The organism is Kitasatospora sp. NPDC093806 (genome assembly GCF_040683335.1).
GTDB lineage: Bacteria > Actinomycetota > Actinomycetes > Streptomycetales > Streptomycetaceae > Kitasatospora.
The window spans coordinates 57,529-115,199 of the sequence record NZ_JBFBDO010000011.1; the positions used below are offsets into that span (position 1 = coordinate 57,529).

The following is a 57,671-nucleotide window of genomic DNA, read 5'->3' on the forward strand; positions in this document are numbered from 1 at the left end:
CGCAGCAGGGTGGCCCGGGCCGCCGAGGTGCGGTCGTCCACCTGGGCCACGCCGGCCGCGACGTGCTGCCGGGTGACCCGCCGCAGCTGCTCCTCGCCGCGTCCGGCGGCCAGCCAGGCGGAACGATACAGCTCCAGCATCCGCAGCTTGTCCTCGTCGCCGGAGTGCATCCCGAGCAGCATCGGCAGCCCGCGCTCGGCGGCGGTGCGCACCCCGTCGGGCGAGGTGCAGGCGACCACCACCGGCGGTCCGGCCAGCGGGCGGCCGGTGCTGCCGAGCTCCTCGCCCGGGCCGTCGAGGTCCTGGCGCTGCCGGGGGAAGCGCAGCAGCCCGGTCCGGTCGTCGAGGCCGAGCCAGCTGCCGAGGTCGGGGCGGCGCGGCGGTTCGGTGGCCCGGGGCACCACGGCCACCTCGGGGAAGCTGAACTGCGGGCCGGCCGCGCCCACCCGGGAGCCGCGCAGCCAGCGCAGCAGCAGGTCGAGCCGTTCCGGGAAGCCCTGCTCGAAGGCGTCCACGCCGCTGCCGAAGACCTCCAGGTCGATCCAGGGCCCGCCGCGCCCGACCCCGAGCGTGAAGCGTCCGTCGGAGGTGAGGTGGAGCAGTGCGGCCTGTTCGCCGAGCGCCACCGGGTGGACGGTGGAGAGCACGCTGACCGCCGTCCCGATGCCGATCCGCCGGGTCCGGCCGAGCAGCAGCGCGGCGAGGGTGGCGGCGTTCGGGCAGACCCCGTACGGCACGAAGTGGTGCTCGGCCAGCCAGACGCTGTCCAGGCCCGCGTGTTCGGCCGCGACGGCGGCGCGGACGGTCCGGTCGAGCGCCTCGCCGTGGGTCTGGCCGGGGAACTGCGCGGAGAGCATGAACGCGCCCACCCGGACCGGCGCGGTGTCCGCGGTGGCGGTGGCGGCCCGCTGGGCGGTCGGCAGCGGGGTGCCGGCGACGGCCGTGACGGTGCCGGCGGTCAGCGCCGGGCCGGGGGCCGGCGGGCGGACCCCGACGGGCCGGCGGGTCTCGGCACGGGCGCTGGTTCTGGTCATTCTGAGGGCCTCCTCGGGTGCGCGCAGGGTTTGCGGGCCCCGCCTGTCCCCTCGTGAGTAGCCGATGTCATGTGCCAATGGCACGCCGGAACACCAATTTCGCAGAAGAACGGGTGGATCTCCGGGGAAACACCGGATCATCGCCCGATGCCGTGATAGTGGCCCGGTCGGGCGGCGGCCGGCCGTAGGCTGGAACGGTTTCCGCAGTCCCGCAGAGAGGTAGCCCGCCGTGTCGCCCCGACGCAACCGGATCAAGAGCGCCGCCGACAGTGACCGGGCGGAGCAGCCCGCCCCGCTGGGCGGTTCGATGCGCCGGACCGAGAACTACCAGGGCGACGACTGGGTCGTCCAGACGGTGGCCGGGACGGCCGGCCGCCACTACCGCTGCCCGGGCTGCGACCAGGAGATCCCGCCCGGGGTCGGCCACGTGGTGGCCTGGCCGATGCACGGCGCGGGGGTGGAGGACCGCCGGCACTGGCACCGGGCCTGCTGGGGCGCGCGGGAGCGCCGGGCCTCGAACCTGCTGCGCGGCCGCGGCGCTCCCCGGTACTGATCCCCCGCTGATCCCCCACGGGCGGGTCAGGCGTCGCGGTTCTTCAGCACCAGCGCGCCGCCGGCCAGCGCGGCCACCGTCCAGGCCAGGCAGAGGAAGAAGCCGGCCCACGGCCCGTACGGCTGGCTGTGCTCCTGGTAGACCAGCAGCATCCGGGAGCCCGCGTAGTCGGGGAAGTAGCGGGCCACGGTCCTGGCGCCCGGGACCGCCGAGAGGATCGGCGAGAGCAGGAAGAAGAACGGCACCAGCACGCCCAGCGCCAGGGTCTGGTTGTGCAGCATCGTGGTGACGCCGGCCGAGAACAGGCAGAGCATGGTGAGGTAGAGCGCGGCGCCGAACACCGCCCGCAGCACGTCCGGTTCGCCCAGGCCGGTGGAGTGGGAGCCGAGGATCGCCTGGCCGACGAAGAAGGCGACGAACGCGGTCACCAGCGAGACGGCGAGGGCGAGCGCGCCGAGCACCACCGCCTTGCCGGTGAGCAGGGTGCCGCGCTGCGGGACGGCGGCCAGGCTGACCCGGATCATCCCGCTGCTGTACTCGTTGCCGATCGCCAGCACCCCGAAGACGATGATCGCCAGTTCGCCGAGCAGGATGCCGGAGAAGGCGGTGCCGGTGGCGTCGAACGGGGTGCCCTCCTTGTGGAACTCGTCGAAGTTGCTGCGGGTGAGCAGGGACAGCAGGCCGCCCACCAGGACGGTGACCACGAAGGTCAGCGCGAGCGTCCAGACCGTCGAGCGGACGCTGCGGATCTTGGTCCACTCGGAGCGCAGGACCGCGGGGAAGGACGCCATCTCAGTTCTCCTCCGTCGTGTGGCCGGCCGGCGGCTGCGGCGGCCGCTGCTGCTGCGCCGCGCCGCCCTGCCAGGTGGCGCCCCAGACGCCGGGCGCGCCGGCCGCGTCGCGGCCCGGGCCGTCCCCGGCGTGGTACTCGACCGAGTCGGCCGTCATCTGCATGAACGCCTCCTCCAGCGAGGCCTGCTGCGGGCTGAGTTCGTGCAGCACCACGCCGTGGGCGGCGGCCAGGTCGCCGAGCGCGGCGAGGTCGCCGTCGACCACCTCGTACGAGCCGTCCGGGCCGGGCTCGTGGCGCAGTCCGGCGGCGGTCAGCACGTCGAGCAGCCGTTCGGGGTGCGGGGTGCGCAGCCGGACGGCGGAGCGGGAGTTGCGGCGGATGAATTCGGCCATCGGCAGGTCGGCGAGCAGCCGGCCCCGGCCGATGACCACCAGGTGGTCGGCGGTGACGGCCATCTCGCTCATCAGGTGGGAGGAGACGAAGACGGTCCGGCCCTCGGCGGCGAGCCGCTTCATCAGATTGCGGATCCAGAGGATGCCCTCCGGGTCGAGTCCGTTGACCGGCTCGTCGAACATGACGATCTCGGGGTCGCCGAGCAGGGCGGAGGCGATGCCGAGGCGCTGGCCCATGCCGAGCGAGAAGCCCCGGGCGCGCTTGCGGGCGACCGGGGTGAGGCCGACCAGGGCGAGCACCTCGTCCACCCGGCGCTCGGGGACGCGGTTGCTCTGGGCGAGCCAGAGCAGGTGGTCGCGGGCGGTGCGCCCGGGGTGGACGGCCTTGGCCTCCAGCAGCGCGCCGATGTACTTGAGCGGCTCGCTGAGCTGCCCGTATCTCTTGCCGTCGATGGTGACGCGACCGGCGGTGGGCCGGTCGAGGTCGAGGATCATGCGCATCGTGGTGGACTTGCCGGCGCCGTTGGGCCCGAGGAAGCCGGTCACCACGCCCTGGGGGACCTGGAAGCTCAGCCGGTCCACGGCCAGCGTGCTGCCGTAACGTTTGGTCAGGTCGTGCAGCTCGATCATCAGCGCTCCCTTACTCTCCGTCAGGCTATGACAAAGCGGACAAGGTGGCCCGCTGAGTGGGCCCGCCGGGCGCACCGGAATACGGTGGGCCCATGACCCAGCTCCCCTCCGCAGTGTCGGTCCGCGAGAGCGGTACCGGAACTCCCCTCGTGCTGTTGCACTCCTTTCCGCTCAACGCCGCCATGTGGTCCGCCCAACTGGACGAGCTGCCCGGGACGACCGGGGACGAGGCCCGGGTGATCGCCCCCGACCAGCGCGGCTTCGGCGGCACCGAGCTGGGCTCCGACGAGCCCTCGCTGGACGCGGTCGCCGACGACGTCGCCCTGCTGCTGGACGCGGCCGGCCTGGACCGGGTGGTGCTCGGCGGCCTCTCGATGGGCGGCTACGTGGCGCTCGCCTTCGCCCGCCGCCACCCGGACCGGCTGGCCGGTCTGCTGCTGGCCAACACCAAGGCCACCGCCGACCAGGAGCCCGCCCGGGTCAACCGGGAGCGGATCGCCGCCGCCGTCCTGGCCCGGGACAGCGTCCGGCTGCTGCTGGACGAGAAGATGGCGGCCGGGCAGCTGGGGCCGCAGACGCAGCACCTGGTCGACCGGGTGCAGGACCTGATCGCCGTCGCGCCGCCGGCCGCCGTCGCCTGGGCGCAGCGGGCCATGGCGGCCCGTCCGGAGGCCCTGGACGTGCTCGCCGGGCTCCGGGTGCCGACCGCCGTCGTGGCGGGCGCGCAGGACGGCCTGATCCCGCTCGCCGAGGCCGAGCTGATGGTGGCGGCCAAGCCGGACACCGAGCTGACGGTGCTGCCCGGGGTGGGCCACCTGAGCGCGATCGAGGCGCCGGCGGAGTTCAACGCGGCGGCGCGCCGGCTGCTGGCCCGGGCGGCGGTGGCGGCGGGATGAGGGAGGAGCGGGCGGAGACCGGCGGCTGGGACTTCTCCGCGCTGGAGGTGACCGGCCGGATGCCGGTGACCAACCGGGGCGACGGCCTGCTCGAACTGACCCTGGAGCCGCTGGGGGAGGACTACTGGATGCGCCCGGGGGAGACCTTCATCGTCACCTCGTACGGCGACTACGGGCCCGGGCACCCCTTCGAGGTGCAGTACTGGCCGGACTCGGTGTCGGTCTGGTGCACCTCGTGGTTCGGCACCGTCTCGGACGACGAGGGCAACCAGCTGAGCTGCGGGTACCAGCGGCCGGACGGCGCGTACCCGCACTGGGGAAGCGCGAACGGGCCCTCACCCGCCGGGGGGTGAGGGCCCGTCGGGGCTGCGGCGTCAGCGCGACTGCTGGGCGGGCACGCCCATGCTGTCGTCGTTCGGCAGCGAGGCGGCGGCCACGGCCGCGCCGGTCAGCGTCGCCAGCATCTCGCGGACGTTGGTCAGCTGGGCGTTGATGCTGTCGCGGCGGTTGGTGAGCGCCGCCAGCTCGCGCTCGGATTCGCTGCGGATCCGGTCGGCCTTGGCGTTGGCGTCGGCGACGATGTCCTCGGACTGGCGCTGGGCCGTCTCGACGGTCTGGCGGGCGCGGCGCTCGGCGTCGGTGCGCAGCTTCTCCGCCTCCAGGCGGAGCTGCTCGGCCCGGTGCTCGATCTCGGCCAGCCGCTTCTCGGCCTTGGCCTGGCGGGCGGCGAGGTCGCGCTCGGACTGCTCCCGGCGCTTGGCCAGGTTGGTCTCGAACTCCAGCGCGGCCTGGGCGGCCTTGGTGCGGGTCTCCTCGAAGAGGGCGTCCGCCTCCTCGCGCTTGTTCTGGGCGTCCTTGTTGGCCTCGGCGCGCAGCTGGGCGGAGTCGCTCTTCGCCTTGTCGACGATCCGCAGCCCCTCGTCCTCCGCCTTGGCCTTGCGGTCCTTGGCGTAGTTCTCGGCCTCGGTGCGGACCTGCTGGGCGGCGGCCTCGGCGAGCTCGCGGTGCTGCTCGGCGGCGCGGTGCGCCTCGTCGCGCAGGTCCTTGGCCTCCTCCTCGGCGAGCCGCAGGATCTTCTCGACCCGGGCACCGAGACCGGCGTACGACGGCTCCGACTCGGCGACCGCCGCCTGGGCGGTCTGGGTCTCCAGGTGGAGCTCCTCGATGCGCTTCTCGAGGGCGCTGATCCGGGTCAAGGCACTGTCACGGTCGGCCACCAGCTTGGTGATCCGCTCGTCGACCTGGGCGCGCTCGTACCCACGGCGCACCAGGTCGAAGCCGTGAGGGGAGTGACTGTCGCTCATGGGGTTCTGGGCTTCCTGTCGTCAAACCGCTGAGGTGGTTGAGGGAATCCTGACACGGTACCGGAGTGTCGACGGCGAAATGCCGTTGTCTCGCGGACAATGTCCGCTCAATCGGGTGGTGCGCTCTTGGAGCGATTGCCACCCGAACGGGGAGAGCCAACTCCGGCACCGGCCTTGGCACCCCCGTCCTTCTTGGTGTTGCTTCCCCCGTTTGCCTGTGCGACCGGTGACGGCGCCTCGAAGGCCTCCAGGGCGGACAGCACGTCCTGCACCCTGGAGATCTCGGTGTTGATGTCCTTGCGACGGCGCACCAGTTCGTCCAGCTCGCGCCGGCCCTCGTCGGTGACCCGCTTCGCCTCGGCCCGCGCCTCGGCGAGCACCCGCTCGGCCTCCGTCTTCGCCAGTTCGATCTGCTCGTCCGCGGCCTCGTCGGCGGCCCGCAGCCGCTTCTCCGCCTCGGACGCCGCCGACTCCAGCCGCTCCTCCGCCTCGTCCTGCGCGGACTTCAGCTTGGCCTCGGCCTTCTCGATCAGGGCCTCGGCGCGGTCGGTGGAGTTGGCGAGCTTGGTCTCGGCCTCCTTGAGCAGGCCCTCCGCCTTGCGGACGGCGGACAGCCGGACCTTGCTGGCCTCGGCGGACGCCTCCGAGGTCAGCTCGTTGGCCCGGTCCTCGGCGGCCGCGACCAGCGCCGCCGCCCGGTCCTCGGCCTCGGCGACGGTGGCGACCGCCTGCTCCTCGGCCTCGGTCAGCTGTTCCTGCGCGGCCGTCACCAGGGCGTCGACCCGCTCGCCGGCCGACTTCATGGCCTGCGCGTTCTCCTTGCGGGCGCGCTCGTGCAGGGCCTCCACCTCGGCATCGGTGCGCTCGCGCAGCTCCTCGGCGCGCTCGCGGATCGCGGTGGCGTCCCGGCGGGCCTCGGAGAGCAGCGCGTCGGCGTCGGCGCGGCCCTTCTCGACCGCCTCCGACCCGGCGGCCTCGCCGGCCGCGACCAGCCGGTCGGCCTCCTTGCGGGCGGCCGCGACCATCGCGTCGGCCTGCTCCTCGGCGGCGGCGGTGGTGGCCAGCGCGGTGGTCTGGGCGTCCTCGGCGAGCGCCTCGGCGTCCGCGAAGGCCTTCTCCAGGACGGACTTGGCCTGGTCCCGGGTGGCCTTGTCGAACTGCTCGGCGGCCTCCCGGGTGTCGGCGTCGTAGGCGTCGGCGCGGGCGTGGGTGGCGGCGTCGTACTCGTCGGCCAGGGTGCGGGTGGCGTGCGCGTACTCCTCGGCCTCGGCGCGCAGCGCGGCGGCGAACTCCTCCGCCTCGGCGACGGTGCCGGCGGCCCGCTCCTCGCCGGCCGCGACCGTCCGGGCGCCCTGCGCCTCGGCGTCGGCGCGCAGCTGCTCGGCGGCGGCCCGGGCGGCCCGCAGGCCGTCCTCGGCGTCGGCCCGCAGCTGCTCGTCGTAGGCCTGCGCCTCGGCGCGCTGGTGGGCCAGTTCGGCCTCGACGGCCTCGCGCTCGGCGGCCAGCTCCAGCTCGGTCTGCTCGCGCAGGGCGGCCGCCTCGGCGGCGGTCCGGGTCCGCAGGTCGGTGGTCTCCCGCTCGGCGAGGGCCCGCTGCTCGGCGGTCTCGCGGTCGGCGGTGTCGCGCTGCTCGGTGGTCTCCCGCTCGGCGAGGGCCCGCAGTTCGGCGGTCTCGCGGTCGGCGGTGTCGCGCTGCTCGGTGGTCTCCCGCTCGGCCAGCGCCCGCAGCTCGGTGGTCTCCCGGTCGGCGGTGTCGCGCAGCTCGGCGGCGGCCTGGGCGGCCTGCTCCCGGACCTCCTCGGCCTCCCGCTCGGCGGTGGCCCGCAGCTCGGCGATCTGCTGCGAGGCGGTCTCGTGCAGGCCGGCCACCGACTGGCGGACCTCGGCGGCCTCCTCGTCGGCGAGCTCGATCAGCCCGGCGGCCTCGGTCTTCGCGGCGGCGATCAGCTCCTCGCCGTCGCGCCGGGCCTGCTCCAGCTCCTCGCCGGCCTCGGCCCGGATCGCGTCGGCGGTGGCCCGGGCCTCGGACAGCTCGCGGCCGGCCTCGGCGCGGACCGTCTCGGCCTGCTCGTCGGCCAGCGCGCGCTCGGCGGCGGCCCGCTCGCGCAGGTCCTTGGCGGCGGCCGCGGCCTCGGCGCCGAGCCGTTCGGCGGTGGCCTCGGCGTCGGCGAGCTCCTGCTCGGCCTCGGCGCGCAGGCCGGTGGCGTAGGCCTCGGCGGCCTCGCGGGTGGCGGCGGTTTCGGCGGCGGTCTGCTCGGTGAGCTGGGCGGCGGCCTGTTCGGTCTCCGCGCGCAGCTCGGTGGCGTAGGTCTCGGCGGCCTCGCGGGCGGCGGTGGTCTCGGCGGCCGTGCGCTCGGTGAGTTCGGCGGCGGCCTGTTCGGTCTCCGCGCGCAGCTCGGTGGCGTACGTCTCGGCGGCCTCGCGGGCGGCGGCGGTTTCGGCGGCGGTCCGCTCGGTCAGCTCGACGGCGGCGGCCTCGGCCTCGGTCCGGACCCGGGTGGCGTGGGCGTCGGCGGCCTCGCGGACGGCGGCCGTCTCGGCGGCCGTGCGCTCGGTCAGCTCGACCGCGGCGCCCTCGGCCTGCTCGCGCGCCGCGGTGGCGGCGGCCAGCTGCTCGGCGGTCTCCTCGCGCTCCCGGAGCAGCCCGGCGGCGGCCTCCTCGCGCTCGCGCCGGCTCTCCTCGCGGAGCGCCTCGGCGGCGGCCTCGGCCTCCGCCCGGCCGCGGGCCAGCTCGGTGTCGGTCTCGGTGCGCAGCCGCTCCGCGTCGGCGACGGCGGCGTCCCGGACGGCGTTCGCCTCGGCCTGCGCGTCGGTCCGGACGGCCTCCGCGGCGGCGGTCGCCTCGGCGCGCACCCGCTGGTCGAACTCGCCCGCCTCGCGGCGCAGTTCGGCGGTGTCGCGCTCGGCGGCGGCCCGGTTCTCGGCGGCCGCGGCCTTGGCGGCGGTGAGCGCGTCCTGGCCCTGCTGCTCGGCCGTGGCGGTGATCTTCGCGGCCTCGGCGCGGGCCCGCTCCAGGGTCTGCTCGGCCCGGCCCTGGGTCTCGGCGGCCCGCTCCTTGGTCTGCTCGCGCAGCCGCTCGACCTCGGCGGCGGCGCCCCCGCGCAGCTCGTCCGCGTCGGACTTGGCCTTGGTGAGCAGCTCCTCGGCGGTCTTCGCCGACTCCTCGATCTGCAGCACCGCCTGCCGGCGGGCCTCGCCGCGCACCCGCTCCGCCTCGGCGGCGGCCTGGGCACGCAGCTCCTCGGCCTCCGCGCGCAGTCGGGCGGCCTCGTCCTGCATCTCCTGGATCCGCTCGCGGATCGCGGCGGCGTCGTCCAGGGCGGCGTTCTGGGCGGCCGCGACGGCGGCCTCGGCCTGGGCGCGCAGCCGCTCCGCCTCGGCGGCGGCCTCGGCGCGGATCCGGTCGGCCTCGGTGGTGGCCGCGGTGCGGGCCGCCTCGGCGTCCTGGCCGGCCCGGTCGAGCATCTCCTCGGCGGTCTTGGCGGCCTTGGCCAGCTGGGCGGCGGCGTCGGTGGCACCGGCCGCCCGGCCGGCCTCCTCGGCCTCGCCGCGCAGCCGCTCGGCGGCGGCCTCGGCGTGGGCGCGCAGGTCGGCGACGTCCCGCTCGGCCTGGGCGCGCATCTCGGCGATGGCGGCCTCGGCCTCGGCGCGCAGCTGCCCGGCCACCGACTCGGCGGTGGCGCGCAGCCGCTCGCTCTCCTCGGCGGCGGCGGCCTTGGCGGCGTCCGCCTCGGCCTGCTGGGTGGCGGCCACGGCGCGGATCGCGTCGGCCTCCTTGGTGGCCTGGGCGACCATCCGGGCCACCTCGGCCCGGGCGGTCTGCGAGCGCTGCTCGTTGGCGGCCTCGCCGTCGGCGACCTTCCGCTCCACGGCGGCCTCGGCGTCGGCCTGGAGCTGCTCGGCGGCGGCGACCGTCCGGGCGCGCAGGTCGGCGGCCTCCAGGCGGGCGCGCTCGCCCTCGGCCAGCGCCTCGGCGCGCAGCCGCGCTATCTCGGCCTGGGCGTGGGCCAGCTCCTGCTGGGCGCGGGTCTGCTCGGCGGCGGCGTGCTCCTTGAGCCGGCCGATCTCGGCCTGCGCGGCGGCCAGCTGCTGCTCGGCGGCGACGTGCGCGGCGGCGAGCTGCTGCTGGGCCTCGCCGCGGGCGGCGTCGACGTCGGCGGCGGCCTGCGCGCCGGCCTGCTGGGCCTGCTCGGAGGCGGCCCGCAGCAGGCGCTCGGCGTCGCTCTGGGCGCGCTGGATGGCGGCCTCGGCGGCGGCCTGGGCCTCGCCGCGGGCGGCGTCCACGTCGGCGGCGGTCTGCGCCCGGGCCTGGTCGGAGAGGGCGGCGGCCTCGGCGCGGGCGGCGGCCATCATCCGGTCGGCCTCGCCGCGGGCCTCCTGCAGCAGGCGCTGGGCCTCCTGCTCGGTGCCGGCCCGGGTCTGCTCGGCCCAGTTGACGTTCTCGTTGACGTGCTGCTCGGCGCTGCGCCGCAGCTCGGCGAGCTCCTCCTCCAGCTGGCGGCGGCGGGCGGCCAGCTCGGCCTCCAGTCGGGCGGTGCGCTCGGCGGCCTCCGCCATGATCCGCTGGGTGGCGGCCTGGGAGTCGCGCAGCTGCCGTTCGGCGTCGGCGCGCAGCTGCTGGGCCTGCATCTCGGCGGTGCGGAGCATCTGCTCCGCCTGGCCGGAGACGGCGTCGAAGGCGCGCGGCTGGGCGAGCATGCGGCGGGACTCGTGCAGCTTGGCCCGGAGCACCTCCACCTGGTAGGCGAGGTCCTCGGCATGCTCGACTGCCTTGTCCCGCTCCTTCCGAGTCCGATCCATGTCGGCCTCGAACTGGGAGAGGTGATCGTCAACCTCGTAGCGGTCGTAGCCCCGCACTCCGCGGTCCCATCCATCTCCTGGTCGCGTCCTCGACCCGGCCGGCCCGTGTGGCTCCCGCTTGCTCGGGCGCCGGTCCGACTGGTCCTTGCATCCGCGGTCGTGTGGCCGCCCCCGCTCCTGCCGGGACGCCCGCCGCGGTCGTCGGAGCCCTGGGCGCGGGAGCGCGGTCGATCCGCATTCCCCCGTCCGGGTGGACTCCTGGGCGAACTCTTGCCTTGTGGAGAATGGTGACAGATCCGTCTTGCGACTGTTCAGCCGTGCCCGCGTAATGGACTCCCCTGCGACGGGCCTCCCACCGGGGCGGACGGGCCTGTCTTCGGCCGTGCCCGTCGTCCCCGTCCCCCGGAGTCTTCGCGCACCTGGGCATTGTAGTGGGAGCGCCTTGCGGGGGAATGGGCGCGTGGGGGTTTTCCGGGTGACCGGACGAGGTTACTGACGGGTCATGAGGGTGCGGGAGGGTCCGGGAGGTGCCGGAGGGGCGGGTGCCGCCCGGTGGCGGCACCCGGCGGCGGCTCAGTGGGCCGCGTGCTCGTCCGGCTCCGCGGCGGTGACCAGCTCGGTCAGCACGCCGCCGCAGTCCTTGGGGTGCAGGAAGGTGATCCGCGAGCCCATCGAGCCGATCCGCGGCTCGTCGTACAGGACCCGGACGCCCTTGCCGCGGATCGCCTCGGCGTCGCCGTCCACGTCGGCGGTGCCGAAGGCGATGTGGTGGACGCCCTCGCCGTTCTTCGCCAGCCACTTGCCGACCGCGGAGTCCTCGCGGGTCGGCTCCAGCAGCTGCAGGTAGGAGGCGCCGCCGTCGCCGGTGTCGTTGATCTTGAGCATGGCCTCGCGGACGCCCTGCTCCTCGTTGACCTCGGAGTGGAAGACCTCGAAGCCGTAGGTGGCGCGGTAGAACTCGACCGTCTTGTCGAGGTCGCGGCAGGCGATGCCGATGTGGTCGATACGGGTCAGCACGGTGGCCTCCGGATGCGGGGCGGGCGACGGGACGGCAACAGTGCAGCGCATGCCGGTCGGCGGCGCCAGCCGTCGGGGTGCGAGCCTGCTCACACGGACGGCCCAGCGGCAGGGTTCACCCGGATCGGGTTGACACGGTGTTGACTGGACGGTGCCAGTGCGCTCGATCACACCGTGGGTCCGGTGACGGGCGGGTAACAGGTCAGTACATTGAGCGGCAACCTCCACCTGGCCACGACGCGCGAAGGGGCTCGTCTCATGACCACCACCACCTCTGTGATCGTCGCCGGGGCACGGACCCCGATGGGCCGCCTGCTCGGCTCCCTCAAGGGCTTCTCCGGCGTGGACCTCGGCGGCTTCGCCATCAAGGGCGCGCTGGAGCGGGCCGGCATCACCGGCGACCAGGTCCAGTACGTCATCATGGGCCAGGTGCTGCAGGGCGGCGCGGGCCAGATCCCGGCCCGCCAGGCCGCCGTCAAGGCCGGCATCCCGATGGACGTCCCCGCCCTCACCATCAACAAGGTGTGCCTCTCCGGCCTGGACGCCATCGCGCTCGCCGACCAGCTGATCCGGGCCGGCGAGTTCGACATCGTGGTGGCCGGCGGCCAGGAGTCCATGACCAACGCCCCGCACGTGCTGCCGAAGTCCCGCGAGGGCTACAAGTACGGCGCGATCGAGATGCTCGACTCGATGGCCCACGACGGCCTGACCGACCCGTGGGAGAACATCCCGATGGGCGCCTCCACCGAGAAGCACAACGTCCGCCTGGGCATCACCCGGGAGGTCCAGGACGAGATCGGCGCCGCCTCGCACCAGCGCGCCGCCAAGGCCCAGGCCGACGGGATCTTCGAGGCCGAGATCGTCCCGGTGGCGGTCCCGCAGCGCAAGGGCGAGCCGGTCCTGGTCAGCCTGGACGAGGGCATCCGCCCCGACACCACCGTCGAGGGCCTGGCCAAGCTGCGCCCGGCCTTCGACAAGGACGGCACCATCACCGCCGGCACCTCCTCGCCGATCTCGGACGGCGCCGCCGCCGTGGTCGTGATGAGCAAGGCCAAGGCCGAGGAGCTGGGCCTGAGCTGGATCGCCGAGATCGGCGCGCACGGCAACGTCGCGGGCCCGGACAACTCGCTGCAGTCGCAGCCGTCCAACGCGATCAAGCAGGCGGTGGCCAAGGAGGGCATCTCCGTCGAGGACCTCGACCTGATCGAGATCAACGAGGCGTTCGGCGCCGTCGCCCACCAGTCGATGAAGGACCTGGGCGTCTCCCCGGAGATCGTCAACGTCAACGGCGGCGCGATCGCGCTCGGCCACCCGATCGGCATGTCCGGCGCCCGCCTGGTGCTGCACCTGGCGCTGGAGCTGCAGCGCCGCGGCGGCGGCGTCGGCGCGGCCGGGCTGTGCGGGGGCGGCGGCCAGGGCGACGCGCTGATCGTCCGGGTGCCCAAGGCCTGATCCAGGTACGAACCACTTCGGGGCTGCGGACCGCCACAAGCGGTCCGCAGCCCTTCGGCGCAGGGTGCGAAGACGGACCCTTAGGAGACCCACCCATGATCGATGTGCCGACCCTGGTCGAGCAGGCCCGGCAGGGCCGTCCGCGGGCGGTGGCCCGCCTGATCTCGCTGGTCGAGAACGCCGCGCCCGAGCTGCGCGAGGTGATGGCCGCGCTGGCGCCGCACACCGGGCACGCCTACACGGTGGGCCTGACCGGCTCGCCCGGCGTGGGCAAGTCCACCTCCACCTCGGCGCTGGTCTCCGCCTACCGGCGGCTGGGCAAGCGGGTCGGCGTGCTGGCGGTGGACCCGTCCTCGCCGTTCTCCGGCGGCGCGCTGCTCGGCGACCGGGTCCGGATGCAGGACCACGCCACCGACCCCGAGGTGTTCATCCGCTCGATGGCCACCCGCGGCCACCTGGGCGGACTGTCCTGGTCCGCCCCGCAGGCGCTGCGGGTGCTGGACGCGGCCGGCTGCGACGTGATCCTGGTGGAGACGGTCGGCGTCGGCCAGTCCGAGGTGGAGATCGCCGCGCAGGCCGACACCACCGTGGTGCTGCTCGCGCCGGGCATGGGCGACGGCATCCAGGCCGCCAAGGCCGGGATCCTGGAGATCGGCGACCTCTTCGTGGTCAACAAGGCCGACCGGGACGGCGCGGACGCCACCGCCCGGGAGCTGAACCACATGCTCGGCCTGGGCGAGGCCCGGGAGCCGGGGGCGTGGCGGCCGCCGATCGTGAAGACCGTCGCGGCCCGCGGCGAGGGCGTGGACGAGGTGGTCGAGGCGCTGGAGAAGCACCGCGCCTGGCTGGAGGAGCACGGCGAGCTGGCCGTCCGGCGCCGCCGCCGGGCCGCCGACGAGGTCGAGGCGATCGCGCTGGCCGCGCTGCGCGCCCGGATCGGCGACCTGCACGGCGACCGGCAGCTGGCCACCCTGGCCGAGCGGGTGGTGGACGGCGAGCTGGACCCGTACGGCGCGGCCGACCGGCTGGTCGCGGGCCTCACCACGATCTGACCCGGAACGCCGAGTGGCCGGCACCCCCGGGCGGGGGTGCCGGCCACTCGCCGTCAGGGGCCACTCGCCGTCAGCGGATCAGGACCGGCCGCGCAGGCCGCGCAGGTGCTCCGCGACCGGGGCCAGCGCCTCGTACATCGCGTCCAGCTGCTCGGGGGTGAAGCGGTCGATGAAGTGCGCCCGGACGCTGCGCACGTGGTCCGGGGCGACCCGCTGCATGGTCTCCCAGCCCTGCTCGGTGAGGTGGGCGTAGAGGCCGCGGCGGTCGCCGGGGCACTCCTGGCGCAGCACCAGGCCGGCGTTCTCCATCCGGGTGATCTGGTGCGAGAGCCGGCTCTTGGACTGGAGCGTCGCGGTGGCCAGGTCGGTCATCCGCATCCGCCGCTCGGGCGCCTCGGAGAGCACGACCAGGATCTCGTAGTCGTTGATGGCGAGGCTGTGCGGCTGGAGTTCGCGGCTGAGCTGGTAGTCGAGCAGCTTGGCGACCTCCAGGTGGGCGCGCCACATCCGCTGCTCGCGGGCGGTCAGCCAGGGAGTCTCCTCCTCGGGCCCGTCGGGCTGCGAGGAGGAGACGTCCGCGGCGGCGATCGTGTGCGTGTCCATGCGCCCACCATACCGCATTTAGTTAAACATTGTACAAGTTTACAGACCGAAACGTCGCCCGAGGTCGCCCAGGTTACCGAGACCGGGCACGTTCACGTTCGGCAACTGGCCGCCGGAGGCGTGCTGGGACGGCACCCCGCCCATCGGCACCCCGGCCTCGGCGTGCACCTGGCCGACCGCGCGCTCGGCCATCAGCACCTCGGACGACTGCAGCAGCACCTGGCCGGCGCCGATGAACTCGAACTGGTGCTCCTCGCCGGACGCCCCGCCCAGCCCGGTCAGCCGGCGGATGCCGCCGATCACCCCGTGCATGTAGTCGTGGTCGTAGTGGTGGCACGGCGCCGGGCAGTCCGCCCAGCCGACCAGCGCCTGCGGGTCGACCCGGATCGGCGGCTCGACGAAGTGCACCGGCCCGTTCGAGGCGGCGACGAACTTGCCGGTGCCGATCAGGGTCAGGAAGCCCGGGATGATCGACTGCTTGAGCCGCAGGGTGGGCTCGTAGGCCAGCAGGTTCCCCGAGCGGACCGTCAGGTTCCCCTCCTCCAGGTCGTAGGAGTTGAGGTCGAAGGCCCGGTCGGCCAGCAGCAGCTTGCCCCGGCCCTCGGCGACCACCCAGTCCGCGGCGTGCATCGGCGAGTTGAAGTGCTGGCCGAGCATCCGGTCGATCGCGCCGGCGCCGACGCCCTTGAAGGAGATGTCGCCGTAGTAGGCGACCATCTTGCCCTTCTGCAGGAAGTACGAGCCGTTGAGGTCGACCGAGAAGGCGTACGGGTTGACGTTGTCGTTGGACGGCAGGCTGTGCACGTCGTGCACCACCGGCCCGGAGCCGTCCTGCGCCTTGGGCAGCGGGGCCTGCGCGCCGCCGTACTGCTCCTGGGCGTACTGCTGCGGCGGCTGGGCCGGGTAGCCCTGCGGCGGGGGCGGCGGGTAGCCGCCCTGCTGGGGGTAGCCCTGCTGCGGGTAGCCCGGCTGGGGCTGGCCCTGCGGGTAGCCCTGCGGGGGGTACGGCTGGCCGGGCTGCGGCGGGTAGCCGGGCGGCGGGGCGGCGGGGTAGCCGGGCTGGGTCGGCTGGCCGTACGGGTCCTGGGGCTGCCCGTACGGGGGCTGCGGCGGGTAGGACATCAGAGCTTCTCCTCGCTCGCCTGCACGTACACGACGCCGTTCCCGGACAGCTCCAGCTGGAAGGCCTCGCCGGAGCCGCGCCCGATCATGTCGCGCCACCCCAGCGCGGTGGACAGCTTGTTCTGGACCTGGCCGCGGTGCGCGACGTAGGCCTGCGGGTCGACGTGCACCGGCTGGTGCGGGGTGATCGGCAGCTCGAACACGCCGCCGTGCGCCATCACCGCCACCGAGCCGTGGCCGTCCAGCTTGGTGGTGAACAGGCCCTGGCCGGTCACCTGGCCGCGGACCATGCCCATCACGCCGCCCTGCGAGCCCAGGAACATGGTGGACTGCTGCAGCGTGCCCTCGAAGGCGAGCAGCCGGTCCGCCTCGACGTACAGGGTGTCGCCGCCCAGGTCGATCACGTGCACGTGGTGGCCGCCGTGGCCGAACATCACGCTGCCCTGGCCCTCGACGGTCATCAGCGGGGTGTCCTCGTTGGCCACCCGGCGGCCGATCATCGACATGACGCCGCCCTGCCCGCCGGTGATGTTCGGCGTGAACCGGACCTCGCCGGTGTACGCGAGCATCGCGCCGCGCTGGCTGAACAGCCGCTGGCCGGGGACGACCCGGGCCTCGATCATCTTGTTGTTGAGCTTCGTGAACGCCATCAGACGTCGCCCCCGATGGTGAGCTTCTCGGAAGGCTGCACGTAGACCAGGCCCTCGCCGGTGAACTCGACCTGGACGGCCTCGCCGCCGCCCTCGCCGATGAAGGTGGTCCAGCCGGCGCCGGACTTGATGGAGCGGTTGAGGTTGCCGGTGTGCGCGACGTACGCCCCCGGGTCCACCCGCAGCGGCATGCCCTGCGACACCCGCAGGATGATTGCCGGCCCCTTGGAGGTGACCGCCGCCCAGCCGTGCCCCTCGACCTTGGTGGTGAAGAGGCCGTTGCCGGAGGAGACGCCGTTCAGGCCGGTGAAGCTGGTGCCGGTCTTGAGCGTCCCCTCGGTGCAGAGCAGGTTGTCGGACTCGACGTAGAGCGTCTCGCCGTTCAGCCGCACGAGGTTGATCTCGGTGGCCCGGTCGGCGAAGTAGCAGGTGCCCTGCCCCTTCACCTCCATGACCGTCATCTGCTCGCCGGTCAGCCGGCGGGTGACCATGCCGCGCAGGCCGTCGCCGCCACCGCTGAGCTTCTTGAAGTTCATCTGGCCGGTGTACGCGACCATCGAGCCGTTTCTGGCTTTCACGGCGTCGCCCGTCATGTCGACGGCGAGCGTCTTGGACCCCTGGAGTCGAAACTGTGCCACGGCCGCAATGTAGCGGTCCCCGGGCCGGGCCGGGGAGGGGGAGGTGGTGTTCTGGTACGCGTCTGCGACAAAACGGGTGACCGGGCTCCGGTCCGACCCCCGCCGGAGGGCCCGGACGTGTGCTCGGCGATAATGGGCCGAATGCTTGTGAGCCGGTTCACAAGCGATCTACGAGCCCCCGTATCGAGGTACCCATCGTGAACAGCAGCGCCGTCCACCGCCTGCGCCTGGTCTCCGGCCCCGAAGGGGTCTCGTTCCTGCTCCTGCTGCTCTGCTCGGTGCTCAAGCGCACCACCGACTTCAACGGCGTGCCGGTGATGGGCATGGTCCACGGGATCCTGTTCATCCTGTACGTGGTGTTCTGGATCATGGCCTGGCAGACCCAGAAGTGGGACACCAAGCGCGGCGTCCTGCTGTTCGTCCTCTCGGTGGTCCCGCTCGGCGGCTTCGTGGCCGAGCGGATGCTCGCCAAGGAGGAGCGCGCCGTCTCCGGCAAGGCCGCGCCGGCCACCGCCTGACACCTCCGCGCTGAACCTCCGCGCGGTCGAGCCCGCGCACGCCGGCAGGCTGCCGGGGCCCCCTCTCCCAGTGGGCCCCGGCAGCCTGCGGCTTTTTCCGGAGGTGGTACCGGTCGCGGCTAGCTGACGTTCACCGCGCTCCAGGCGGCGGCCACCGCGTTGTACTCGGTGCTGCCGGCGCCGTAGAGGTCCTTGGCGGCGTTCAGCGTGCCGGTGCGGGCCGCCTTGTAGTTGGTGCTGGAGGTGAAGTAGGTGGTCAGCGCGCGGTACCAGATCGCCGCGGCCTTGTTCCGGCCGATGCCGGTGACCGTGGAGCCGTTGGAGGTCGGGCTGTTGTAGCTGACGCCGTTGATGGTCTTGGCGCCGCTGCCCTCGGAGAGCAGGTAGAAGAAGTGGTTGGCCACGCCCGAGGAGTAGTGGACGTCGATGCTGCCGATGCCGGAGTACCAGGCGTCCTTGGACTTGCCGTCCTTGGAGGGCTGGTCCATGTAGCGCAGCGGCTTGCCGTTGCCGAAGATGTTGATCTTCTCGCCGATGAGGTAGTCCGGCACGTCCACCGGCAGGTTGGCGTACCACTCGACCATGGTGCCGAAGATGTCCGAGGTGGCCTCGTTCAGGCCGCCGGACTCACCGGAGTAGGTGAGGTTGGCGGTGGCCGAGGTGACGCCGTGGCTCATCTCGTGGCCGGCCACGTCGATCGCGGTCAGCGGGTTGGTGTTGTTGGTGCCGTCGCCGTAGGTCATGCAGAAGCAGGAGTCCTGCCAGAACGCGTTGACGTAGGCGTTGCCGTAGTGGACCCGGTTGCTCGCGCCGACGCCGTTGTTCTTGATGCCGTTCCGGCCGAAGGTGTTCTTGTAGTAGTCCCAGGTGGCGCCGGTGCCGAACTGCGCGTCCACCGCGGCGGACTGGGTGTCGGACGTGGTGCCGTTGCCCCAGGTGTTGTCCGCGTCGGTGTAGAGCGCGTTGTTGCTCTTGGCGTTCCCGGTCCACTGGTTGCCCCGGGAGCCGTCCTTGAGCTGGTACGTGGAGCCGCTCTGGGTGGTGGTCAGGGTGACGGTGCCGACGTGCACGCCCTTGCCGGTGCCGGTCGCGGTCTGCACCTCCTCGTGGGTGGAGAGCACCTGGCCGGTGGCGGCGTCGGTGACCAGCCGCTGGCTGCTCGGGGTGCCGTCGGCCCGCTCGCCGTGCACCACGGTCTGGTAGGCGAGCCGCGGGCTGCCGTCGCCCGCCCACACCACCAGGCTGGGCGCGCTCGCGCCGTCGACCCGGCTGACCGGGGACTCGTCCGCGTCGGCGGCGATGCCGACGGTGGCCCGGACCGAGTCCACCGCCTGGGTGGAGGCCTGGCCGGAGGAGAGCGACGGGGTCAGGCTCGGCACCGAGAGCCGGCCCTCGAAGGCCCGGTCCACGGAGGAGACGGTGCCGTTGGCCTTCTGGTGGACGATCAGGTCGCCGCCGAGCACCGGCAGGCCGGCGTAGGTCCGGTCGTAGCGCAGGTGGCGGGTGCCGTCGGCGTCGACCACGACGTCCTTGGCGACCAGCTTCTCCTGCCCGCCGAGCGCCAGCGCCTTCGCCACCGGCGCGGCCTGCTGGCCGGCCAGTGCGATCAGCGCCTCGCGCTGCTGGACGGGGGCCGGCGGGGCGGCCTGGGCGGGGGCGGCGGCGACCTGGATGGCGCCGGCCAGCAGAGCGGTGGCGGAGAGTACGGCGCCGGCTGTCAGCTTTCGCTTCACGTGCGGGGTTCCTTCCACGAAACCGCGGGTGCGCGGTCACGCCGCATACCGGGGCGCCGGGGTTGGCGCCGTGGGGCGGTAGGGCGCTGACGTGCTGCTCCGTGCGGCCTGACGGTCCGTCGATGGGTGGGGGCGACGGGCGTCCGGACGGGGCTTGGGCAGAAGCATGACAATGCAGGTCGTGAAAGAACAGGGCGCGACCGGCGATTGGCCAGGTCTCGCCACCGGCCGGTGCGGCTGGTTCGGAAGCGACGGGTGACCGGTTCGCCCCGGTTCATCCGGTGGCGGGATCCCGCCAACGGCGGGTCTTGCCGCCCCCGTCCGGCGTTGCTACGGAGCCGCCCGCCGTTGCCGCGGAGCCGCCCGGGAACGGCCGGACGCCCGGGGCCTCCCCTCCCAGTGAGGCCCCGGGCGTCGCTTGAGCGGCCCTTGAACGATCAGGTGATCAGGTGATCAGTTGACGTTGACGCCGCTCCACGCGGCCGCGACCGCGTTGTACTCGGCGCTGCCGGCGCCGTACAGGTCGGCCGCGGCGCTCAGGGTGCCGGTGCGGGCGGCCTTGTAGTTGGTGGTGGAGGTCCAGTACACGGTCAGCGCGCGGTACCAGATGGCCGCGGCCTTGTCCCGGCCGATGCCGGTGAGGGTCGAGCCGTTGGAGGTCGGGCTGTTGTAGCTGACGCCGTTGATGGTCTTGGCGCCGCTGCCCTCGGCCAGCAGGTAGAAGAAGTGGTTGCCGACGCCCGAGGAGTAGTGGACGTCCAGGCTGCCCACGGAGGACGACCAGGAGTCGGCCGAGCCGCCGTCCTTGGAGGGCTTGTCCATGTAGCGCAGCGGCGTGCCGTCGCCGTTGAGGTCGATCTCCTCGCCGATCAGGTAGTCCGGCACGTCGGTGGGCAGGTTGGCCGAGAACTCCACCATGGTGCCGAAGATGTCCGAGGTGGCCTCGTTGAGGCCGCCGGACTCGCCCGAGTAGTTCAGGCCGGCGGTGGCCGAGGTGACGCCGTGGGTCATCTCGTGGCCCGCCACGTCGATCTCGGTCAGCGGGTGGGTGTTGCTCGCGCCGTCGCCGTACGTCATGCAGAAGCAGGAGTCGTTCCAGAACGCGTTGACGTAGTTCTTGCCGTAGTGGACCCGGCTGGTGGCGCCGACGCCGTTGTTCTTGATGCCGAGGCGGCCGAAGCTGTTCTTGTAGTAGTCCCAGGTGGCCGCCGCGCCGAACTGCGCGTCCACCGCGGCCGACTGGCCGCTGGAGACGGTGCCGGTGCCCCACTTGTTGTCCGCGTCGGTGTACAGCGTGCCCGAGCCGGAGGTGCGGCCCTTCAGGTCGCTGGTGGACTGGCCGCCGCGCGAGGCGTCCTTGAGCTGGTAGGTGGAGCCGCTCAGGGTGGTGGTCAGCGGGACGTTGCCGACGAAGACGCCGTTGCCGGTGCCGGTCGCGGTCTGCACCTGCTCGTGGCTGGAGAGCACCTGGCCGGAGGCGGCGTCGGTGACCAGCAGCTGGCTGCTCGGGGTGCCGTCGGCGCGGACGCCCTCGACGGTGGTCCGGTAGGCCAGCCGCGGGTTGCCGTCGGCGGCCCAGACGACCAGCTGGGCGGCGCCGGCCTGGCGGACCTCGGTCAGCGGGGACTCGTCCTTGTCGGCGGCGATGCCGACGGTGGACTGCACCGCGCCGGAGGCCTGGGCGGCGGCCTGGTCGGCCGGGATCTTCGGGGTCAGGCTCGGGACCGAGATCTGCGCGGTGACGGCCTTGTCGACCGCCTTGACCGAGCCGCCGGCGGCCTGGTGGACGACCAGGTCGCCGCCGAGCACGGGCAGGCCGGCGTAGGTGCGCTCGAAGCGGAGGTGGCGGGTGCCGTCGGCGTCCACCACGGCGTCCTTGGCGACCAGCTTCTCCTGGCCGCCCAGCGCGAGGGCCTTGGCCAGCGGGTCGGCCTGACCCTTCGCCACGGCGAGGACGGCCTCGCGCTGCTGCGCGGCCTGCGCCTGGGCCGACGGGGTCGGGGCGGCCTGGGCGGCGGTGCTCACCTGGATGACGCCGGCGAGGAGGGCGGTGGCGGAGAGTACGGCGCCGGCTGCGAGCTTTCGCTTCACGTACAGGTCCTTCCGGGAAACCGCGTGTGCGCGGTCGCACCTCGCTCCGGGGTGCCGGGGTTGGCACCTGAGGGGCGGAACGGGCGCTGACGTGCAGCTCCGTGCGGTCCACGGTGGTCACCGGTGAGTGGGGCGGTGGCCACCGGACGGGGCTGGCCGAAAGCATGACAATCGAACAAGTGAAATGACAGGTCTGGTTCATTGATTGGCCAGGTCTCGCCAACGCGGCGGATGGTGAACAGGGCGACAAATAGGGCGAATCGCCCCGCCTTTCAGCGGGTTACCGTCCGAACCGAGGCCTGATAGCAGGCCGAACGCCACCCGCGCGGCCAACGTCCCTGCCCGGGCGAATGGTTGGTGGACGTTCACATCCCCGCAACGTGCTGGTATGTACCTGACGAGTCGACTGGCGGGATCCCGCCACGTGTCGCACTTGTCCACCATCAGGACGCCTGGTAGCACCAGCCCCGCCCGCCGGTACGGTAAGGAGGTGGCCAAGCCCCTCGCACTCGACTTCGACCCGATCGCCCGCGCCGACGAGCTGTGGACCCGCCGCTGGGGAACCGTCCCCTCGATGGCGGCGATCACCTCGATCATGCGGGCGCACCAGATCCTGCTCTCCCGCGTGGACGCGGTGCTCAAGCCCTACGGCCTGACCTTCGCCCGCTACGAGGCGCTGGTGCTGCTCACCTTCAGCCGGACCGGCGAGCTCTCGCTCTCCAAGATCGGCGAGCGGCTGATGGTCCACCCGACCAGCGTCACCAACACCGTCGACCGGCTGGAGCGGGCCGGCCTGGTCGCCCGCCGCCCCAACCCGCTGGACGGGCGCGGGGTGCTCGCCGCGATCACCGACCGCGGCCGCGGGGTGGTCGAGGAGGCCACCCGGGAGCTCATGGCGATGGAGTTCGGCCTGGAGGAGTACGGCGCCGAGCAGTGCCGCGAGGTGTTCGAACTGCTCCGCCCGCTGCGGGTGGCGGCCGGCGACTTCACCGAAACGAGCGACTGACCGGGCTGCGGGGGGCTGCGCGGGGCGGGGCGTGAGGGCGGCTACTCTCGTTGGAGCGGTGCGCGGATCCGGACGTACCCCTCCCCGATGCTGCCGAGCGAGGCGATGAGAAGTATGAAGGCGACCCCCCTGCTGGGCTGGTACCGCGCCCTGGCCATTGCGACCGGTGTGGCCCTGCTGGTGTTCTGCGGCTTCATGGTGGCGAAGTACGGCTTCCACACCGCCGAGGACGTGACCACCTACGTCGCGATGCTGCACGGCTACCTCTACATCGGGTACTTCGTGGTGACCTTCCTGCTCGGCCAGAAGCTCAAGTGGCCGCTCGGCCGGATGCTCTTCACGCTGGCCGCCGGGTGCATCCCGTTCGCCTCCTTCGTCGCCGAGCGCAAGGTGGTCGCCGAGGCCAACGCGAAGCTGCCGGCCGGCGACGCCGCCCGCCAGCCCGCCGGCGTCTGACCGCACGCGCTCGCCGAGGGCGCCCTTCCCCGCCCGGGGGAGGGCGCCCTTTCGCATGCCCCTCGGAGCGGCGCGCCGGAGGTCCATCGACAAGTACTAGGACGTCCGAGTAAATTAGTAGGACGTCCTAACAGCTGTGCCGCCCGCTGGCGTGGCGGCCGTACGGAGCGGAGTTCGGCCATGGACGCCGAGGAGATCGAGCGCGGACGGCAGCGCTGGCAGCAGCGGTACGACAGCGCCCGCAAGCGGGACGCGGACTTCACCACGCTCTCCGGGGACGAGGTCGAGCCGGTCTACGGCCCGGCCCCCGGGCAGCCGGTCGAGGGCTTCGAGCGGATCGGCTGGCCGGGCGAGTACCCGTACACCCGCGGTCTGCACGCCACCGGCTACCGCGGCCGGACCTGGACCATCCGCCAGTTCGCCGGCTTCGGCAACGCCGAGCAGACCAACGAGCGCTACCGGATGATCCTGGAGGCGGGCGGCGGCGGCCTCTCGGTCGCCTTCGACATGCCCACCCTGATGGGGTACGACTCCGACGACCCCAAGTCGCTCGGCGAGGTCGGCCACTGCGGCGTGGCGATCGACTCGGCCGCCGACATGGAGGTGCTGTTCAACGGCATCCCGCTGGGCGAGGTCACCACCTCGATGACGATCAGCGGCCCGGCCGTGCCGGTCTTCTGCATGTACCTGGTCGCCGCCGAGCGCCAGGGCGTCGACCCGGCGGTGCTCAACGGCACCCTGCAGACCGACATCTTCAAGGAGTACATCGCCCAGAAGGAGTGGCTCTTCGCCCCCGAGCCGCACCTGCGGCTGATCGGCGACCTGATGGAGTACTGCGCCCAGGGCATCCCGGCGTACAAGCCGCTCTCGGTCTCCGGCTACCACATCCGCGAGGCCGGGGCGACGGCCGCGCAGGAGCTGGCGTACACCCTGGCCGACGGCTTCGGCTACGTCGAGCTGGGCCTCTCCCGCGGCCTGGACGTGGACGTCTTCGCGCCCGGTCTCTCCTTCTTCTTCGACGCGCACCTCGACTTCTTCGAGGAGATCGCCAAGTTCCGCGCCGCCCGCCGGATCTGGGCCCGCTGGATGCGCGACCGGTTCGGCGCGAAGACCGACAAGGCCCAGTGGCTGCGGTTCCACACCCAGACCGCCGGCGTCTCGCTGACCGCCCAGCAGCCGTACAACAACGTGGTCCGCACCGCCGTCGAGGCGCTCTCGGCGGTGCTCGGCGGCACCAACTCGCTGCACACCAACGCCCTGGACGAGACCCTGGCGCTGCCGTCCGAGCAGGCCGCCGAGATCGCCCTGCGCACCCAGCAGGTGCTGATGGAGGAGACCGGCGTCACCAACGTGGCCGACCCGCTGGGCGGCTCCTGGTACGTCGAGGCGCTCACCGACCGGATCGAGCAGCAGGCCGAGGCGATCTTCCAGAAGATCCTGGACAAGGGCCGGGACGACCACGAGATCGGCCCGATCACCTCCGGCATCCTGCGCGGGATCGAGGACGGCTGGTTCACCGGCGAGATCGCCGAGGCGGCCTTCCAGTACCAGCAGGCGGTGGAGAAGGGCGAGAAGCGGGTCGTCGGCGTCAACTGCCACCCGCGCAGCGTCACCCCCGAGCTGGAGATCCTGCGGGTCAGCCACGAGGTGGAGCGCGAGCAGGTCCGGGTGCTGGGCGCGCGCAAGGCGGCCCGGGACGACGCGGCGGTCAAGGCCGGGCTGGCCGCGATGCTGGCCGCCGCGCGCTCCGGCGAGTCGATGATCCCGCCGATGCTGGACGCGGTGCGGGCCGAGGCGACCCTGGGCGAGATCTGCAACGCGCTGCGCGAGGAGTGGGGGATCTACCGGGAGACCGCCCGGTTCTGACCCGTACGGGCCCGCCCGAGGCCGCCCCGCCCCCTTCCGACGGGGGCGGGGCGGCCTCGTCGCGTCCTAGGACGCCAGCAGGCTCGGGAACGGCCCCAGCAGCAGGCTGGTGAAGCGCCGGGTCCACTCGGCGGTGATCGGCTCGCCGCTGACCAGCACCCGGTGCTCGACCGTCCCGGCGATGGTGTCGAAGATGATGTCGATCTCCTCGCGGGCGGTGGCCGGGTCGCAGTCCGGGGCCAGTTCGCCGCGCGCCTGGGCGGCCGCCCGGCCCTGCCGGACCAGCCGCTTCTGCGGGTCGACGATCGCCTCCCGGATCCGCCGGCGCAGCTGCCGGTCGCGGGTGCCCTCGGCGAACAGGGCGAGCAGCGCGGCCTGGGTCTCCGGACGGGCCAGCAGGTCGGCGAACTGGCCGACCACGCCCTCGATGTCGCACCGCAGGCTGCCCAGGTCGGGCATCACCAGCTCGTCGAAGAGGCTGGCGACGGCGTCCACCACCAGTTCGTTCTTGGACGGCCAGCGGCGGTACAGGGTGGTCTTGGCGACGCCCGCGCGGGTGGCGACGTGGCCCATGGTGAGGCCGCCCCAGCCGAGCTCGGCCAGCGCCTCGCGGGTGGCGTCCAGGATGGCGCGGTCGGCGGCGGCGCTGCGCGGGCGGCCCTTGGCCCGGGTGGCGGCGCCGTCGGGGTTCTCCGGGGCCGCCAGGGTCGCCGGGGCCTCCGGGTCGAGGGTCGGGGTCACGGGGGGCTGGGGGGCCGGCACCGGGGCCTCCTTGCGGTTTACCGGTTGGTAACTTGGGTGGGGCTGGTAACGGTAGCGACTGCACCGCGTCCGGGACAGCCGGGCCGTGGGGGAAAGTGGCTCAGCTCACGTCGGGGGAGGGCCGGTAGGGGTTGCGGCGGGTGCCCTCGGTCCAGTTACGCTACGACTCGTAGCGAAAGCAGTGACGACCAGGCGCCGTGACCCCGTGGGACGGGAGCGGCGCGGGCGCGGGTGGGGATCCGCGCCGAACGGTTCAGGCTACCGGGGGACGGGTGCCCCACCTCGGGAGATCCGGGACCGCGCAGCCCGCGCGGAGCGGTTTTCCGGGAGGTTGGTGCCCGTCGACGGCGCGGACGGGGGAGGATGGTGCCATGCAGCCACGGAATTCGCGTCTCAACAGCTCCGCCCTGCGCGGTGCGGTCGACCTCGCCGCAGTGAAGGCAGCCGGCGAGGCTGCCCAGAAGGCCGAGCAGGCCAGGGCCGAGCGGGCCCGCCAAGCGGCCGCCGCGGAGGCGGCCGGAGAGGCGGCCCCCCAGGCCGGCTACGAGCTCGTCATCGACGTCACCGAGGACACCTTCGAGACCGAGGTCGTCCAGCGGTCCGCCGAGGTGCCGGTGGTCGTCGACTTCTGGGCCGAGTGGTGCGGGCCCTGCAAGCAGCTCAGCCCGATCCTGGAGCGCCTGGCCGAGGAGTACGCCGGCCGGATCGTGCTCGCCAAGATCGACGTGGACGCCAACCAGCTGATCGCGCAGCAGTTCGGCATCCAGGGCATCCCGGCCGTGATGGCCGTGGTGGCCGGCCAGCTGGTGCCGCTGTTCCAGGGCGCCGAGAACGAGGCCAACGTCCGCAAGGTGCTGGACCAGCTGATCCTGGTCGCCGAGCAGCGCTTCGGCATCGTCGGCGGGACCGGCGCGCCGGCGCCGGGCGCCGAGGGTGCGGAGGCCGTCGCGGCGCCGCACCGTCCGGAGGACCCGGCCCTGGCCGCGGCCCACGACGCGCTGGACCGGGGCGACCTGGGCGGCGCCATCCAGGCCTACCAGAACGTGCTGCTCGACCAGCCCGGCAACACCGAGGCGAAGCTCGGCCTGGCCCAGGCGCAGCTGCTGCACCGGGTCGAGGGGCTGGACCTGCAGGCGGTCCGGGCGGCCGCCGCGGCCGACCCGAAGGACATCGAGGCCCAGCTGAAGGCGGCCGACCTGGACCTGGTCGGCGGGCACGTCGAGGACGCCTTCGGCCGGCTGGTCGGGACGGTCGGCAAGGTCTTCGGCGAGGACCGGGACGCCGTCCGGCTCCGGCTGCTGGAGCTGTTCGAGGTGATCGGCACCGAGGACCCGCGGGTCACCGCGGCCCGCCAGGCGCTGGCCCGCGTGCTGTTCTGACGGCCACCCCGACAGCCGCGGTGTGACACCGCGAATGACCTGCGGTGCCGCCGGTGATTTGACGACAATCCGGTCAGCGCGCCGCAGGTTTACCAAATCTTGACAACACCCGTGGACGGTCACGACATGTGACCGTCCACGGGTGTTTCACTGATGTTTCCGGGGGATTTCGTCGCCACGAATCCTCCACTTCGTCACTCAGCGTGTCGGTGTGACGGATTTCATGATCGCTGACGCCTCTGTGGGATTACCCGTCAGTAATGCAACCTCTTGTGCTTCGCCCGGGATTCGAGCAGCATCGGCACGCCCGGTCCCCACACTCCAACTCCCGGCAGCCGGTCGGCGCGTACGGAGCGGGGATCCCCACCGGGTGGCCGGCGGCTCCTGCCGTCGGCGGAAGGCAGGGGGGTGTCCGCGGGTCCCACGCGCGGTTCCTGTCCTTCGTCCGGCCGCGCTGCCCGCGCGGTCACTGGTTGTCGCTCGGGGGGATCGCCGGGGTTGTCACGGCGCTCTCCGCTACCGAGGACGTAGCTCTCTCCCATCCCAGGCCCCCACCGGTGCGGGACTCGCCACCGGGGAGCCGGAGATGTACGTCCCACAAGGAGGACACGCATGTCCCAGACCCACGGCAAGACCCGCTGGAAGCGCTTCGCCCTGGTGATGGTGCCGAGCATCGCGGCCACCGCCGCGGTCGGCATCGGCCTGGCCAACAACGCGCTGGCGGCGTCGTTCAGCGTCTCCGGCCAGCAGTTCAAGGTCAGCGTCAAGGAGCTGAACGGCGAGGGCTTCGCCCAGTTCGGCTCCATCGACGTCGAGGCCGACCACAAGACCACCCACGCGGTCGCCGTCTCGGCCTTCGACAAGGCCCGCCTCAAGGGCATGTGCCAGTCGCTGGTCACCGACCCGAACGTGCTGCCGCTGCCGTTCAAGCTCCCGAAGATCACCCTCCGCCTGGAGGCCGGTGACAGCGAGGACAAGGACCGTCAGGTCGAGGCGGAGAACCTGCTGATCGACCTCGACTCGCTGAAGGGCGACGCCGAGTTCGGGCAGATCAACATCGGCCAGGACGCCTCCACCCTCACCGGTTCGGCGACCAAGGACTGGAAGTCCCCGCTCGGCGGCGGCCTGCCCTCGGGCCCGGTCGGCTTCTCCCAGGCCGCCAAGACCGCCAAGCTGACCGGCGTGGAGCAGACCGCGTGGGCCACCTCCGCGGGCACCTTCAAGCTGCGCGGCCTGAAGCTCAACCTGCACACCGACGCGGGTCACGAGTGCTTCTGAGCCGTTGACCGGCTGACCGCCTGACGGCGGATCGGGGGGACCGGGGACGGCGGCCGTTCGGGCCGCCGCCCCGGGCTTCCCCATCGTGTTTTTCACCTCGTCACACCATCGAGGAGCTGCACCGTGTCCAGCACCCTTGCCGAGCCGCGGCCCGCCGAGCGCGAGAACCCCTTCCGGTGGGTCCGCCGGGTGTTCCGCGACTTCCGCCGTACCCGGCCGTTCTACGGCGGTCTGCTGGCCATGATCGCCGGCGTCCCGATCATGTACTTCCCCTACGCCAACCTGTCGTTCAACGGCATGACGATGGCGATGGCCACCACGGGTGGCGCCGGGTCGCTGATCATCGGCGTCCTGCTGATCCTGCTCGGGCTGACCGCCTGGTTCCAGCCGCTCGTGCGGATCTTCGCGGGCGTGGCCACCACGCTGCTCACCCTGGTCTCGATCCCGGTCTCCAACCTCTCCGGCTTCGGGCTGGCGCTGCTGCCCGGGCTGATCGGCGGTGGTCTGATGATCGCCTGGGCGCCGCTGCCGGCCCCTGCCGAGGCCGCCGAGTCCGTTGTCGCCGAGCAGCCCACCACCGAGCAGCCGGCCGAGGCCGCCACCGCGGTGCTGCCGGCCGTCCCCGCGCAGGCGCAGCCGCCCGCCGAGGGCGCCGTCCCGCCGCTGCTCGGGAAGTCCGAGGAGACCCGGTGACCGACCCGCGCGAGGAGCGGCCGGAGCCGCCGGCCCAGCGCTCACCCCGGCACGCGGCGCCCCGGACGCCCGTCCGGGCCAGACTCCGCGGCAAGGCGCTGGCGATCGCCGCCGTGCCGACCGCGCTGCTGATGGCCGCCGCCTACACGCCGACCACCGCCGTCGCCGAGTCCACCGTGAGCAAGCCCTGCGCCACCGTCCCGGACGCCGTTCCGGCCGGGGTGGCGCCGGAGCAGGTGGTGGAGGAGACGCCGGTCCCGAAGAGCGAGCTGCCGCCGCCGATCCCCGGCCCGCACGTCCCGATCCCGACGGCCACCCCCGGCACGGCGGCACCCACGGCCGCCCCCACCACGGCGGCCCCGAGCGCGGAGCCCACCCGGACCGCGTCCAAGGCCCCGGCCCCGGCCTCGACCCCCGCGCCGACCTCGGCCCAGGCCGCGACGCCGAAGCCGACCCCGAGCAGTGGGGTCGTCCAGGCCGGGCTGATCGACGACCTCGTCGGCGGGATCACCAACCTGGTCCGCCCGAGCGGTTCGCCGAGCCCGAGCGCGAGCCCGGCCGCCGGGACGCGCGCCGTCGCCCCGGCCGCCCCGCCGGCGACCGGCGCCGCGACCGGTACCCCTACGGCCGAGCCGAGCGGCCCGCCGAGCGCCACCACCGCGCCCGCGGCGACGCCCGGCACCGCCCCGAGCCCCACGGCTTCCGGCACGCCGTCGGCCTCCGCCCCGGCTTCCTCCTCGCCCTCGCCGTCCGCTTCGGCTTCGGCCTCGGCCTCGGCCTCGTCGTCGGGCAAGCCCTCCACGGCACCCACCGCGTCCGGTACGCCGTCCGGCAAGGCGTCCGCGACGCCGTCCGCCTCGGGCACGCCGAGCAAGGACCCGAACTGCCTGGTCGACGGCAAGGCGCTCAACCCGGGCGCCAAGCCGCCGGACAACCCGATCACCGTCCCGGACCAGAACTGGACCCTCCAGACCACCCGGCTGACCCTGAACCACGCCGTGCTGCTCGGCGTGGTCAACGTCCGGACGGCCACCGGCACCAAGCGGGTGCTGAAGTTCGAGGTCGAGACCGTCGACATCGAGAACCTGCACATGTCGACCCTGCAGGGCAACGGCAAGACGTTCCACGTCAAGAGCGCCCCCGGCAAGACCTCGACCATGCGCAAGGGCACCGTCACGATGTACGTGGAGCGGCTCTCCGGCCACCTCGCCAAGGTGCTCGGCATCCCGATCCCGATCGATCCGGGCGAGCTCACCCTCACCCCGGACGGCCCGCTGCCGCAGTGGCTGTACGACCTGATCGGCCAGCTGCACCTGCCGCTCTGGCTGGAACTGACCGGGGTCACCGCGATCCAGGCGGGCCAGTTCGGCGGCACGCTGACCATCCCCGGCATGCACCTCTACAACGACGACCTGCCCTACCCGGGCAATCTCTAGGGCCGAAGAGACGAAACGCCCGTGGGGCGGCCCCTCCGACGAGGAGGGACCGCCCCACGGGCGTTCGTGCGACGCGGACGGTTACGCGTTGCGGGTGCCCAGGTGGTGCACCTGGACCATGTTGGTGTTGCCGGGGATGCCGGGCGGCGAGCCGGCGGTGACGATCACGGTGTCGCCGCCGTTCAGCTCGCCGATGCGCAGCAGCTCGCGGTCGACCTGGGCGACCATCTCGTCGGTCGAGCCGACCTGCTCGGTGACGTGCGCCTCGACGCCCCAGCTCAGCGAGAGCTGGTTGCGGGTGGCGTTGTCGGGGGTGAACGCGATCACCGGGATCGGCGAGCGGTAGCGCGAGAGCCGGCGCGCGGTGTCACCGGACTTGGTGAACGCGACCAGCGCCTTGCCGTTCAGGAAGTCGCCCAGCTCGCACGCGGCGCGGGCGATCGAGCCGCCCTGGGTGCGCGGCTTGCGGCCCGGGTTGAGCGGCTGGAGACCCTGGGAGACCAGTTCCTCCTCGGCCTTCTCGCAGATCCGGCTCATGGTGCGGACGGTCTCGACCGGGTACTTGCCGACGCTGGACTCGGCGGACAGCATGACCGCGTCGGTGCCGTCCAGGATGGCGTTGGCGACGTCGGAGACCTCGGCGCGGGTCGGGCGCGAGGCGTGGATCATCGACTCCATCATCTGGGTGGCGACGATGACCGGCTTGGCGTTCCGGCGGGCCAGGGTGATGAGCTGCTTCTGGACCAGCGGCACCCGCTCCAGCGGGTACTCGACGGCCAGGTCGCCGCGGGCCACCATGATGGCGTCGAAGGCGAGGACGATCTCCTCCATGGCCTCGACGGCCTGCGGCTTCTCGATCTTGGCGATGACCGGCACCCGGATGCCGACCTCGTCCATGACCGCGTGGACGTCCTTGATGTCCGCGGCGTTGCGGACGAAGGACAGCGCGACCATGTCGACGCCCAGGCGCAGGGCGAACCGCAGGTCGTCCTTGTCCTTCTCGGACAGCGCGGGCACGTTGACGGCCGCGCCGGGGAGGTTGATGCCCTTGTTGTTCGAGAGCACGCCGCCCTCGACGACCACGGTCTTCACCCGCGGGCCGTCGACGCTGACGACCTCCAGGGCGATGACGCCGTCGTTGATCAGGATCGGGTCGCCGGGCTTGACGTCGCCGGGCAGGCCCTTGTAGGTGGTCCCGCAGATGTGCTGATCACCGGGGACGTCCTCGGTGGTGATGGTGAACTCGTCGCCGTTGTCGACGGTCACCGGGCCGTTGGCGAAGGTCGCCAGACGGATCTTGGGACCCTGGAGGTCGGCCAGGACGCCGATGGCCTTGCCGGTGTCCTCCGAGACCTGGCGGACCTTGTGGTACCGCTCCTCGTGGTCCGCGTGGGTGCCGTGGCTCATGTTCAGTCGGGCGACGTTCATGCCCGCCTCGACGATGGCCTTCAGCTGTTCGTAGGAGTCCGTCGCGGGACCCAGGGTGCAGACAATTTTCGCTCGGCGCATATCGGTCAGTCTATCCGTTCGTGTTATGGGTGCATTGGGCCCGAATCGAGAGGAATCGCCGACGAAGGATTCCGAGGAGCGAGACGACGGAGGGTCAGTTTTCGGACGACTGGTGCACCAGGGCGAATGCCTGCCGGGCGATCTCCAACTCCTCGTCGGTCGGGACGACCGCGACCGCCACCCGGCCGTACTGCGGCGAGATGATCCTCGGCTCGCGCGAGCGTACCGAGTTGAGCTCCGGGTCGACGGCGATGCCCAGCCCCTCCAGCCCGGCCGCGGCCGCCGCCCGCACCGGCGCCGCGTTCTCCCCGACGCCCGCCGTGAAGGCGATCGCGTCCACCCGGCCGAGCACCGCGTAGTAGCCGCCGATGTACTTGCGCAGCCGGTGGATGTAGGCGTCGAACGCCAGCCGGGCGTCCGCGTCGCCCTCCTCCGCGCGGCGCATGATCTCGCGCATGTCGTTGTCGCCGCACAGGCCGAGCAGGCCGCTGCGGCGGTTGAGCAGGGCGTCGATCTCGTCGATCGACAGCCCGCCGACCCGGTGCAGGTGGAAGACCACGCCCGCGTCGATATCACCCGAACGAGTGCCCATCACCAGGCCCTCCAGCGGGGTCAGGCCCATCGAGGTGTCGACGCAGCGCCCGCCGGCCACCGCCGAGGCCGAGGCGCCGTTGCCCAGGTGCAGCACGATCACGTTGACCTCGGCCGGGTCCTTGCCGAGCAGCCGCGCGGTGGCCCGCGAGACGTACTGGTGCGAGGTGCCGTGGAAGCCGTAGCGGCGCACCCGGTGCTCGTCGGCGACCGCCTTGTCCATCGCGTACCGGGCCGCGTACTCGGGCATCGAGGCGTGGAAGGCGGTGTCGAAGACGGCCACCTGCGGCAGGTCGGGGCGCAGCGCCCGGGCCACCTCGATGCCGGTGATGTTGGCCGGGTTGTGCAGCGGGGCGACCGGGATCAGCCGGCGGACCTCCTTGAGCACGTCGTCGTCGATCACGGTCGGCTCGGTGAACCGCAGTCCGCCGTGCACCACCCGGTGGCCGATCGCGGCCAGCTCGGGGGAGTCCAGCCCGAGCCCGTCGGCGGCCAGCTCCTCGGCGACCGCCTTCAGCGCGGCGCCGTGGTCGGGGAAGGTCTGGGCGCTCTCCCGCTCGGCGCCGCCGCGCGGGGCGTGCACCAGCCGCCCGCCGGCCTCGCCGATCCGCTCGACCAGTCCGGCGGCGAGCCGGGCGCCGTCCAGCATGTCGATCAGCTGGTACTTCACCGACGAGGAGCCGGCGTTCAGCACCAGGACCCGGGTACCTTCGCTCATGCCGACTGCTCCTCGCGCTCCTGCGACTGGATGGCGGTGATCGCCACCGTGTTGACGATGTCCTGCACCAGCGCGCCGCGCGACAGGTCGTTGACCGGCTTGCGCAGCCCCTGGAGCACCGGGCCGACCGCGACCGCGCCGGCCGAGCGCTGGACCGCCTTGTAGGTGTTGTTGCCGGTGTTGAGGTCCGGGAAGATCAGCACGGTCGCCCGGCCGGCCACCGCCGAGCCCGGCAGCTTGGTCGCCGCGACGTGCTCGTCCACCGCCGCGTCGTACTGGATCGGGCCCTCGACCAGGATGTCCGGGCGCAGCTCGCGGACCAGCTCGGTGGCCTTGCGGACCTTGTCGACGTCCGCGCCGGAGCCGGAGGTGCCGGTCGAGTAGGACAGCATCGCGACCCGCGGCTCGACGCCGAACTGGGCGGCGGTGGCGGCCGACTGGATCGCGATGTCGGCCAGCTGCTGGGCGTCCGGGTCCGGGTTGACCGCGCAGTCGCCGTACACCAGCACCTTGTCGGCCAGGCACATGAAGAACACGCTGGACACGATCGCCGCGCCCGGCGAGGTCTTGATCACCTCGAAGGCCGGCCGGATGGTCGCGGCGGTGGAGTGCACCGCGCCGGAGACCATGCCGTCGGCGATGCCCTCCTGGACCATCAGGGTGCCGAAGTAGGAGACGTCGGTGACCACGTCCAGGGCCAGCTCGACGGTCATCCCCTTGTGCGCCCGCAGTCTGGCGTACAGCTCGGCGAACTGACGGCGCAGCGGGCTGGTCGCCGGGTCGACGATCCGGACCTGGGCCCGGTCGGCGGCCGGGTCTCCCCCAGCCTGGCGGCTGGGAGGTGCCCCCACCGCGGGCAGGGCGATGCCCAGGCTCGCGGCCTTGCGGCGGACGGCGTCGGCCTCGCCGAGCAGGGTGAGGTCGCAGATGTTGCGGCGCAGCAGGATCTCGGCGGCGCGCAGCACCCGCTCCTCGGTGCCCTCCGGCAGCACGACGTGCCGGCGGGCCGCCCGGGCCCGTTCCAGCAGCTCGTGCTCGAACATCATCGGGGTCACCCGCTCGGACCGGCCGACCTCGATCCGGTTGGTCAACTCGGCGGTGTCCACGTGCAGTTCGAAGAGGCCGAGGGCGATCTCGGCCTTCCGCGGGCTGGCCGCGGAGAGCTTGCCCTCCAGGTGGGTCAGCGCGGCGGCGGTGAGCCAGCTGCCCTCCGGGACGACCGCCACCGGGGTGCCGGGGGCGAGCCGGGCGGCCAGCGCCATCACGTTCGGGCCGGGGTGCTGGCCGAGGGTGAGCAGCACGCCGGCGATCGGCGGGGCGCCGGCGGCGTGCGCGGCCAGCGAGCCGATCACCAGGTCGGCGCGGTCCCCGGGGGTGACCACCAGGGCGCCCTCGGTCAGCGCGTCCAGGAAGGTGGGCAGCATGGCGCCGCCGAAGACGAAGCCGCGGACGTCCCGGGCCAGCCCGGCCGCGTCGCCGATCAGCACCTCGGCGCCGGTCGCCTCGACCAGCTGGGCGACGGTCGGCGCGGCCAGCGCCGGCTCCTCGGGGATCACGTAGGCGGGGATCGGCAGCTTCTCGGTGAGCTTGCGCTGCACCGGCTGCTTGGCGCCCGGGGCGACCCGGTTGGCGATCATCGCCAGGGTCTCGCAGCCCAGGTCGGTGTAGGCGCGGTGGGCGTTGCGGACCTCGGCGATCACGGCGTCGGCGTCCTCGCCGTGGCCGCCGACCACCGGCAGCACGGCGGCGCCGAACTCGTTGGCCAGCCGGGCGTTGAAGGCCAGCTCGTCCGGGATGTTGGTGTCGGCGAAGTCGGTGCCCAGCACCAGCACCGCCTGGCAGCGCCGCTCCAGCGCCCGGAACCGGTCCACCAGCGTCGAGACCAGCTCGTCCTGGCCCTGCGCGGCCTGCAGGGCGGCGGCCTCCTCGTAGGTGAGGCCGTACAGCTCGGCGGCGGGCAGGTCCAGCCGGTACCGGGCGCGCAGCAGCTCGACCACGTGGTCCGAACCGGACTCTCCCGGCGCGTGCGCGTGCACCAGCGGCCGGAACACCCCGACCCGGTCCACCTGGCGGGTGAGCAGCTCCATGACCCCGAGCTCCACCGCCTGCCGGCCGTCCCCCCGGTCGATCCCGGTCACGTACACGCTGCGCGCCACGTGGCTCTCTCCGTCCCGTCGTCTCAGAAGGTGGTCATATCGACCATACCTTCGCACCTCGAACGCCCGTCCGCGAGCAGAGCGCTCCCGCGGGAGCAAGGGGACGAAGGTCACGAGGAACGGCGGTCCGGGAGGCCGGAACGGGCACCGGCGCCGGGTCGCCCGGCGCCGGTGCCCGGCGGGTGTCAGGCCGGGCGGAGCCAGAGGGTGGAGAGCGGGGGGAGGACCAGTTCGGCGCTGCGGGGCTGGTCGTTCCACTCGACCGGGTCGGACTTCACCGGGTGGGAGTTGGCGACGCCCGCGCCGCCGTAGGTCTCCGCGTCGGTGTTGAGGAACTCCTCCCAGAGCTGCTCGCGGCCGTCCAGGGCGGGCAGGCCGACCCGGTGGCCGTGCCGGACCACGGGGGAGAAGTTGCAGACGGCGACCAGCGGGGTGCCGTCGGCGGCGTACCGGACGAAGGAGAGCAGGTTGTCCTCGGCGGCGCCGCCGTCGAGCCAGCGGAAGCCGGCCGGGGTGGTGTCCTGCTCCCACAGCGCCGGGGTGTCCAGGTAGTGCCGGTTGAGGTCGCGGACCAGCCGGCGGACGCCGAGGTGGTCCTGGTGGGCGGGCCACCCCTCGTCGAGCACCCACCACTGCGGGCCCTGCTCGTGGTCCCACTCGGCGCCCTGGGCGAACTCCTGCCCCATGAAGAGCAGTTGCTTGCCCGGGTGGGCCCACATGAAGCCGAGGTAGGCGCGGTGGTTGGCGCGCTGCTGCCACCAGTCGCCGGGCATCTTGGAGACCAGGGCCCGCTTGCCGTGCACCACCTCGTCGTGCGAGATCGGCAGGACGTAGTTCTCCGAGTAGGCGTACACCATCGAGAAGGTGATCTCGTTGTGGTGGTACCTGCGGTGCACCGGCTCCTTGGACATGTAGACCAGGGAGTCGTGCATCCAGCCCATGTTCCACTTGAGGCCGAAGCCGAGCCCGCCGCGGTCGGTGGGCCGGGTGACGCCGTCCCAGGCGGTGGACTCCTCGGCGATGGTGATCACGCCGGGGCAGCGCCGGTAGACGGTGGCGTTCATCTCCTGGAGGAAGGCGGCGGCGTCCAGGTTCTCCCGGCCGCCGTACCGGTTGGGGGTCCAGTCGCCGCCCTCGCGGGAGTAGTCGAGGTAGAGCATCGAGGCGACGGCGTCGACCCGCAGGCCGTCGATGTGGAACTCCTCGCACCAGTAGACCGCGTTGGCCACCAGGAAGTTGCGCACCTCGGTCCGGCCGTAGTCGAACTCCAGGGTGCCCCAGTCGGGGTGCTCGGCGCGCAGCGGGTCGGCGGGCTCGTACAGCGGCTCGCCGTCGAAGCGGGCGAGCGCGAAGTCGTCCTTGGGGAAGTGCGCGGGCACCCAGTCGACGATGACTCCGATGCCGTTCCGGTGCAGGGTGTCGACCAGGAAGCGGAAGTCGTCGGGGCTGCCGAGCCGGGAGGTGGGGGCGTAGTAGCCGGAGACCTGGTAGCCCCAGGAGCCGCCGAAGGGGTGCTCCATCACCGGCATGAACTCCACGTGGGTGAAGTTCAACGCCTTGAGGTAGCCCGGGAGTTCGGCGGCGATGGCGCGGTAGGAGGTGAGGTCCGGCCGCCAGGACGCCAGGTGCAGCTCGTACACCGACATCGGCGCCCGGTGGTGCGCGGCGCGGGCCCGCCGGGCCATCCACTCGCCGTCCTGCCAGCGGTGGGTGGAGCGGGTGACGACCGAGGCGGTGCCGGGCGGGATCTGCGCGGCGCGGGCGAGCGGGTCGGCCTTGTCCAGGACCCGGCCGTGCCGGGTGTGGACCTCGTACTTGTACTGGGTGCCCTCGCCGAGGCCGGGCACGAACAGCTCCCAGACGCCGGAGGAGCCGAGCGAGCGCATCGGGTGGCCGGAGCCGTCCCAGTGGTTGAAGTCGCCGATCAGCCGGACGCCGACCGCGTTCGGGGCCCAGACCGCGAAGGCGGTGCCGGCCACCCCGTCGACGGTGCGCAGGTGGGAGCCGAGGGCCTGCCAGAGCTGCTCGTGCCGGCCCTCGGAGATCAGGTGCAGGTCGAGCTCGCCCAGCGTGGGCGGGGTGCGGTAGCCGTCGTGCTGGCGGATCGGCTCGCCGTCGGGGTAGCTGACCAGCAGCCGGTAGTCGGGGACCTCGGCGCCGGCCAGCAGCCCGGTGAACAGGCCGCCCTGCTGGTGGGTGAGCTCGGCGGGGCCGTGCGCGGTCTCCACCACCACCCGGTCGGCGAACGGGCGGAGCACCCGGATCGCGGTGCCGCCGTGCACGGGGTGGGCGCCGAGCAGGGCGTGCGGGTCGTGGTGCTGGCCGCCGACCAGCCGGTCCACCTCGGCGGGCGGCAGCGGCGCCTCGGGCAGCCGCAGCGCCCCGGTCGGCACGGCCGGCTCGACGGCCGGGGGCGTCGGCCGGGTCGCGGCCGGGCTCTCGGTCGGGGTCGCGGGCTCGCGCTGCGGGGAGTCCGGGCCGGCCAGGAAGGTGGCCGGCACGGAGCGGGTGGTGCGGCCTGGCGGGTCGAGCGGCGTCACAGCGAGGACCTCCTGGAGCGGGCAGCGGTTTCGGGGCTTCGGCGGACTCGTGGCGGGCTCGGCGGCGAGCCCGCCGGCGTGCGGGGGCGTGCGGACGGAAGCGGGCGGCGGGTCAGACGGTGAGCGCCAGCCGGTTGATCGCGGCCAGCGGGATCGGCAGCCAGCTCGGCCGGTGCCGCGCCTCGTAGACCACCTCGTACACCGCCTTGTCGATCTCCAGGGCGCGCATCAGCTCCGGCGAGGCCGCGGGGTCGGTGCCGCCGCCGGCGGTGTAGCCGGCGCAGTAGGCGGTGCGGTTGCGCTGCGCCCAGGCGGCGGCGAGGTGGGCCAGCTCCGGGTCGGACGGCCCGCCGGCCAGCAGGTGGGCGGCGGCGTAGTCGAAGGAGCGGAGCATCGCGGCGACGTCGCGCAGCGCGGTCTGCGGCTCGCGCCGTTCGGCGACCGACTTGGCGGGCTCGCCCTCGAAGTCCAGCAGCACCCAGCCGTGCGGGGTGCGCATGGCCTGGCCGAGGTGAAGGTCGCCGTGGATCCGCTGGACCGGCAGCCCGTCCGGGTGGGCGTCGGCCATCTGCTGGAAGGCGGAGCGCAGCGCGCCCCGGTAGCGCAGCAGCCCGGGGACGGCGGCGACCGCGCTGTCCAGCCGGTCGGCCATCGCGCCGGCCAGCAGCCGGATCTGCGCGCGGTCGAGCCGGGCGACCGGCATCGAGCGGGAGAGCACCCGGTGCACCTCGGCGGTGGCCCGGCCGAGCCGGTGCGCCTCGATCGCGAAGTTGCCGGGGGAGGGGTCGCCCTTGAGCCGGCCGACCTGGTCGAGGGCGAGCTCCCAGCCGTCCTCGGCCTCGGGGAGGTAGCGCTGGAGCAGCCCGAGGGTGGCCGGCTCGGCGCGCTCCAGCCGGCTCTCGAACCAGGCGGCGACCCGGGGGATGCGGGTCGAGCCGGCCCGGGAGAGCGCGAGGGAGAGTTCGAGGTCGGGGTTGGTGCCGGGGTGGACGCGGCGGAACAGCTTGAGGATGTACGAGGTGCCGTAGATGACCGAGCTGTTGGACTGCTCGGCGGTGGAGGCGCGGCCGGGGAGGTTGCTGGGCAGGCCGGAGCCGGGGGTGCGGCGGAAGGACAGCGAGCCGAACCGGTCGCCGGTGGCCAGGTGTTCCAGCAGCCGCCCGGTGAGCTCCGGGTCGTGCACCGCGTCGTAGAGCGCCGCGCCGTCGTACGGGCCCTGGGTGAGCCGGCCGAGGACGGCGGTCGGCTCGATCCCGGCCGGGCCCTGCGAGCGGATTCCGAGCAGCAGTTGGTACAGGTCCTCGTGCGGCGCGCCGGCGGTGGGGGCGTGCTCGACCCGCAGCAGCAGGTGCAGCAGGGCGGGGTCGCCGACCTGGAGCGGGGTGCCGACGAGCGGGACGAGGCCGGTGATCGGCCGGCCCTTGCCGGCGTACCAGCGCTGGGTGGGGAGCCACTCGGCGATCAGCGGCAGGGCTGCCTGGACGAGTTCGCTGACCCCCAGGGCGGTTCTCCGGACCCCGGTGCCCCGCGGGACGGCCGGTGCGGCGGAACCGGCGGGGGTGTCGCGGTGCAGGGGGGCTTGAGAACGGGAGGTTTCGGACATGACTCCCTTTCCCCGGAAGAGGCGGGCGGACGGCCCGACAGGTCTGGCCGGGTCCGTCAGTCTTCCGGATTGCGGCGGCGCGGGGGCGGCGGCACGCGAGCGGTGGGCCCGGGTGTCACGCCTTCGTGTGGGTGGCCGTTGGGCTGTTCTCCGTACGCGGTGGTGCAGAGAAGTCCGGGGGCGCGGGCTCGAACTCGCGCCCCCGGAGGGTTCGGTGGGGTTCTCGGCGGTGCCGGATCGTTACTTCGGTCGCCTGGTTCCGCTCAGCCGGGGGGGCCGACGGAGCTGGAACCAGTAGAAGCCGTGGCCGGCCAGCGTGAGCAGGTACGGCCACTCGCCGATCGAGGGGAAGCGCACCCCGCCGATCAGCTCGACCGGATACCGTCCGCCGTACTGCCGCAGGTCCAGTTCGGTCGGCTGCGCGAACCGCGAGAAGTTGTTCACGCACATGACCAGGTCCCCTTCGTACTCGCGCACGAAGGCCAGCACCGCGGGGTTGCTGGAGGGCAGTTCGGTGTACGTGCCGAGGCCGAAGGCCGGGTTGAGCTTGCGGATCTCGATCATGCGACGCGTCCAGTGCAGCAGCGAACTCGAACTGCTCTGCTGCGCCTCGACGTTGGTCACCTGGTAGCCGTACACCGGATCCATGATGGGCGGCAGACTGAGCCTGCCCGGGTCGGCGGAGGAGAAACCCGCGTTGCGGTCCGGGGTCCACTGCATCGGGGTCCGGACGCCGTCCCGGTCGCCGAGCCAGATGTTGTCGCCCATGCCGATCTCGTCGCCGTAGTAGAGCACCGGCGAGCCGGGCAGCGAGAGCAGCAGGGCGGTGAACAGTTCGATCTGGTTGCGGTCGTTCTCCAGCAGCGGGGCGAGCCGCCGGCGGATGCCCACGTTGGCGCGCATCCGCGGGTCCTTGGCGTACTCCGCGTACATGTAGTCGCGCTCCTCGTCGGTGACCATCTCCAGGGTCAGCTCGTCGTGGTTGCGCAGGAAGATGCCCCACTGGCAGCCGTGCGGGATGCTCGGGGTCTTGGCGAGGATCTCCGAGACCGGGTAGCGGGACTCCCGGCGGACCGCCATGAAGATCCGCGGCATCACCGGGAAGTGGAACGCCATGTGGCACTCGTCGCCGCCGGAGGAGAAGTCGCCGAAGTAGTCGACGACGTCCTCCGGCCACTGGTTGGCCTCGGCGAGCAGCACGGTGTCGGGGTAGTCGGCGTCGATCTCCTTGCGGACCCGTTGGAGGAACTCGTGGGTCTCCGGCAGGTTCTCGCAGTTGGTGCCCTCGCGGGCGAACAGGTACGGCACCGCGTCCAGCCGGAAGCCGTCGATGCCGAGGTCGAGCCAGAACCGGAGTCCGGCGATCATCTCGTCCTGGACGCGCGGGTTGTCGTAGTTGAGGTCCGGCTGGTGGGAGAAGAACCGGTGCCAGTAGTACTGCTTGCGCACCGGGTCGTAGGTCCAGTTGGAGGTCTCGGTGTCGACGAAGATGATCCGGGCGTCGGGGTACTGCTTGTCGTCGTCGGCCCACATGTAGAAGTCGCCGTACGGGCCGTCCGGGTCCTCCCGGGAGGCCTGGAACCACGGGTGCTGGTCGCTGGTGTGGTTCATCACGAAGTCGATGATCACGCGCATGCCGCGGGCGTGCGCGGCGTCGGTGAACTCCATGAAGTCGGCGAGGTCGCCGAACTCGGGCAGGACCGACTTGTAGTCGGCGACGTCGTACCCGCCGTCGCGCAGCGGCGAGGCGAAGAACGGCGGCAGCCAGAGGCAGTCGACGCCGAGCCACTGGAGGTAGTCGAGTTTGGCCGTGAGCCCCTTGAGGTCCCCGACCCCGTCGCCGTTGCTGTCCTGGAAGGACCGCACCAGCACCTCGTAGAAGACCGCACGCTTGAACCACTCCGGATCCAAGTTCTTCTTCGAGGTCTCGGGGAAGGTGTCGGGGACGGGCTCGTTCACTGTCACGCTGGGTTCCTCCGAACCGTGAGGAGGTGAGCCGGCTCGGCTGAGGGGTCGAGCCGGACGTAGTTGTGCCGGCCCCAGGTGTAGGCGGCGCCGGTGAGCTCGTCGTGGACCGCGTATGGGCCTTCGCCGTCGAGGGTGACGGTGGCCTCCTGGGCGTGGTGGGGGTCCAGGTTGACCACGGTGATGACGTGGTCGGTGAGGCCGTCGGGCGTCAGGGCGGTCTTGGAGTAGGCGAGCACCTGGTCGTTGTCGGTGGGGTGGAAGCGCAGCGAACGCAGCTGCTGGAGCGCCGGGTGGCGGCGGCGCAGCCGGTTCAGGACGGTGAGCAGCGGCGCGAGGGTGTCGGTGCGGCTCCAGTCCCGCGGGCGCAGTTCGTACTTCTCCGAGTGGAGGTACTCCTCGGATCCCGGGTGGGCCGGCTCGTTCTCGTACAGCTCGTAGCCGGCGTACACGCCGTAGCTGGGGGAGAGGGTGGCGGCCAGCACGGCGCGGATCGCGAACGCGGCCGGGCCGCCGTGCTGGAGCCAGGCGTGCAGGATGTCCGGGGTGTTGGGGAAGAGGTTGGGGCGCATGTAGGCGGCCGCGTCACCGGTGAGTTCGGTGAGGTACTCGGTGAGTTCGTCCTTGGTGTTGCGCCAGGTGAAGTACGTGTACGACTGGTGGAAGCCGATCTTCCCGAGGGTGTGCATCATCGCGGGGCGGGTGAACGCCTCGGCGAGGAACAGGACGTCCGGGTCGGTGCGGGCGATGTCGCCGAGCACCCGTTCCCAGAAGAGCACCGGTTTGGTGTGCGGGTTGTCGACCCGGAAGATCCGGATCCCGTGCGCCATCCAGAACCGGAGGACCCGGATCGTCTCCTTGACGATTCCGTCCAGATCCTGGTCGAAGTTGATCGGATAAATATCCTGATATTTCTTCGGTGGATTCTCGGCGTAGGCGATGGTGCCGTCCGCGCGGTGGCTGAACCATTCCGGGTGCTTGTTCACCCACGGGTGGTCCGGCGAGCACTGCAGCGCGAAGTCCAGCGCCACCTCCAGGTGCAGCGCGGTGGCCTCGGCGACGAAGTGGTCGAAGTCCTCGATGGTGCCGAGGTCCGGGTGGACGGCGTCGTGGCCGCCCTCCGGCGAGCCGATCGCCCACGGCGAGCCGACGTCGTGCGGACCGGCCGTCAGGCTGTTGTCCGGGCCCTTGCGAAAGGCCCGTCCGATCGGGTGGACCGGCGGCAGGTAGACCACGTCGAAGCCCATCGCGGCGACCGCCGGCAGCCGCTCGGCGGCGGTCCGCAGGGTGCCCGACCGCGGCGGCTCGACGCCCGCCGGGTCGACCACCGCCCCCTCCGAGCGGGGGAAGAACTCGTACCAGGAGCCGAACAGCGCCCGCTCCCGGTCCACCTGGAGCGGCAGCGGACGGGAGGCGCTCACCAGTTCCCGCAGCGGGAAGCGGGCCAGCAGCTCCTGCACCTCCGGGGCGAGCGCGGCGGCCAGCCGGGACAGCGGCGGCAGGCCCGGGTCGCGCAGCGCGTCCACCGCCGCCAGCACCAGCGCCCGGCCGTCCTTCTTCGGCACCCCGGCGGCGGCGCGTTCCAGCAGCTGCGCGCCCTCCTCCAGGACGAGCGCGGTGTCGATCCCGGCCGGCAGCTTGATCGACGCCGCCTTGCGCCAGGTGGCCAGCGGATCGGACCACGCCTCGACCAGGTACGACCAGCGGCCGGGCGCCGTCGGGGTGACGTACGCGCCCCAGCGGTCGGTGCCCTCGGCCAGTTCGCGCATCGGCGTCCACGGGCCGCTCCGGCCGCGCGGGTCGCGCAGCACCACGTTGGCGTTGACCGCGTCGTGGCCCTCGCGGAACACGGTCGCGGTGACCAGGAAGGTCTCGCCCGTCACGGCCTTGGCCGGGCGGCGGCCGGCGTCGACGAGGGGGCTGACGTCCAGGACGGGGATGCGGCCGATCACGGTGTCGCTCTCTGTCGTCTTGCGGGCGGCGGGCTTGCGGGCGGCAGTCTTGCGGGGTGGGGTGCTGCGGGGTGGGGTGCTGCGGGGCGGGGTCCGGCGGGGGTCGGCGGGCCCGGCCGCCGGGGTGTCGGCGGCCTTCGCGGCGGCGGGCCCCGCGGACGTCCCGGCCCTGGCTCGGGCGGCGGGTTCCGCGGGCTCGGCGGCGGTCGCGCTGCGGCGGGTGGTGGTGCGCTTGCGCGGGGCCGCGGACCGGCCCTCCTCGGCCCGGGGTTGTCGGGCCGGTTCGTCCGGTCGCTCCGTACGGATAGCCCCCGCACCCCGCGGAGCGGGCATCGCCGCGTCTGTCCGGGGGTCGGAATCCATCCGTCCGGCGGATTCCGCGACCCCTGTGTCGAGGGTGTCGGCCAGCGGTGTGGACTGGTCCCGCGTGTCGCCGTGCATGCCTGACTCCTGCCCGAGATCGGCGGCAGCTCCCGCGGGCCGACGCGGCCAGGGGAGTACCGGGAGGACTGCTGGGTGGGGAGGACGTGCGACCGGAAGCCTGCCCGCGCCGCCGTCCCCGGCAACCTGTCCCGCCCCCGCCGAGCCCGTGGCGGGGGGCCCGAGAGCCCGCGCGCGTCCCGGCGCACGCCTCTCGGGGCACGCCCCTGGACGACCCGACCGACCCGTGAACGAGCAGGCCGGGGGCTAGGACACGCGGCGGTCCGCGATGGGCGCCGAATGGACCAAGGAAGAAGGGGAACGGTCAACGCGAAAAGGATTCGGACGTGCTGCTTCTGAGGGGAACGCCACCCGTCTCCGCACACCCCGCAGCATCAACGACCGTGCTTCATCCTCGCATCGGCGACGCGGTTTCCGCAGCGGTACGACAGGAGTTTCGGGCGTGATCGGGCGCGGAACCGCCGCCGGAAATGGATCTGTTCCACGGTGTTCACGTATTGGTAGCGCGTCCCCCCGGAAAGTGCGCCTCGCGCGCCCCCCGTGCAGTCCAATGCGCCGAATGCGATCTCACCAATAGGCCGAACGGATGCCGAATAGCCCGACTGAGGCACCATCATGACACCCGTCACGGCTACGCTTCACGCCGTGAAGGCAATCCGCAGATTCACCGTCCGCACCGTCCTGCCCGAACAACTCCAGCCGTTGCACGAGCTGGCCCTCAACCTGCGCTGGTCCTGGCACCCCGAGACCAGGGACCTCTTCCGGTCCGTGGACCCGGAGGTCTGGGCCGCGACCGGCGAGGACCCGGTGCGGCTGCTCGGGGAGGTACCGGCCGCCCGGCTCGCCGCGCTCGCCACCGACCGGCGCTTCCTGCGCAGACTCGGCGACCTCGCCGAGGACCTGCGCGAGTACCTGGCCGGCCCCCGGTGGTACCAGACGGCCGGACAGGCGGCGGCCGTCCCGCTGCCCGCCGCCATCGCCTACTTCTCGCCCGAGTACGGGATCGCCGCCGCGCTGCCCCAGTACTCCGGCGGCCTGGGCATCCTGGCCGGCGACCACCTCAAGGCCGCCAGCGACCTCGGCGTCCCGATCATCGGCGTCGGCCTCTTCTACCGGCACGGCTACTTCCGGCAGTCCCTCGACCGGGACGGCTGGCAGCAGGAGCGCTACCCGCTGCTCGACCCGGACGAGCTCGCGGTCACCCTGCTCCGCGAGCCCGACGGCACCCCCAGCCGGGTCGACCTCGCCCTCCCCGGCGGCCGCACCCTCGCCGCGCACATCTGGAAGGCCCAGGTCGGGCGCGTCCCGCTGCTGCTGCTCGACTCCGACATCGAGGCCAACTCGCCCGCCGAACGCGACGTCACCGACCGGCTCTACGGCGGCGGCAGCGAGCACCGGCTGCTGCAGGAGATGCTGCTCGGCATCGGCGGCGTCCGGGCCGTCCGCGCCTACCAGCGGCTCACCGGCCACCCCGCCCCCGAGGTCTTCCACACCAACGAGGGCCACGCCGGCTTCCTCGGCGTCGAGCGGATCCGCGAACTGGTCGCGGACGCCGGACTGGACTTCCCCGCCGCCCTGGAGGCGGTCCGGGCCGGCACCCTGTTCACCACCCACACGCCCGTCCCGGCCGGCATCGACCGCTTCGACCGCGAGCTGGTCGCCCGGCACTTCGGCGGCGAGACCGCGCTGTCCGGCGTCCCGGTCGAGCAGGTCCTCGCGCTCGGCGCGGAGACCTGGCGCGGCGGCGACCCCAAGCTGTTCAACATGGCCGCGATGGGCCTGCGGCTCGCCCAGCGCGCCAACGGCGTCTCGACCCTGCACGGCGAGGTCAGCCGGTCGATGTTCAACGGCCTCTGGCCCGGCTTCGACCCCGCCGACGTCCCGATCACCTCGGTCACCAACGGCGTCCACGCCGCCACCTGGATCGACCCGGCGGTGGTCCGGCTCGGTGCCGCCGAGATCGGCGCCGACCGCGCCGAGGCCGCCATGACCACCGGCGACACCCAGCGCTGGACCGGGCTGGAGCGGATCGGCAACACCGAGGTCTGGGACCTGCGCCGCACCCTGCGCGCCCAGCTGGTCGACGAGGTCCGCCGCCGGCTGCGCGCCTCCTGGCGCCAGCGCGGCGCCGGCGAGGCCGAACTCGGCTGGGTCGCCTCGGTGCTCGACCCGGACGTCCTCACCATCGGCTTCGCCCGCCGGGTGCCGTCCTACAAGCGGCTCACCCTGATGCTCCGCGACCCGCGGCGGCTGCGCGCCCTGCTGCTGCACCCGACCCGGCCGGTGCAGATCGTGGTCGCCGGCAAGGCCCACCCGGCCGACGACGGCGGCAAGCGGCTGATCCAGCAGATGGTCGCCTTCGCCGACGACCCGGCCGTCCGGCACCGGATCGTCTTCCTGCCGGACTACGACATGGCGATGGCCCAGCACCTCTACCCGGGCTGCGACGTCTGGCTGAACAACCCGCTCCGCCCGCTGGAGGCCTGCGGCACCTCCGGGATGAAGGCCGCGCTCAACGGCTGCCTCAACCTGTCGGTGCTGGACGGCTGGTGGGACGAGTGGTTCGACGGCCAGAACGGCTGGGCGATCCCCACCGCCGACACCGGCGACGGGGTGCTCGACCCGGAGAGCCGGGAGGCCGAGCGGCGCGACGACATCGAGGCCGCCGCGCTGTACGACCTGATCGAGGAGCAGGTGGCCGCCCGCTTCTACGACCGGGGCGCGGACGGACTGCCGCACCGGTGGATCGCGATGGTCCGGCACACCCTGGTCACCCTCGGGCCCAAGGTGCTGGCCGGCCGGATGGTCCGCGAGTACGTCGAACGGCTCTACGCCCCGGCCGCCCTGGCCCAGCGCGAGCTGGCGGGGGAGCGGGCGGGGGAGCGGTTCGCCGGGGCGGGCGAGCTGGCGGCCTGGAAGGCCAAGGTGCGGGAGGGCTGGCCGGCCGTCCGGGTGGAGCACGTCGAGGCGGACTGCCCGGCCGAGGCGCAGGAGCTCGGCAGCTCGCTGGCGCTGCGGGTGCAGGTCGCGCTCGGCCCGCTGGAGCCCTCGGACGTCGAGGTGCAGGTGGTCTCCGGCCGGGTCGACGAGTCGGACCGGATCTCGGACGCCTGCCTGCTCGCCCTCAAGCCGGTCGGCGGGCCGGACCTCGACGGGCGGACCAGGTACGAGGGCTCGCTGGAGCTCGGCCGCACCGGCCCGTTCGGCTACACCGTGCGCGTCCTGCCGGCCCACCCCCGACTGGCCTCGCCCGCCGAACTGGGCCTGGTGGCCCTGCCGGCGGAGGCGACCGGGATGGACTCCGGGCTGCTGCGCTGAGGCCTGGAGCGATGAGGGAGGGGAACCGGCCCCGGCCGGTTCCCCTCCCTCATGACGGTCAGCGGACGGCGGCGACCAGGGCGTCGCCGACCGAGCGCCAGGCCAGGCCCGCCTCACGGAAGCCGGCCTCCAGCAGGCGGTCGGTGTGCCAGTCGGCCGGGCGCGACGCGCCGCCGGAGTGCTCGGCGTAGAGCGCGTGGCGGGCGGCGACCTGCTCGGCGAGCAGTGGATCGGCCGCGGCAGCCGCCCACCAGCCGGCCCAGTCGAGGACGCCCTCCGCGCTCTCCCGCTCCTGGCGGCGCCGGTGGAAGGCCTCGTCGGCGGCGCTGAGCAGCGGCACGGACGGGTCCGGGGCGTGGTCGGCGTTGAGCAGCACGCCGCCGGGCCGGATCAGCCCGGCGAGGTCGCCGTAGAGCCGGACCAGCGCCGGGTCGGGCAGCCAATGCAGCGCGGTCGCGGTCAGCACCGCGTCGAAGGGGCCGGGCGGCAGCGCCCGGGCCCAGTCCGGGTCCTTGAGGTCGGCGGTGACCAGGGTGAACCGCGGGCCCTCGTCGAGGACGCCGCGCGCGATGGTCATCAGCGCCGGGTCCTGGTCGACGCCGACGCTGGTGGCGCCGGGCAGCCGGGCGAGCAGGCGCTCGGTGATGCTGCCGGTGCCGCAGGCGAGGTCGAGGACGCGCGGCGCGGGGCCGGCGACCGCCTCGACGAGGTCGAGCATCACCCGGAACCGCTCCTCGCGGTCGGGCAGGTACCACTCCTGCTGGCGGTCCCAGCTGCGCTGCCACCGCTCCCAGTGCTGACGGTCGGCCACGGTCGCTCCCCTCGTCTTCGGCAAGGCTCGGGAACGACCCTAGGCCCTTTCGGTAATGGATGAAAGGACCCAGGGTCTCTTACTCCGAACGGGGGAGTGAGGGCGTCGGGGGGCGTCAGACCAGGCTGTCCCGCCAGGCCTGGTGCAGTTCGGCGAAGTGGCCGGCGCCGTCGATCAGCTCGCGCGGGGTGCCGTCCTCGACGATCCGGCCCTGGTCCATCACCAGCACCCGGTCCGCGATCTCCACGGTGGAGAGGCGGTGGGCGATGATCACGGCCGTCCGGCCGGCCAGCACCGTGCGCATCGCCCGCTGCACCGCCTGCTCGCCGGGCACGTCCAGCGAGCTGGTGGCCTCGTCCAGGATCAGCACCGCCGGGTCGGCGAGCAGGGCGCGGGCGAAGGCGACCAGCTGGCGCTGGCCGGCCGAGATCCGCCCGCCGCGCTTGCGCACGTCGGTGTCGTAGCCGTCCGGCAGCTCGGCGATGAAGGCGTGCGCCCCGATCGCCCGGGCCGCCTCCTCGACCTCGGCCCGGGTGGCGCCGGGGCGGCCGATCGCGATGTTCTCGGCGACGGTGCCGGAGAAGAGGAAGGACTCCTGGGTCACCATCACCACCCCGCGCCGCAGCTCGGGGCCGGCCAGGTCGCGCAGGTCGACCCCGTCGAGGGTGATCCGGCCGTCGGTCGGGTCGTAGAACCGGGCCAGCAGCTTGGCCACCGTCGACTTGCCCGCCCCGGTCGCGCCGACCACGGCGACGGTCTGCCCGGCCGGCAGCGTCAGGTCGAACGGCGGCAGCACCTCCTTGCCGGTGCGGTAGGCGAACCGGGTCTTCTCGAAGTCGACCCGGCGGCCCTTGGAGGAGGTCTCGGGCAGCTGCTTCGGCTCGGCCGGGTCCGCGACGGTCGGCTCGTGGGCGAGCAGGCCGGCGATCTTCTCCAGCGCGGCGGCGGCCGACTGGTAGCTGTTCAGGAACATCGCCAGCTGGTCGATCGGGTCGAACAGCCGGCGCAGGTAGAGCACGAAGGCGGTCAGCACGCCCAGCGCGACTGACCCGTCGGTGACCAGGTAGGCGCCGAGCAGCACCACGCCGGTGGTCCACACGTTGGCCGTGGTCCGGGAGAGGCCGACGTAGCGGGCGATCTCCAGCAGGCCGTCCGCAGTGGCGGTGGCCGACTGCCGGTTCACCACGCCGAACGCGGCGTTGTTGGCCCGCTCGCGGCGGAACGCCTTGACCGGGCGGATGCCGTTCATGGTCTCGGTGAAGCGGACGATCAGCGAGGCCGCCGAGGTGCGCGAGCGCCGGTAGACGCGGCGCGAGCGGCGCCGGAACGACCGGGCGATCAGCCACAGCGGCAGGAAGGAGGCCAGCGAGGCCAGACCCAGCCGCCAGTCCAGCACCAGCAGGATCACCGAGATGGAACAGACCGACAGGAAGACCGTGAGCAGCTCCTGGAGGCCCTCGGAGAGCAGCTCGCGCAGCGCGTCCACGTCGCTGGTGGCGCGCGAGATGATCCGGCCCGAGGTGTACCGCTCGTGGAAGTCCAGGCTGAGCCGCTGGGCGTGCCGGAAGATCCGGCCGCGCAGCTCCAGCAGGATGTCCTGGTTGACCCGGGCGCTGATCTTGATGAACGACCACTGGAGCAGCGTGCCGAGCAGCGCGCAGCCGAGGTAGGCGGCGATCACCGCGATCAGCGGGCCGGAGTCGTCGTCGCGCAGGGCCGGGATGCCGCGGTCCATCGCGAAGGCGACCAGCAGCGGTCCGGCCTGGAGCGCGGCCTGCTGGAGCAGGATCACCGCCATCGCGACGGCGATCCGGCCCTTGTGCGGGCCGAGCAGCGAGCGCAGCAGGGCGCGGGGCGCGCCGGGTGGGACGGGGATGTCCTCCTCGTCGGCCGGCGGGGCCGGTATCTCCTCCTCGGCCGGTTCGGCCGGTGCCGCCTTCGCGGCGGCGGGCTCGACGGTGGTGGTCATCGGGTGGTGCTCCCCTCGGGGACGAGGGCGGCCTCGCCCGACATCAGTTCGCGGTAGCGCGCCGAGCTGTGCAGCAGCTCCTGGTGGGTGCCGACCGCCTCGATCCGGCCGTCGGCGAGCACCGCGACCCGGTCGGCGAGCAGCACCGTGCTCGGACGGTGGGCGACCACCAGGGCGGTGGTGGAGCCGAGGACCTGGCGCAGGGCGCGCTCGACCAGCGCCTCGGTGTGCACGTCCAGGGCGGAGAGCGGGTCGTCGAGCACCAGGAAGGCCGGGTCGCCGACCACGGCGCGGGCCAGCGCGAGCCGCTGGCGCTGGCCGCCGGAGAGGCTCAGGCCCTGCTCGCCGACCTCGGTGGCGACGCCCTCGGGCAGCTTCTCGACGAAGCCGGCCTGGGCGGTGGCGAGCGCGGCGTGCAGCCGGTCGTCGTCCGCGCCGGGGGCGCCCATCAGGACGTTCTCCCGGACGGTGGCGGAGAACAGGGTGGGTTCCTCGAAGGCGACCGCGACCAGCTCGCGCAGCCGGGTGCGGTCGAACTCGCGGATGTCCCGGCCGTCCAGGGTGATGGTGCCGGCGGTGGTCTCGTAGAGGCGGGGGAGCAGGGCGGTGAGCGTGGTCTTGCCGCTGCCGGTGGCGCCGACCAGGGCCATCGTCTCGCCGCTGCGGATGTGCAGGTCGACGCCGCGGAGCAGGTCGGGGGTGTCGGCGGGGGCGTCGGGGTAGCGGAAGCGGACGCCGCTGAGCCGGATGCCGTCGGGGGCGGCCTCGGCCTCGGGTGCGCTCGCGCTCGTGGGCGTGCTCGTGCTCGTGGCCTCGGTCTCGCCTTCGGGCTCGTCCAGGACCTCGAAGAAGCGGTCGGTGGCGGTGGCGGCCTCGTTGGCGTAGGCGAGCAGCCAGCCGAGCGACTCCACCGGCCAGCGCAGCGCGAGCGCGGTGGAGAGGAAGGCGACCAGGGTGCCGGCGCTCATCTCGTCGTGCGCGACCAGGTAGGCGCCGACCGCGAGGGCGCAGCCGAGGGCGACCTCGGGGAGGCCGACGATGACGGCCCAGAGGTTGGCGAGCAGGCCCGCCTTCTTCAGCTCGGTGCGGCGCAGGTCCCGGGAGTGATCGCGGAATCGTTCCGCCATCGAGCGGTGGCGGCCGAAGGCCTTGAGGATCCGGATGCCGAGCACGGACTCCTCGACGACGGTGGCCAGGTCGCCGTTCTGGTCCTGGGCGAGCCGGGCGGCGCCCGAGTAGCCGGCCTCGAAGCGCCGGGTGAGCAGGAACAGCGGGACGGTCGGCCCGAGCACGAGCAGCGCGAGCCGCCAGTCCTGGGTGAACATCAGCGCCGTACCGGCCAGGAAGGTGACCGTGTTGACGATGAGGAAGACCAGCGGGAAGGCCAGGAACAGCCGCATGGTGTACATGTCGGCGGTGGCGCGGGAGAGCAGCTGGCCGGAGCCCCAGCGGTCGTGGAAGGAGATCGGCAGCCGCTGCAGCTTGGCGAAGAGGTCACCGCGCATCGCCGTCTCGACCCCGGCGAGCGGCCTGGCCAGCACCACCCGGCGGGTGTAGAAGAGGGCCGCCTCGGCGAGGCCGAGCAGGAGCAGCAGCCCGGCCGGCAGCCAGAGGCCGCCGAGGTCGTGCTCGGCGATCGGGCCGTCGACGATCCGGCCGAGCACGATCGGGACGAGCAGCACGCTGAGCGCGGCGACCAGGGCGGCGGACACCGAGACGATCAGGCGGCTGCGGATCGGGCGGACGTACGGCCACAGGCGCAGCAGCGAGCGCACCGTCGACCGGTGGGCGGGCGCGGTGCCGGGCTCGGGGCCGGTGGCGGTGTCGGGGGCGGTGGCGGTCGCGGGGGCTTGGTTCTCGGCCATCGCCGTGAGGGTAGGCCGAGGGGGCGTCATTTCTCATCCGGTTTTTCGGACCTGTCGTCGATTACCGGCCACCCGCGCACCGGCCGTCCGTGTACGCGCCCGATCGGCTGCCCGATCGGGCGCCGGACCGGTCGGTCAGGTCGGTGAGCGGAGCAGCCGGAGCGAGCGGCCGCCCAGCAGGACCGCGTCCTGCGGGAGGTGCGGGCCCTCGTCCGCGGCGGTCTCGTCCGTCGCGGTGCCGTCCGTCGCGGTGTCGACGAGGGTCTCGTACCGGGCGCCGTCCGGTGCCCAGGGTTCGCCGGGCAGGGTGAAGGCGAGCGGCTCCGGGCCGGCGTTCAGCAGCAGCAGGAAGCTGTCGTCGAGCAGTCGGCGGCCGTACCGGTCCCGGCCGGACATCGCGGTGCCCGACAGCAGCATGCCCAGCGCGGCGGTCGGGGTGAACCAGTCGGCCTCGGTCATCTCCTTGCCGAGCGGGGTGAACCAGGTCAGGTCGGAGCGCCCGCCCGGGGCGGCGGCCCGGCCGGAGAAGAACGCCCGCTGGCGCAGCACCGGGTGGGCGCGGCGGAGCCGGACGAGCCGGCCGGCGAACGCGTACAGCCCGCGCCAGGCCGGGTCGTCGAGCAGCGACCAGTCCAGCCAGCTCACCTCGTTGTCCTGGCAGTAGGCGTTGTTGTTGCCGCCCTGGGTGCGGCCGAACTCGTCCCCGGCGGTGATCATCGGGACGCCGGCCGAGAGCAGCAGGGTGGCGGTGAGGTTGCGCAGCTGGCGTCGGCGCAGGGCGGCGACGGCGGGTGCGGTGGGGTCGGCCGGGTCGGTGGGCTCGCCCTCGGTGCCGTGGTTCCAGGACCGGTTGTCGTCGGTGCCGTCCCGGTTGGCCTCGCCGTTGGCCTCGTTGTGCTTGCGGTCGTACGAGACCAGGTCGCGCAGGGTGAAACCGTCGTGCGCGGTCACGTAGTTGACCGAGGCGTACGGGCGGCGTCCGCCGGGCTGGTAGAGGTCGGAGGAGCCGGAGAGCCGGTAGCCGAGCTCCCGGACGTCGGGGCGGGCGCCGCGCCAGAAGTCCCGGACGGTGTCGCGGTAGCGGTCGTTCCACTCGGCCCAGAGCGGCGGGAAACCGCCCACCCGGTAGCCGCCCGGGCCGACGTCCCACGGCTCGGCGATCAGCTTGACCCGGCTGAGCACCGGGTCCTGGGCGACGGCGGCGAGGAAGGGGTGGTCCATGTCGACGCCGTCGCCGCCGCGGGCCAGGGCGGCGGCGAGGTCGAAGCGGAAGCCGTCCACGCCCATCTCGGTGACCCAGTACCGCAGCGAGTCGGTGATCAGCCGGATCACCTGCGGGCGGCGGGTGTCCAGGGTGTTGCCGCAGCCGGTGTAGTCGGCGTAGCCGCGCGGGCGGTTGGGCGGCAGCCGGTAGTAGCCGGCGTTGTCGATGCCGCGCAGGGCGAGCGAGGGGCCGAGCTCGGCGCCCTCGGCGGTGTGGTTGTAGACGACGTCGAGGATCACCTCGATCCCGGCGGCGTGCAGCGCGCGCACCATCCGCTTGAACTCGCCGACCTGGCCGCCGCGGGAGCCGGAGGCGGAGTAGCCGGCGTGCGGGGCGAAGTAGCCGACGGTGTTGTAGCCCCAGTAGTTGACCAGTCCGCGCTGCTGCAGGTGGTCCTCGCTGGCGTGCTGGTGGACCGGGAGGAGTTCGACGGCGGTGACGCCGAGCCCGGTGAGGTGGGCGACGGCGGCGGGGTGGGCCAGGCCGGCGTAGGTGCCGCGCAGTTCGGGCGGGACGTCGGGGTGGCGGCGGGTGAAGCCGCGCACGTGCAGTTCGTAGAGGACGGTCTCGGCCCAGGGGGTCTTCGGGCGGTGGTCGTCGGACCAGTCGTCGTCGTCCCGGACGACGACGGATCTGGGCACGTACGGGGCGGAGTCGCGGTTGTCCCGGACGGTGTCGGCGACGTCGGCCTCGGGCCAGTTGCGGACGGCGGCGCAGGCCGCGTCGTGGGAGGTGTAACAGCCGTCGATGGCGCGGGCGTAGGGGTCGAGGAGGAGCTTCGCCGGGTTCCAGCGGGCGCCGGTCCACGGGTCCCAGCGGCCGTGCACCCGGAAGCCGTAGCGGGTGCCGGCGCGCACGCCGGGGACGAAGCCGTGCCAGGTGTGGGCGTCCTGTTCGGTGAGGCGCAGGCGGGTCTCCCGGCCGTCCTCGTCGAAGAGGCAGAGGTCGACGGCCTCGGCGCCGCCCGCCCAGAGCGCGAAGTTGGTGCCGCGGCGGCCGTCCGGACCGGTGTGGCAGCGGGCCCCGAGCGGCTGCCGGCTGCCCGGCCACGGCACCTCGCCGGGGAGCGCCTCGCCGTGGGGCGCGCGCACGGCGGCTTCCGGCTCCTGCCCTGACGCCATGACGGTGCCCTCCCTGACGGGGTGTCCCGGACCCCGTGCGGTCTCTCATTCCCTGATCGCGCCACACGGAAGCAGCTGAACGCCGCCTTACCGACAGATGGCCTCCCGCCCCCCGCGCACAGGAAGTCGGCCCACCCGACTTCCCACTCCGCTCGCGCCTGCCTCTGCACCTCCCCGCACCCCCTCGCCGTCGGCCCCGCCCGCGCACCCCGCGCGGGCGGGGCCGACGGAACAAATATGTAGACCGGTCTACAGATGGGCCCCTCCCGCACAGGAAGTCGGCCGGTCCGACTTCCTACTCCCCTGACAGGAAGGAATATGACGACCGGTCTACATAAAACTTCTGCCCGCCTCGTGCCCGCCGCACAGGAAGTCGGCTGGGCCGACTTTCTGTGCGGGGTGGGGTGGGGGATCGGCCGGTGGGGTGGGGGGATCGGCGTGTCGGCGTGTCCGGGCGGGATTGTCCTCGTTGTGCGGGGTATCGGACGGAAACGGCGGGAGGCCCCGGTATGCGGCCCCAGGGACGGATGTGGGCACGGCGGCTGGCGGCATTGGGCTGCTGCCTGGCGGTGCTGACCGGATGCTCCGGCGGTGGTGGCGCGCCGAAGGCCCCGAGCGAGGACGCCGCCTTGGCCGCCCCCGCCGCCGTGCCGCCTGTCTCCCGGGCGGCGATCACCGCGGTGCCCGCCGACGACACCCAGAACCTGCCGCCCGAGGGCCCCGTCCGGGTGTCCGTCGCCCAGGGCCGGCTGGTCTCCGTCCGGCTGGCCGACACCCGGGGCACCGAGGTGCCCGGTTCGGTCTCCGCGGACGGCACCGGCTGGGCCCCGGACGGTCCGCTGCCGCTGGCCACCGCGTTCACCCTGGACGCGGTGGCCGAGGACGACCAGGGCCAGAAGGCCGTCCAGCACACCGACTTCTCGACGATGGCCCGCGCGCACACCTTCGTCGCCTTCTTCACCCCCGAGGACGGCTCCACCGTCGGCGTCGGCATGCCGGTGTCGCTGCGCTTCAGCCGTCCGATCACCGACCGGGCGGCGGTGGAGCGGGCGGTCGCGGTGACCACCGACCCGCCGGTGGAGGTGGCCGCGCACTGGTTCGGCCCGAAGCGGCTGGACTTCCGCCCCAAGGCGTACTGGGCGCCGGGCACCAAGGTCTCGGTGGCGCTGCGGCTGAAGGACGTGCAGGGCGCGCCGGGCGAGTTCGGCACCCAGACCAAGGACGTCCGGTTCACCATCGGCCGGGCCCAGGTCTCCACCGTCGACCTGGACGCGCACACCCTCACCGTCCGGGCCGGCCAGGGCGGCAAGGTGGTGCGCACGCTGAAGGTGTCCGGCGGGGACGCCAAGCACTCGACCTACCTGGGCGTCCTGGTGGTGTCCGAGAAGTACCGGGTGACCAGGATGAACTCGCAGACCGTCGGGATGGGCGACGAGTACGACATCAAGGACGTGCCGCACGCGATGCGGCTCACCGGCTCGGGCACCTTCGTGCACGGCAACTACTGGGCCAGCCCGTCGGTGTTCGGCACCGCCAACACCAGCCACGGCTGCATCGGCCTGGCGGACACCAAGGGCGGGGCGAGCGGGGAGACCCCGGCGGGCTGGCTGTTCGAGCACAGCATCCCGGGGGACGTGCTGGAGGTGAAGGCCTCGACCGGGGACGTGGTGCCGCCGGACAACGGCCTGAACGGCTGGAACCTGCCCTGGGCGCAATGGGTGGCCGGGAGCGCCCTCCCATCGTCCGCGAGCCCGTCCGCCGCCTCGGGCGCCACCCCGGGGGTCACCCCGGCCCCGAGCCCGTCCCCGGCCCCGGCCCAGGCCCCGGCCGGGGCCCCGAGCCCGGCCCCCGTCCCGGCTCCGGCCCCGGCTCCCGCCCCGACTCAGCCCCCGGCGGCCACCCCCTGACGATCTTGTGCGGATGATCTTCACCGTCGTTCACCGGCATCCTCCCCAAGATTCACCCGATCGGCCCAGTTATCCTCGTTCCCGCGCCGAAGCCCGGCGCGGAAGATCACCGGTCCGGTGCAACCCGTCCGGGCGAACAGCGCGTCCATCAGGGTGGACACCGGGAGGGGAGAGACCGTGAAGCCGGTTAGGGCGGCCGACGCCGCGATACGTACCACCACCAGCCGCCGTCTGCGTCACAGTGCGGTGGCGCTGGCGATGGGCGGCGTGCTGTTGCTCACCGCTGCGTGCAGCAGCAGCGGCAAGAGCGACGACAAGGCCGACGGGGGCAACGGCGGCACGGCCGCCACGGTCGGCGCCAACGGCGCCGGCGACGGGGGCAGCGGCGGGGGGTCGCCGGCCCCCGGCCAGAGCTCGGCGGCTCCGAAGACCTCGGCGGCGGTGCTGACCGTCGAGCCCAAGGACGGCTCGCAGGACGTCGCGCCGACCAACGCGCTGCAGGTCTCCGTGGCCAACGGCAAGCTCACCACGGTCGAGGTGACCGACAAGGAGGGCAAGCCGGTCGCCGGCGCCATCACCGCGGACGGCCTCGGCTGGAAGCCGAGCGCCCCGCTGGCCGTGGGCATGGCGTACAAGGTGAACGCCCAGGCCACCGACGCCGACGGCCTGGTGGCCGCGTCCACCACCTCGTTCACCACGCTGACGCCGGAGAAGAAGGTCTCCACCAACGACAACATCGCCGACAACGCCACCTACGGCGTCGGCATGATCGTCTCGGTGGTCTTCAACAAGGACATCAAGAACAAGGAAGCCGTCACGAAGGGCATCACCTTCGAGAGCAGCAACGGCACCGTCGTGAAGGGCCACTGGTTCGGCTCGAAGCGGCTGGACTTCCGTCCGGAGAAGTACTGGCCGGCGGGCACCAAGGTGACCATCAAGTACCGGCTGAAGAACGTCGAGGTCTCGCCGGGCGTCTACGGCGACATCGACAAGGACGAGCCGTTCACCATCGGCCGCTCCCAGGTGTCCGTCGCCGACTCGGCCACCAAGCAGATGACGGTGACCCGGGACGGCGCGAGCCACACCGTGCCGGTGACCCTCGGGGACGAGAAGAACCCGTCCTGGAACGGCACCATGGTGATCTCCAGCAAGGAGAAGGTCACCCGGATGAACTCGCAGACCGTCGGCCTCGGCGGCGAGTACGACATCCCGGACGTGCCGCACGCCATGCGGCTGACCACCTCCGGCACCTTCGTGCACGGCAACTACTGGGCCAACCCGTTCGGCAAGGTCAACGCCAGCCACGGCTGCATCTCGATGCAGGACGAGAAGGGCGGCAGCGACGCCTCGGTGGCGGGCAAGTTCTTCAACGACTCGATGATCGGCGACGTCGTCACCGTGAAGAACTCCAAGGAGAAGACCGTCGCCCCGGACAACGGCCTCAGCGGCTGGAACATCGGCTGGGCGAACTGGTAGGCCGACCGGCTCGACCGACGGACCGACCGGTAGTGCCTACCCGTCGGTAGGCGGTCCCAGTCCCGGTTCGGTAACGACCGGCCCGATCCTCACTCGTTGGGGTCGGGCCGGTCGTGTTTCATGCGCTAATTGCCCCTCGAACGGCGCAACCTTTCCGGTGATCGCGGCGTGTATCTGTCGGATCCCCCGACACCCGGCAGCAGACCGGGGGCGAGCGCGGGGTCAAGGGAGGGAGTCGACGGTGAAGTCGATACGCAAGATGGTGGCCGCCGGTCTGGTCGGCGGCGCGCTGGTGCTGACCAGCGCCTGCGG

The 57,671-nt window shown here is 73.1% G+C and carries 40 protein-coding genes and 1 pseudogene (2 of these 41 only partly in view); 17 read left to right on the plus strand and 24 right to left on the minus strand.

What is annotated here, in order from left to right; all coding sequences use genetic code 11:
* Positions 1–1,034, minus strand: partial view of an LLM class flavin-dependent oxidoreductase gene (locus AB0N76_RS09325; protein WP_363554868.1) — the 5' portion only. 274 nt of this gene lie to the left of the window's left edge; the window shows 1,034 of its 1,308 coding nt (coding positions 1–1,034); the start codon lies at positions 1,032–1,034; its stop codon lies off the left edge, out of view.
* 229 nt (positions 1,035–1,263) lie between these two features.
* On the opposite strand from AB0N76_RS09325, the gene AB0N76_RS09330 reads away from it, so the two are divergent.
* On the plus strand, positions 1,264–1,587 hold the full coding sequence (locus AB0N76_RS09330; RefSeq protein WP_363554870.1) for an ATP/GTP-binding protein: 324 nt from the start codon (positions 1,264–1,266) through the stop codon (positions 1,585–1,587).
* Between the two features lie 26 nt (positions 1,588–1,613).
* On the opposite strand, the gene AB0N76_RS09335 is transcribed toward AB0N76_RS09330, so the two are convergent.
* Positions 1,614–2,378 (minus strand): ABC transporter permease subunit, encoded by a 765-nt coding sequence (locus tag AB0N76_RS09335; RefSeq protein ID WP_363554872.1) that lies wholly within the window; start codon positions 2,376–2,378, stop codon positions 1,614–1,616.
* 1 nt (position 2,379) lies between these two features.
* Complete coding sequence (locus AB0N76_RS09340) at positions 2,380–3,402, minus strand: ABC transporter ATP-binding protein (protein WP_363554874.1); 1,023 nt, start codon at positions 3,400–3,402, stop codon at positions 2,380–2,382.
* A gap of 92 nt (positions 3,403–3,494) precedes the next feature.
* Here AB0N76_RS09340 and AB0N76_RS09345 point away from each other — a divergent pair, with 92 nt between their 5' ends.
* Together AB0N76_RS09345 and AB0N76_RS09350 are read left to right on the plus strand one after the other, a co-directional pair.
* Positions 3,495–4,298 (plus strand): alpha/beta hydrolase, encoded by an 804-nt coding sequence (locus tag AB0N76_RS09345; RefSeq protein WP_363554876.1) that lies wholly within the window; start codon positions 3,495–3,497, stop codon positions 4,296–4,298.
* Complete coding sequence (locus tag AB0N76_RS09350; protein ID WP_363554878.1) at positions 4,295–4,651, plus strand: hypothetical protein; 357 nt, start codon at positions 4,295–4,297, stop codon at positions 4,649–4,651. Before AB0N76_RS09345 ends, AB0N76_RS09350 begins: the two co-directional genes overlap by 4 nt.
* A gap of 21 nt (positions 4,652–4,672) precedes the next feature.
* Here the strand turns inward: AB0N76_RS09350 and AB0N76_RS09355 are convergent, their stop codons facing one another.
* From AB0N76_RS09355 to mce, 3 genes are all read right to left on the minus strand, one after another.
* The gene (locus AB0N76_RS09355) at positions 4,673–5,602 is read right to left on the minus strand and encodes a cellulose-binding protein (RefSeq protein WP_363554880.1); all 930 of its coding nucleotides are present in this window, start codon (positions 5,600–5,602) and stop codon (positions 4,673–4,675) included.
* Positions 5,603–5,709: 107 nt separating this feature from the next.
* Positions 5,710–10,401 (minus strand): hypothetical protein, encoded by a 4,692-nt coding sequence (locus AB0N76_RS09360; RefSeq protein ID WP_363554882.1) that lies wholly within the window; start codon positions 10,399–10,401, stop codon positions 5,710–5,712.
* Positions 10,402–10,974: 573 nt separating this feature from the next.
* The gene (mce, locus tag AB0N76_RS09365) at positions 10,975–11,418 is read right to left on the minus strand and encodes a methylmalonyl-CoA epimerase (protein WP_363554884.1); all 444 of its coding nucleotides are present in this window, start codon (positions 11,416–11,418) and stop codon (positions 10,975–10,977) included.
* 258 nt (positions 11,419–11,676) lie between these two features.
* On the opposite strand from mce, the gene AB0N76_RS09370 reads away from it, so the two are divergent.
* Together AB0N76_RS09370 and meaB are read left to right on the plus strand one after the other, a co-directional pair.
* Complete coding sequence (locus tag AB0N76_RS09370; protein ID WP_363554886.1) at positions 11,677–12,870, plus strand: acetyl-CoA C-acetyltransferase; 1,194 nt, start codon at positions 11,677–11,679, stop codon at positions 12,868–12,870.
* 95 nt (positions 12,871–12,965) lie between these two features.
* Positions 12,966–13,922 (plus strand): methylmalonyl Co-A mutase-associated GTPase MeaB, encoded by a 957-nt coding sequence (meaB, locus tag AB0N76_RS09375; RefSeq protein WP_363554888.1) that lies wholly within the window; start codon positions 12,966–12,968, stop codon positions 13,920–13,922.
* Positions 13,923–14,000: 78 nt separating this feature from the next.
* Here the strand turns inward: meaB and AB0N76_RS09380 are convergent, their stop codons facing one another.
* The 4 genes from AB0N76_RS09380 to AB0N76_RS09395 form a co-directional block, all read right to left on the minus strand.
* Positions 14,001–14,429, minus strand: coding sequence for a MarR family transcriptional regulator (locus AB0N76_RS09380; RefSeq protein ID WP_363554943.1), 429 nt, complete (start codon positions 14,427–14,429; stop codon positions 14,001–14,003).
* A gap of 135 nt (positions 14,430–14,564) precedes the next feature.
* Entirely contained in the window at positions 14,565–15,371 is an 807-nt protein-coding gene (locus AB0N76_RS09385; protein ID WP_363554945.1) for an AIM24 family protein, read from the minus strand.
* A gap of 275 nt (positions 15,372–15,646) precedes the next feature.
* Positions 15,647–16,297, minus strand: coding sequence for an AIM24 family protein (locus AB0N76_RS09390; RefSeq protein WP_363554890.1), 651 nt, complete (start codon positions 16,295–16,297; stop codon positions 15,647–15,649).
* Positions 16,297–16,935, minus strand: coding sequence for an AIM24 family protein (locus AB0N76_RS09395; RefSeq protein ID WP_363554892.1), 639 nt, complete (start codon positions 16,933–16,935; stop codon positions 16,297–16,299). Before AB0N76_RS09395 ends, AB0N76_RS09390 begins: the two co-directional genes overlap by 1 nt.
* A gap of 194 nt (positions 16,936–17,129) precedes the next feature.
* On the opposite strand from AB0N76_RS09395, the gene AB0N76_RS09400 reads away from it, so the two are divergent.
* On the plus strand, positions 17,130–17,453 hold the full coding sequence (locus tag AB0N76_RS09400; RefSeq protein WP_363554947.1) for a DUF3817 domain-containing protein: 324 nt from the start codon (positions 17,130–17,132) through the stop codon (positions 17,451–17,453).
* 119 nt (positions 17,454–17,572) lie between these two features.
* Here AB0N76_RS09400 and AB0N76_RS09405 read toward each other — a convergent pair whose 3' ends face one another.
* Together AB0N76_RS09405 and AB0N76_RS09410 are read right to left on the minus strand one after the other, a co-directional pair.
* Positions 17,573–19,186, minus strand: a complete 1,614-nt coding sequence (locus tag AB0N76_RS09405; protein ID WP_363554894.1) for a M4 family metallopeptidase — start codon at positions 19,184–19,186, stop codon at positions 17,573–17,575.
* 453 nt (positions 19,187–19,639) lie between these two features.
* Positions 19,640–21,277 carry a M4 family metallopeptidase gene (locus AB0N76_RS09410; protein WP_363554896.1) on the minus strand — a complete coding sequence of 546 codons (1,638 nt, stop codon included), beginning with the start codon at positions 21,275–21,277 and terminating at the stop codon, positions 19,640–19,642.
* Between the two features lie 490 nt (positions 21,278–21,767).
* On the opposite strand from AB0N76_RS09410, the gene AB0N76_RS09415 reads away from it, so the two are divergent.
* The 3 genes from AB0N76_RS09415 to AB0N76_RS09425 all read left to right on the plus strand — a co-directional run bounded on the left by AB0N76_RS09415 (position 21,768) and on the right by AB0N76_RS09425 (position 24,605).
* Positions 21,768–22,283 carry a MarR family transcriptional regulator gene (locus AB0N76_RS09415; RefSeq protein WP_363554898.1) on the plus strand — a complete coding sequence of 172 codons (516 nt, stop codon included), beginning with the start codon at positions 21,768–21,770 and terminating at the stop codon, positions 22,281–22,283.
* Positions 22,284–22,370: 87 nt separating this feature from the next.
* The gene (locus AB0N76_RS09420) at positions 22,371–22,739 is read left to right on the plus strand and encodes a DUF3817 domain-containing protein (RefSeq protein WP_363554900.1); all 369 of its coding nucleotides are present in this window, start codon (positions 22,371–22,373) and stop codon (positions 22,737–22,739) included.
* Positions 22,740–22,919: 180 nt separating this feature from the next.
* Positions 22,920–24,605 carry a methylmalonyl-CoA mutase family protein gene (locus AB0N76_RS09425; RefSeq protein ID WP_363554902.1) on the plus strand — a complete coding sequence of 562 codons (1,686 nt, stop codon included), beginning with the start codon at positions 22,920–22,922 and terminating at the stop codon, positions 24,603–24,605.
* A 66-nt stretch (positions 24,606–24,671) separates the two neighbouring features.
* Here the strand turns inward: AB0N76_RS09425 and AB0N76_RS09430 are convergent, their stop codons facing one another.
* The gene (locus AB0N76_RS09430; RefSeq protein WP_363554949.1) at positions 24,672–25,310 is read right to left on the minus strand and encodes a TetR/AcrR family transcriptional regulator; all 639 of its coding nucleotides are present in this window, start codon (positions 25,308–25,310) and stop codon (positions 24,672–24,674) included.
* 428 nt (positions 25,311–25,738) lie between these two features.
* On the opposite strand from AB0N76_RS09430, the gene trxA reads away from it, so the two are divergent.
* The 4 genes from trxA (at position 25,739) to AB0N76_RS09450 (ending at position 30,153) form a co-directional block, all read left to right on the plus strand.
* A complete protein-coding gene (gene trxA, locus AB0N76_RS09435) occupies positions 25,739–26,746 on the plus strand; it encodes a thioredoxin (RefSeq protein WP_363554904.1) in 1,008 nt (335 codons plus the stop codon).
* Positions 26,747–27,358: 612 nt separating this feature from the next.
* Entirely contained in the window at positions 27,359–28,024 is a 666-nt protein-coding gene (locus AB0N76_RS09440; RefSeq protein ID WP_363554906.1) for a DUF6230 family protein, read from the plus strand.
* A 123-nt stretch (positions 28,025–28,147) separates the two neighbouring features.
* Complete coding sequence (locus AB0N76_RS09445; protein ID WP_363554908.1) at positions 28,148–28,717, plus strand: DUF6114 domain-containing protein; 570 nt, start codon at positions 28,148–28,150, stop codon at positions 28,715–28,717.
* A complete protein-coding gene (locus tag AB0N76_RS09450) occupies positions 28,714–30,153 on the plus strand; it encodes a hypothetical protein (RefSeq protein ID WP_363554910.1) in 1,440 nt (479 codons plus the stop codon). Before AB0N76_RS09445 ends, AB0N76_RS09450 begins: the two co-directional genes overlap by 4 nt.
* An 81-nt stretch (positions 30,154–30,234) precedes the next feature.
* Here the strand turns inward: AB0N76_RS09450 and pyk are convergent, their stop codons facing one another.
* The 7 genes from pyk to AB0N76_RS09485 form a co-directional block, all read right to left on the minus strand.
* Entirely contained in the window at positions 30,235–31,662 is a 1,428-nt protein-coding gene (gene pyk, locus AB0N76_RS09455) for a pyruvate kinase (RefSeq protein WP_363554912.1), read from the minus strand.
* A gap of 94 nt (positions 31,663–31,756) precedes the next feature.
* A complete protein-coding gene (locus AB0N76_RS09460; RefSeq protein WP_363554914.1) occupies positions 31,757–32,971 on the minus strand; it encodes an acetate kinase in 1,215 nt (404 codons plus the stop codon).
* The gene (gene pta / locus AB0N76_RS09465; protein WP_363554916.1) at positions 32,968–35,127 is read right to left on the minus strand and encodes a phosphate acetyltransferase; all 2,160 of its coding nucleotides are present in this window, start codon (positions 35,125–35,127) and stop codon (positions 32,968–32,970) included. The genes AB0N76_RS09460 and pta overlap by 4 nt, the downstream gene beginning before the upstream one ends.
* 185 nt (positions 35,128–35,312) lie before the next feature.
* Complete coding sequence (gene glgB, locus AB0N76_RS09470) at positions 35,313–37,667, minus strand: 1,4-alpha-glucan branching enzyme (protein WP_363554918.1); 2,355 nt, start codon at positions 37,665–37,667, stop codon at positions 35,313–35,315.
* A 112-nt stretch (positions 37,668–37,779) separates the two neighbouring features.
* Complete coding sequence (locus AB0N76_RS09475) at positions 37,780–39,270, minus strand: phosphotransferase (protein WP_363554920.1); 1,491 nt, start codon at positions 39,268–39,270, stop codon at positions 37,780–37,782.
* Positions 39,271–39,510: 240 nt separating this feature from the next.
* Positions 39,511–41,235: a maltose alpha-D-glucosyltransferase gene (gene treS / locus AB0N76_RS09480; RefSeq protein WP_363554922.1), complete on the minus strand. Its 1,725-nt coding sequence runs from the start codon at positions 41,233–41,235 to the stop codon at positions 39,511–39,513.
* The gene (locus tag AB0N76_RS09485) at positions 41,232–43,187 is read right to left on the minus strand and encodes an alpha-1,4-glucan--maltose-1-phosphate maltosyltransferase (protein ID WP_363554951.1); all 1,956 of its coding nucleotides are present in this window, start codon (positions 43,185–43,187) and stop codon (positions 41,232–41,234) included. The genes treS and AB0N76_RS09485 overlap by 4 nt, the downstream gene beginning before the upstream one ends.
* Before the next feature lie 1,086 nt (positions 43,188–44,273).
* Here AB0N76_RS09485 and glgP point away from each other — a divergent pair.
* A complete protein-coding gene (gene glgP, locus AB0N76_RS09490; protein WP_363554924.1) occupies positions 44,274–46,946 on the plus strand; it encodes an alpha-glucan family phosphorylase in 2,673 nt (890 codons plus the stop codon).
* Positions 46,947–47,004: 58 nt separating this feature from the next.
* Here glgP and AB0N76_RS09495 read toward each other — a convergent pair whose 3' ends face one another.
* From AB0N76_RS09495 to glgX, 4 genes are all read right to left on the minus strand, one after another.
* Positions 47,005–47,757, minus strand: a complete 753-nt coding sequence (locus tag AB0N76_RS09495) for a class I SAM-dependent methyltransferase (RefSeq protein ID WP_363554926.1) — start codon at positions 47,755–47,757, stop codon at positions 47,005–47,007.
* A 115-nt stretch (positions 47,758–47,872) separates the two neighbouring features.
* The gene (locus AB0N76_RS09500) at positions 47,873–49,726 is read right to left on the minus strand and encodes an ABC transporter ATP-binding protein (protein ID WP_363554927.1); all 1,854 of its coding nucleotides are present in this window, start codon (positions 49,724–49,726) and stop codon (positions 47,873–47,875) included.
* Positions 49,723–51,591, minus strand: a complete 1,869-nt coding sequence (locus AB0N76_RS09505; protein ID WP_363554929.1) for an ABC transporter ATP-binding protein — start codon at positions 51,589–51,591, stop codon at positions 49,723–49,725. The genes AB0N76_RS09500 and AB0N76_RS09505 overlap by 4 nt, the downstream gene beginning before the upstream one ends.
* A gap of 135 nt (positions 51,592–51,726) precedes the next feature.
* Positions 51,727–53,976: a glycogen debranching protein GlgX gene (glgX, locus tag AB0N76_RS09510; RefSeq protein ID WP_363554931.1), complete on the minus strand. Its 2,250-nt coding sequence runs from the start codon at positions 53,974–53,976 to the stop codon at positions 51,727–51,729.
* Positions 53,977–54,485: 509 nt separating this feature from the next.
* Here glgX and AB0N76_RS09515 point away from each other — a divergent pair.
* From AB0N76_RS09515 to AB0N76_RS09525, 3 genes and pseudogenes are all read left to right on the plus strand, one after another.
* Positions 54,486–55,883 (plus strand): Ig-like domain-containing protein, encoded by a 1,398-nt coding sequence (locus tag AB0N76_RS09515; RefSeq protein ID WP_363554933.1) that lies wholly within the window; start codon positions 54,486–54,488, stop codon positions 55,881–55,883.
* Positions 55,884–56,060: 177 nt separating this feature from the next.
* Positions 56,061–57,359 (plus strand): Ig-like domain-containing protein, encoded by a 1,299-nt coding sequence (locus AB0N76_RS09520; RefSeq protein WP_363554935.1) that lies wholly within the window; start codon positions 56,061–56,063, stop codon positions 57,357–57,359.
* 241 nt (positions 57,360–57,600) lie between these two features.
* Positions 57,601–57,671, plus strand: a pseudogene (locus AB0N76_RS09525) (hypothetical protein); its annotated part runs 148 nt beyond the window's last position; the annotation flags it as partial.

Coding starts and splice junctions, on each gene's coding strand:
- AB0N76_RS09335 (WP_363554872.1), bottom strand. CDS start 2,378: ATGGCGTCCTTCCCCGCGGTCCTGCGCTCCGAGTGGACCAAGATCCGC.
- AB0N76_RS09340 (WP_363554874.1), bottom strand. CDS start 3,402: ATGATCGAGCTGCACGACCTGACCAAACGTTACGGCAGCACGCTGGCC.
- AB0N76_RS09345 (WP_363554876.1), top strand. CDS start 3,495: ATGACCCAGCTCCCCTCCGCAGTGTCGGTCCGCGAGAGCGGTACCGGA.
- AB0N76_RS09350 (WP_363554878.1), top strand. CDS start 4,295: ATGAGGGAGGAGCGGGCGGAGACCGGCGGCTGGGACTTCTCCGCGCTG.
- AB0N76_RS09355 (WP_363554880.1), bottom strand. CDS start 5,602: ATGAGCGACAGTCACTCCCCTCACGGCTTCGACCTGGTGCGCCGTGGG.
- AB0N76_RS09360 (WP_363554882.1), bottom strand. CDS start 10,401: ATGGATCGGACTCGGAAGGAGCGGGACAAGGCAGTCGAGCATGCCGAG.
- AB0N76_RS09370 (WP_363554886.1), top strand. CDS start 11,677: ATGACCACCACCACCTCTGTGATCGTCGCCGGGGCACGGACCCCGATG.
- meaB (WP_363554888.1), top strand. CDS start 12,966: ATGATCGATGTGCCGACCCTGGTCGAGCAGGCCCGGCAGGGCCGTCCG.
- AB0N76_RS09380 (WP_363554943.1), bottom strand. CDS start 14,429: ATGTGGCGCGCCCACCTGGAGGTCGCCAAGCTGCTCGACTACCAGCTC.
- AB0N76_RS09390 (WP_363554890.1), bottom strand. CDS start 16,297: ATGGCGTTCACGAAGCTCAACAACAAGATGATCGAGGCCCGGGTCGTC.
- AB0N76_RS09420 (WP_363554900.1), top strand. CDS start 22,371: ATGCTGCCGAGCGAGGCGATGAGAAGTATGAAGGCGACCCCCCTGCTG.
- AB0N76_RS09425 (WP_363554902.1), top strand. CDS start 22,920: ATGGACGCCGAGGAGATCGAGCGCGGACGGCAGCGCTGGCAGCAGCGG.
- trxA (WP_363554904.1), top strand. CDS start 25,739: ATGCAGCCACGGAATTCGCGTCTCAACAGCTCCGCCCTGCGCGGTGCG.
- AB0N76_RS09440 (WP_363554906.1), top strand. CDS start 27,359: ATGTCCCAGACCCACGGCAAGACCCGCTGGAAGCGCTTCGCCCTGGTG.
- pyk (WP_363554912.1), bottom strand. CDS start 31,662: ATGCGCCGAGCGAAAATTGTCTGCACCCTGGGTCCCGCGACGGACTCC.
- AB0N76_RS09460 (WP_363554914.1), bottom strand. CDS start 32,971: ATGAGCGAAGGTACCCGGGTCCTGGTGCTGAACGCCGGCTCCTCGTCG.
- AB0N76_RS09475 (WP_363554920.1), bottom strand. CDS start 39,270: ATGTCCGAAACCTCCCGTTCTCAAGCCCCCCTGCACCGCGACACCCCC.
- AB0N76_RS09500 (WP_363554927.1), bottom strand. CDS start 49,726: ATGACCACCACCGTCGAGCCCGCCGCCGCGAAGGCGGCACCGGCCGAA.
- AB0N76_RS09505 (WP_363554929.1), bottom strand. CDS start 51,591: ATGGCCGAGAACCAAGCCCCCGCGACCGCCACCGCCCCCGACACCGCC.
- glgX (WP_363554931.1), bottom strand. CDS start 53,976: ATGGCGTCAGGGCAGGAGCCGGAAGCCGCCGTGCGCGCGCCCCACGGC.
- AB0N76_RS09515 (WP_363554933.1), top strand. CDS start 54,486: ATGCGGCCCCAGGGACGGATGTGGGCACGGCGGCTGGCGGCATTGGGC.